47 protein-coding genes, 2 pseudogenes and 1 riboswitch (1 of these 50 running past the window's edge) are annotated in these 57,671 nt (G+C 74.4%); of the genes and pseudogenes, 30 read left to right on the top strand and 19 right to left on the bottom strand.

Annotation, left to right across the window (positions count from 1 at the left end; translation table 11 throughout):
* On the bottom strand, nt 1–617 hold the 5' portion of the coding sequence (locus I003_RS0114310) for a C40 family peptidase (protein ID WP_199784302.1). 433 nt of this gene lie to the left of the window's left edge; 617 of the gene's 1,050 nt are visible here — the first part of the coding sequence; its start codon is at nt 615–617; its stop codon lies beyond the left edge, outside the window.
* 299 nt (nt 618–916) lie between these two features.
* On the opposite strand from I003_RS0114310, the gene I003_RS0114300 reads away from it, so the two are divergent.
* On the top strand, nt 917–1,270 hold the full coding sequence (locus tag I003_RS0114300; RefSeq protein ID WP_027772154.1) for a hypothetical protein: 354 nt from the start codon (nt 917–919) through the stop codon (nt 1,268–1,270).
* 37 nt (nt 1,271–1,307) lie between these two features.
* Here I003_RS0114300 and I003_RS0114295 read toward each other — a convergent pair whose 3' ends face one another.
* A complete protein-coding gene (locus I003_RS0114295) occupies nt 1,308–2,450 on the bottom strand; it encodes an NlpC/P60 family protein (RefSeq protein WP_027772153.1) in 1,143 nt (380 codons plus the stop codon).
* A 173-nt stretch (nt 2,451–2,623) separates the two neighbouring features.
* Between I003_RS0114295 and pcrA the strand changes: the two genes are divergently transcribed.
* Entirely contained in the window at nt 2,624–5,062 is a 2,439-nt protein-coding gene (pcrA, locus tag I003_RS0114290; RefSeq protein WP_027772152.1) for a DNA helicase PcrA, read from the top strand.
* A 109-nt stretch (nt 5,063–5,171) separates the two neighbouring features.
* On the opposite strand, the gene I003_RS0114285 is transcribed toward pcrA, so the two are convergent.
* Entirely contained in the window at nt 5,172–6,926 is a 1,755-nt protein-coding gene (locus I003_RS0114285) for a M23 family metallopeptidase (RefSeq protein WP_027772151.1), read from the bottom strand.
* Between the two features lie 289 nt (nt 6,927–7,215).
* Here I003_RS0114285 and icmB point away from each other — a divergent pair, with 289 nt between their 5' ends.
* The gene (gene icmB / locus I003_RS0114280) at nt 7,216–7,629 is read left to right on the top strand and encodes a coenzyme B12-dependent isobutyryl CoA mutase small subunit (protein WP_027772150.1); all 414 of its coding nucleotides are present in this window, start codon (nt 7,216–7,218) and stop codon (nt 7,627–7,629) included.
* An 82-nt stretch (nt 7,630–7,711) separates the two neighbouring features.
* Here the strand turns inward: icmB and I003_RS0114275 are convergent, their stop codons facing one another.
* Nucleotides 7,712–9,409, bottom strand: coding sequence for a DUF5691 domain-containing protein (locus tag I003_RS0114275; RefSeq protein WP_051368249.1), 1,698 nt, complete (start codon nt 9,407–9,409; stop codon nt 7,712–7,714).
* A 22-nt stretch (nt 9,410–9,431) separates the two neighbouring features.
* Entirely contained in the window at nt 9,432–10,886 is a 1,455-nt protein-coding gene (locus I003_RS0114270) for an SWIM zinc finger family protein (RefSeq protein WP_027772148.1), read from the bottom strand.
* Nucleotides 10,887–11,033: 147 nt separating this feature from the next.
* Between I003_RS0114270 and I003_RS0114265 the strand changes: the two genes are divergently transcribed.
* The 5 genes from I003_RS0114265 to sucD all read left to right on the top strand — a co-directional run bounded on the left by I003_RS0114265 (nt 11,034) and on the right by sucD (nt 19,007).
* The gene (locus I003_RS0114265; RefSeq protein WP_027772147.1) at nt 11,034–12,209 is read left to right on the top strand and encodes an ATP-binding protein; all 1,176 of its coding nucleotides are present in this window, start codon (nt 11,034–11,036) and stop codon (nt 12,207–12,209) included.
* 74 nt (nt 12,210–12,283) lie between these two features.
* Nucleotides 12,284–15,193, top strand: coding sequence for a DUF5682 family protein (locus tag I003_RS0114260; RefSeq protein WP_106966293.1), 2,910 nt, complete (start codon nt 12,284–12,286; stop codon nt 15,191–15,193).
* Between the two features lie 89 nt (nt 15,194–15,282).
* Complete coding sequence (locus I003_RS32240) at nt 15,283–16,734, top strand: VWA domain-containing protein (RefSeq protein ID WP_027772145.1); 1,452 nt, start codon at nt 15,283–15,285, stop codon at nt 16,732–16,734.
* A 194-nt stretch (nt 16,735–16,928) separates the two neighbouring features.
* On the top strand, nt 16,929–18,101 hold the full coding sequence (sucC, locus tag I003_RS0114250) for an ADP-forming succinate--CoA ligase subunit beta (protein WP_027772144.1): 1,173 nt from the start codon (nt 16,929–16,931) through the stop codon (nt 18,099–18,101).
* A gap of 21 nt (nt 18,102–18,122) precedes the next feature.
* Nucleotides 18,123–19,007 (top strand): succinate--CoA ligase subunit alpha, encoded by an 885-nt coding sequence (gene sucD / locus I003_RS0114245; RefSeq protein ID WP_027772143.1) that lies wholly within the window; start codon nt 18,123–18,125, stop codon nt 19,005–19,007.
* A 94-nt stretch (nt 19,008–19,101) separates the two neighbouring features.
* On the opposite strand, the gene I003_RS36055 is transcribed toward sucD, so the two are convergent.
* Nucleotides 19,102–20,412 (bottom strand): hypothetical protein, encoded by a 1,311-nt coding sequence (locus I003_RS36055; protein ID WP_158688976.1) that lies wholly within the window; start codon nt 20,410–20,412, stop codon nt 19,102–19,104.
* A 76-nt stretch (nt 20,413–20,488) separates the two neighbouring features.
* On the opposite strand from I003_RS36055, the gene I003_RS34245 reads away from it, so the two are divergent.
* Nucleotides 20,489–21,904, top strand: a complete 1,416-nt coding sequence (locus tag I003_RS34245) for a cell division protein PerM (RefSeq protein ID WP_158688975.1) — start codon at nt 20,489–20,491, stop codon at nt 21,902–21,904.
* 113 nt (nt 21,905–22,017) lie between these two features.
* Here the strand turns inward: I003_RS34245 and I003_RS34830 are convergent, their stop codons facing one another.
* Complete coding sequence (locus tag I003_RS34830) at nt 22,018–23,052, bottom strand: hypothetical protein (protein ID WP_037720876.1); 1,035 nt, start codon at nt 23,050–23,052, stop codon at nt 22,018–22,020.
* Nucleotides 23,053–23,384: 332 nt separating this feature from the next.
* On the opposite strand from I003_RS34830, the gene purN reads away from it, so the two are divergent.
* Nucleotides 23,385–24,032 (top strand): phosphoribosylglycinamide formyltransferase, encoded by a 648-nt coding sequence (purN, locus tag I003_RS0114225; protein ID WP_027772141.1) that lies wholly within the window; start codon nt 23,385–23,387, stop codon nt 24,030–24,032.
* Complete coding sequence (purH, locus tag I003_RS0114220) at nt 24,025–25,623, top strand: bifunctional phosphoribosylaminoimidazolecarboxamide formyltransferase/IMP cyclohydrolase (protein WP_027772140.1); 1,599 nt, start codon at nt 24,025–24,027, stop codon at nt 25,621–25,623. Before purN ends, purH begins: the two co-directional genes overlap by 8 nt.
* Before the next feature lie 74 nt (nt 25,624–25,697).
* On the opposite strand, the gene I003_RS0114215 is transcribed toward purH, so the two are convergent.
* Nucleotides 25,698–26,282 carry a hypothetical protein gene (locus I003_RS0114215; protein ID WP_027772139.1) on the bottom strand — a complete coding sequence of 195 codons (585 nt, stop codon included), beginning with the start codon at nt 26,280–26,282 and terminating at the stop codon, nt 25,698–25,700.
* A 111-nt stretch (nt 26,283–26,393) separates the two neighbouring features.
* On the opposite strand from I003_RS0114215, the gene I003_RS0114210 reads away from it, so the two are divergent.
* From I003_RS0114210 to I003_RS32220, 8 genes are all read left to right on the top strand, one after another.
* Nucleotides 26,394–27,302 (top strand): bifunctional methylenetetrahydrofolate dehydrogenase/methenyltetrahydrofolate cyclohydrolase, encoded by a 909-nt coding sequence (locus tag I003_RS0114210; protein WP_027772138.1) that lies wholly within the window; start codon nt 26,394–26,396, stop codon nt 27,300–27,302.
* Nucleotides 27,302–27,685, top strand: coding sequence for a DUF3017 domain-containing protein (locus tag I003_RS0114205; RefSeq protein ID WP_027772137.1), 384 nt, complete (start codon nt 27,302–27,304; stop codon nt 27,683–27,685). The genes I003_RS0114210 and I003_RS0114205 overlap by 1 nt, the downstream gene beginning before the upstream one ends.
* Nucleotides 27,686–27,799: 114 nt before the next feature.
* On the top strand, nt 27,800–29,239 hold the full coding sequence (locus I003_RS0114200; protein WP_027772136.1) for a helix-turn-helix domain-containing protein: 1,440 nt from the start codon (nt 27,800–27,802) through the stop codon (nt 29,237–29,239).
* Between the two features lie 163 nt (nt 29,240–29,402).
* The gene (locus I003_RS0114195) at nt 29,403–30,401 is read left to right on the top strand and encodes a malate dehydrogenase (RefSeq protein WP_027772135.1); all 999 of its coding nucleotides are present in this window, start codon (nt 29,403–29,405) and stop codon (nt 30,399–30,401) included.
* 398 nt (nt 30,402–30,799) lie between these two features.
* Nucleotides 30,800–30,988 carry a 50S ribosomal protein L32 gene (gene rpmF, locus I003_RS0114190; RefSeq protein ID WP_486584219.1) on the top strand — a complete coding sequence of 63 codons (189 nt, stop codon included), beginning with the start codon at nt 30,800–30,802 and terminating at the stop codon, nt 30,986–30,988.
* Nucleotides 30,989–31,151: 163 nt separating this feature from the next.
* A complete protein-coding gene (locus tag I003_RS0114185) occupies nt 31,152–32,774 on the top strand; it encodes a hypothetical protein (protein WP_486584218.1) in 1,623 nt (540 codons plus the stop codon).
* Nucleotides 32,775–32,815: 41 nt separating this feature from the next.
* Nucleotides 32,816–33,388: a hypothetical protein gene (locus I003_RS36050; RefSeq protein ID WP_158688974.1), complete on the top strand. Its 573-nt coding sequence runs from the start codon at nt 32,816–32,818 to the stop codon at nt 33,386–33,388.
* A 31-nt stretch (nt 33,389–33,419) separates the two neighbouring features.
* Nucleotides 33,420–35,183 carry a hypothetical protein gene (locus I003_RS32220; protein WP_051368245.1) on the top strand — a complete coding sequence of 588 codons (1,764 nt, stop codon included), beginning with the start codon at nt 33,420–33,422 and terminating at the stop codon, nt 35,181–35,183.
* A gap of 9 nt (nt 35,184–35,192) precedes the next feature.
* Here the strand turns inward: I003_RS32220 and I003_RS0114170 are convergent, their stop codons facing one another.
* Both I003_RS0114170 and I003_RS0114165 read right to left on the bottom strand, forming a co-directional pair.
* Entirely contained in the window at nt 35,193–35,942 is a 750-nt protein-coding gene (locus I003_RS0114170; protein WP_027772132.1) for an isocitrate lyase/PEP mutase family protein, read from the bottom strand.
* 29 nt (nt 35,943–35,971) lie between these two features.
* Nucleotides 35,972–36,442, bottom strand: a complete 471-nt coding sequence (locus I003_RS0114165; protein ID WP_027772131.1) for a carboxymuconolactone decarboxylase family protein — start codon at nt 36,440–36,442, stop codon at nt 35,972–35,974.
* A gap of 46 nt (nt 36,443–36,488) precedes the next feature.
* On the opposite strand from I003_RS0114165, the gene pdxR reads away from it, so the two are divergent.
* A complete protein-coding gene (gene pdxR, locus I003_RS0114160) occupies nt 36,489–37,991 on the top strand; it encodes a MocR-like pyridoxine biosynthesis transcription factor PdxR (protein ID WP_027772130.1) in 1,503 nt (500 codons plus the stop codon).
* Between the two features lie 31 nt (nt 37,992–38,022).
* Here the strand turns inward: pdxR and I003_RS0114155 are convergent, their stop codons facing one another.
* Together I003_RS0114155 and I003_RS0114150 are read right to left on the bottom strand one after the other, a co-directional pair.
* Nucleotides 38,023–39,579: a metallophosphoesterase gene (locus I003_RS0114155; protein ID WP_078564025.1), complete on the bottom strand. Its 1,557-nt coding sequence runs from the start codon at nt 39,577–39,579 to the stop codon at nt 38,023–38,025.
* 300 nt (nt 39,580–39,879) lie between these two features.
* The gene (locus tag I003_RS0114150) at nt 39,880–40,716 is read right to left on the bottom strand and encodes an alpha/beta fold hydrolase (protein ID WP_027772128.1); all 837 of its coding nucleotides are present in this window, start codon (nt 40,714–40,716) and stop codon (nt 39,880–39,882) included.
* 121 nt (nt 40,717–40,837) lie between these two features.
* Between I003_RS0114150 and I003_RS32215 the strand changes: the two genes are divergently transcribed.
* On the top strand, nt 40,838–41,419 hold the full coding sequence (locus I003_RS32215) for a TetR family transcriptional regulator (protein WP_037720855.1): 582 nt from the start codon (nt 40,838–40,840) through the stop codon (nt 41,417–41,419).
* An 18-nt stretch (nt 41,420–41,437) separates the two neighbouring features.
* On the opposite strand, the gene I003_RS32210 is transcribed toward I003_RS32215, so the two are convergent.
* The 3 genes and pseudogenes from I003_RS32210 to I003_RS0114135 form a co-directional block, all read right to left on the bottom strand.
* Nucleotides 41,438–41,731: an SCO4848 family membrane protein gene (locus I003_RS32210; protein ID WP_051368243.1), complete on the bottom strand. Its 294-nt coding sequence runs from the start codon at nt 41,729–41,731 to the stop codon at nt 41,438–41,440.
* A 134-nt stretch (nt 41,732–41,865) separates the two neighbouring features.
* Nucleotides 41,866–42,033 (bottom strand): annotated as a pseudogene (locus I003_RS36880) (glycosyltransferase family 2 protein); the annotation flags it as partial.
* 132 nt (nt 42,034–42,165) lie between these two features.
* Nucleotides 42,166–42,918: a PH domain-containing protein gene (locus I003_RS0114135; protein WP_027772127.1), complete on the bottom strand. Its 753-nt coding sequence runs from the start codon at nt 42,916–42,918 to the stop codon at nt 42,166–42,168.
* A 209-nt stretch (nt 42,919–43,127) separates the two neighbouring features.
* Here I003_RS0114135 and I003_RS0114130 point away from each other — a divergent pair, with 209 nt between their 5' ends.
* Together I003_RS0114130 and I003_RS0114125 are read left to right on the top strand one after the other, a co-directional pair.
* On the top strand, nt 43,128–43,700 hold the full coding sequence (locus tag I003_RS0114130; protein ID WP_027772126.1) for a GNAT family N-acetyltransferase: 573 nt from the start codon (nt 43,128–43,130) through the stop codon (nt 43,698–43,700).
* A 217-nt stretch (nt 43,701–43,917) separates the two neighbouring features.
* Nucleotides 43,918–45,294, top strand: coding sequence for a serine hydrolase (locus I003_RS0114125; RefSeq protein ID WP_027772125.1), 1,377 nt, complete (start codon nt 43,918–43,920; stop codon nt 45,292–45,294).
* On the opposite strand, the pseudogene I003_RS36875 reads toward I003_RS0114125, so the two are convergent.
* From I003_RS36875 to trpS, 3 genes and pseudogenes are all read right to left on the bottom strand, one after another.
* A pseudogene (locus I003_RS36875) lies at nt 45,211–45,867 on the bottom strand (YihY/virulence factor BrkB family protein); the annotation flags it as partial. The gene I003_RS0114125 and the pseudogene I003_RS36875 sit on opposite strands and share 84 nt — an antisense overlap.
* Nucleotides 45,868–46,277: 410 nt before the next feature.
* Entirely contained in the window at nt 46,278–46,859 is a 582-nt protein-coding gene (locus I003_RS0114115) for a 2'-5' RNA ligase family protein (RefSeq protein ID WP_027772123.1), read from the bottom strand.
* 21 nt (nt 46,860–46,880) lie between these two features.
* Nucleotides 46,881–47,900: a tryptophan--tRNA ligase gene (gene trpS / locus I003_RS0114110; protein ID WP_037720853.1), complete on the bottom strand. Its 1,020-nt coding sequence runs from the start codon at nt 47,898–47,900 to the stop codon at nt 46,881–46,883.
* 122 nt (nt 47,901–48,022) lie between these two features.
* On the opposite strand from trpS, the gene I003_RS32205 reads away from it, so the two are divergent.
* The 3 genes from I003_RS32205 (at nt 48,023) to I003_RS34235 (ending at nt 50,786) form a co-directional block, all read left to right on the top strand.
* Nucleotides 48,023–48,736 carry an RNA polymerase sigma factor gene (locus I003_RS32205; protein WP_486584217.1) on the top strand — a complete coding sequence of 238 codons (714 nt, stop codon included), beginning with the start codon at nt 48,023–48,025 and terminating at the stop codon, nt 48,734–48,736.
* Between the two features lie 427 nt (nt 48,737–49,163).
* Nucleotides 49,164–49,874, top strand: a complete 711-nt coding sequence (locus tag I003_RS0114100; RefSeq protein WP_486584216.1) for a hypothetical protein — start codon at nt 49,164–49,166, stop codon at nt 49,872–49,874.
* A gap of 132 nt (nt 49,875–50,006) precedes the next feature.
* Nucleotides 50,007–50,786, top strand: coding sequence for a hypothetical protein (locus I003_RS34235; protein ID WP_051368242.1), 780 nt, complete (start codon nt 50,007–50,009; stop codon nt 50,784–50,786).
* A gap of 147 nt (nt 50,787–50,933) precedes the next feature.
* On the opposite strand, the gene I003_RS0114090 is transcribed toward I003_RS34235, so the two are convergent.
* Nucleotides 50,934–52,214, bottom strand: a complete 1,281-nt coding sequence (locus I003_RS0114090; RefSeq protein WP_027772120.1) for a serine hydroxymethyltransferase — start codon at nt 52,212–52,214, stop codon at nt 50,934–50,936.
* 31 nt (nt 52,215–52,245) lie between these two features.
* Nucleotides 52,246–52,336, bottom strand: a riboswitch (ZMP/ZTP riboswitch).
* Nucleotides 52,337–52,464: 128 nt separating this feature from the next.
* Here I003_RS0114090 and rocD point away from each other — a divergent pair.
* The 4 genes from rocD to I003_RS0114070 all read left to right on the top strand — a co-directional run bounded on the left by rocD (nt 52,465) and on the right by I003_RS0114070 (nt 56,777).
* Entirely contained in the window at nt 52,465–53,670 is a 1,206-nt protein-coding gene (gene rocD / locus I003_RS0114085; RefSeq protein ID WP_027772119.1) for an ornithine--oxo-acid transaminase, read from the top strand.
* A 197-nt stretch (nt 53,671–53,867) separates the two neighbouring features.
* Nucleotides 53,868–55,028, top strand: coding sequence for an FUSC family protein (locus I003_RS0114080; protein WP_051368241.1), 1,161 nt, complete (start codon nt 53,868–53,870; stop codon nt 55,026–55,028).
* A 128-nt stretch (nt 55,029–55,156) separates the two neighbouring features.
* Nucleotides 55,157–55,795: an HD domain-containing protein gene (locus I003_RS0114075; protein WP_027772117.1), complete on the top strand. Its 639-nt coding sequence runs from the start codon at nt 55,157–55,159 to the stop codon at nt 55,793–55,795.
* A 295-nt stretch (nt 55,796–56,090) separates the two neighbouring features.
* Entirely contained in the window at nt 56,091–56,777 is a 687-nt protein-coding gene (locus I003_RS0114070) for a DNA alkylation repair protein (protein ID WP_027772116.1), read from the top strand.
* Nucleotides 56,778–57,671: the final 894 nt, after the last annotated feature.

The following is a 57,671-nucleotide window of genomic DNA, read 5'->3' as shown; positions in this document are numbered from 1 at the left end:
GCGTCGCGCTGTGCGGCGGTGAGGGGGCCGAGGAGCCGGCGGGCCTCGGTGAGCTTGTCCTCGATCGCACTCTTGCGCCGCTTCAGCTCCGCGCGCGCGTCCTTCAGCTCCGCCAGCCGGTCTCCCGCCTCCTCCCGCACCTGCTTCACCTCCCGTAACTGCCGCCCGGCCTCCGCGAGCGCGGCGGCCTGCCGGTTTCCGACCCGTTCGAGCAGCGCGGCCCGGCGCAGGTAGTCCTCCGGGTCGGCGGAGAGGGCGAGCTGCACGGCGGGGTCGGCGGTGCCGTTGCGGTACTGGGCGGTGGCGAAGGAGCCGAGGGCGTTGCGGGCGTCGTTGAGCCGCGCGGTCTTGCGGGCGGCCTCGTCGCGGAGGTCGTCCAGGGCGCGTTCGCTGCGGTCCGCCTTCTCCGCGACGCCGTTGTACTCCTCGACGGCCTGCTCGGCCTCGTGATGGAGCCGGTCCACCTTCTCCCTCACTTCCGCCGGGGTCGGCTGCGGGTCGGCCTGGGCGAAGCCGCCCAGCGCGGTGGCGGCGGCGGTGGCGACGAGCGCCATCACTCCGGCGTTACGGGCCGTGGCCCTCCTGTGGGACGCCACGCGGGCGTTCACCCCTTTCATGCGGTCCGGCGGCGGCCCGCACGGGGGAGCGGACCGCCGCCGGTTCTCGGCGGGGGTGGCCGGCTGCCGCGCCGGTGACACGGGCGGCGTCGAGAAGCCGACCACCTGAGCGAGACGCTAGGCCGATGGCGCGGCGTGGGAGGAGGGGATGAAAGAGACTTACCGGACCTGCCCGGCGGTGACAGATTGTGATCGCCCGAACACGCCTAACTGCGCCGTGGTTTGGGGTCCGTGACCAATGTTCCGGAAGCGGTCACCCCCATGGGCGCGACCTGTTACCGACCGCTACGCTCCCGCCCATGGACGTACTCATCAACCTCTTCGTCGCCTCGCACATCATCGGTGTCGCCTCGCTGCTGGGCGGCTGGCTCACCCAGTTGAAGTCGTTGAAGACGGGCGACGTGCGCATCGTGCCCGCCATGGTGCACGGCGCGCTGGTCATGCTGGTGACCGGGCTCATCCTCGTCGGCCTCAACCAGGCCGACGACGTGGAGGTGAACCACACGAAGATCGGCGTCAAGGGCGTGATCCTGATAGCGATCCTCGTCATGGTCTACATCAAGCGGGCGGAAGAGCGCATCCCGAAGGGCTACTTCCTCGCGATCGGACTGCTGACCATGACCAACGTCGTCATCGCCACCACCTGGACCTGAGGCGGAGCGGCCCCCGGGCCCCCGGTGCGCCCCGCCGTCAGGCCGGGCGCACGCCGCTGTGGAACGGCATGTAGTCGATCGACTCGTACTTCACGTCGTCGCCCGGCTTGGACGCGTGGATCATCTGCCCGTTGCCCACGTAGATCCCGACGTGGCTGACGTCGTCGTAGAAGAAGACCAGGTCGCCGGGCTGCAGATCCGCCTTGGCCACCTGGGTGCCCGCGTTGACCTGGTCGTAGGTCGTACGCGGCAGGGAGATACCGGCCTCGCGCCAGGCGGCCTGGGTCAGGCCGGAGCAGTCGTACGAGTCCGGGCCCGTGGCCCCCCACACGTACGGCTTGCCCAACTGGGCCTCGGCGAACGCCAGCACCTTCTCCGACGCCGAGGCGCCCGGATCCGCGGGCGGCGGCTCCTCCTGCTCTTCCTTCTCCTGCTGCTCCTGCTCGCGGCGTTCCTGCTCCGCCTGCCGCTGCCGCTCCTGCTCCGCCTTGCGCGCGGCCTCCTCGGCCTTGCGCCGGGCCTCCTCCTCGCGCTTGCGCTCCAGCTCGGCGAGGCGCTTCTTCTCCGCCTCGGTGAGCCGGTCCAGCACCTTGCGCGCGTCGGACAGCTTGCTCTGGACCTCCTTCTTGGAGTCCCGGAGCTGCTCCTGCGACTCGGTGAGGTTGCCCAGGCTCTCCTGCGCCTCCGCGCGCTTCTTGTTGGCCTTGGCCTGGCGCACCTGGAACTGCTCGACCGCGGCCTGCTCCCGGTTCGTCAGCCGCTCCATGAGGTGCGCCTGGTCGAAGTAGGTCTGCGGGTCGGGCGCGAGCATGAACGTCGCGGTGGGCGTGATGCCGCCGGTGCGGTACTGGGCGGCGGCGAGCCGGCCCAGCTCGCGCCGCGACTCGTTGAGCCGCGCGGTCTCCTTGGCCACCTCGTCGAGCTTCTGCTCGACACGCGTGCGCTGCTGCGCGGTGCGCTCCTTGGCACCGTTGTAGCGCTCGGTGGCCCGCTCCGCCTCGTGGTACAGGTGGTCGACCTGCTTCTGCACTTCCTCGATCGACCGCTCGGCCGGGGCCGCGCCGGCTTCCTGGGTGAGAAGCGTCGCTGAGGCCAGCGCCGCGGAGCCGACGCCGACGGCGGTACGGCGGCCCGCCGGCGACTCGAGGATCCGGGTCCGCGGCTTTCGGTGGGAAGCCAAGGCAGGCCACTCCTTCCGTCCGGGCAGTGCCGAGCACGGTAGCCACTCGGTGGGACCCCTGTGAAGTCTGATGTTCGATTTGCCCGAAACCATTTCGTGATCCGAGCCGTCGCAGCCGCCAATCCGGACATCCCGCGTGGGTTGTCGGTGGGGCGCCCTAGACTCTGTGGACGATGAGCAGCCTCTTCGACGACAGCCAGCTCGCCTTCGCCGCGAGCACCCCCCAGCCGTACTACCGCGACGGCGCACCCCGCCCCGTCACGGACCCGGAAGCGCTGCTCACCGGGTTGAACGAGCAGCAGCGGGCCGCCGTGGAGCACGCCGGCTCGCCCCTGCTGATCGTCGCCGGCGCCGGCTCCGGCAAGACCCGCGTGCTCACCCACCGCATCGCCTACCTGCTCGCCGCCCGGCACGCCCACCCCGGCCAGATCCTCGCCATCACGTTCACGAACAAGGCCGCGGGCGAGATGAAGGAGCGCGTCGAGGAGCTGGTCGGCGCGCGTGCGAACGCGATGTGGGTCTCCACGTTCCACAGCGCCTGCGTGCGCATCCTGCGCCGCGAGTCGAAGAAGCTGGGCTTCACCTCCTCGTTCTCGATCTACGACGCCGCCGACTCGCGCCGCCTGATGGGCCTGGTCTGCCGGGATCTGGACCTCGACCCGAAGCGCTATCCGCCGAAGGCCCTCAGCGCCAAGGTCTCCAGCCTGAAGAACGAGCTGATCGACGAGGAGAGCTGGGCGGCCCAGGCCGCCGACGGCTACGAGAAGACGCTCGCCGAGGCGTACCGGCTGTACCAGGCGCGGCTGCGCGAGGCCAACGCGCTGGACTTCGACGATCTGATCATGACGACGGTGAACCTGCTCCAGGCGTTCCCCGACGTCGCCGAGCACTACCGGCGCCGGTTCCGGCACGTGCTGGTCGACGAGTACCAGGACACGAACCGCGCGCAGTACATGCTGGTGCGCGAGCTGGTCGGTACGTCCGCCGAGTCCGCCGCGGCCGGCTCCGGAGAGGCGGAGGGCGAGGGCGCGGAGGACGGCGGCGCGGCGCGTACGGCGGGCCCGGAAGGCCCCGCGGAGCTGTGCGTCGTCGGCGACGCCGACCAGTCGATCTACGCCTTCCGCGGCGCCACCATCCGTAACATCCTGCAGTTCGAGGAGGACTACCCCGAGGCGCGCACGATCCTGCTGGAGCAGAACTACCGCTCCACGCAGACGATTCTGAACGCCGCCAACGCGGTCATCGAGCGCAACGCCTCCCGCCGCCCCAAGAACCTGTGGACCGAGGCCGGGGCCGGTGCCCGCATCGTCGGCTACGTCGCCGACACCGAGCACGACGAGGCGCAGTTCGTCGCCGACGAGATCGACCGGCTCTCGGACGCCGGCGACGCCCGCGCCGGCGACGTCGCCGTCTTCTACCGGACGAACGCCCAGTCCCGTGTCTTCGAGGAGGTCTTCATCCGCGTCGGCCTGCCGTACAAGGTCGTCGGCGGCGTCCGCTTCTACGAGCGCCGGGAGGTCCGCGACGTCCTCGCGTACCTGCGGGTGCTCGCCAACCCCGAGGACTCCGTACCGCTGCGCCGCATCCTGAACGTGCCCAAGCGCGGCATCGGCGACCGCGCCGAGGCGATGATCGAGGCGCTGTCGCAGCGCGAGCGGATCTCCTTCCCGCAGGCGCTGGTGCGCGTGGACGAGGCGTACGGGATGGCGTCCCGCTCGCTCAACGCGGTCAAGCGCTTCAACACGCTGATGGAGGAGCTGCGCACGGTCGTGGAGTCCGGCGCGGGACCGGCCACGGTGCTGGAGGCGGTGCTGGAGCGGACCGGCTATCTCGCCGAGTTGCAGGCGTCGACCGACCCGCAGGACGAGACCCGCATCGAGAACCTGCAGGAGCTGGCCGCCGTGGCCCTGGAGTTCGAGCAGGAGCGCGGCGAGGAGGGTCCGGGGACGCTGGCCGACTTCCTGGAGCGCGTCGCGCTGGTCGCCGACAGCGACGAGATCCCGGAGGAGGAGACGGACGGCTCCGGCGTCATCACGCTGATGACCCTGCACACCGCCAAGGGACTGGAGTTCCCGGTGGTATTCCTCACCGGCATGGAGGACGGCGTCTTCCCGCACATGCGTGCCCTCGGCGACGTCAAGGAGCTGGAGGAGGAGCGCCGGCTGGCGTACGTGGGCATCACGCGCGCGCAGGAGCGGCTCTATCTGACGCGCTCGGTGATGCGCAGTTCGTGGGGCCAGCCGTCGTACAACCCGCCGTCGCGCTTCCTGGACGAGATCCCGCCGGCGTATCTGGAGTGGCGGCGCACGGGCGCCTCGGCCACCCGGGGCGGCGGGGGGCGGTCGCCGATGGAGTCCGCGGCGGCGGGTCTGGCGTCGTCGTCCTCGGCCCGTACGCGACAGGGCCCTTCGGGGTTCGCCACGGGACGGGCGACGGAGCGGCCGGTGATCGCGCTGTCGGTGGGGGACCGGGTGACGCACGACCAGTTCGGGATGGGGACGGTGGTGGAGGTCTCCGGGTCGGGGGCGAACGCGCAGGCGACGATCGACTTCGGCGACGGTGGCCGGGCGAAGAAGCTGCTGCTGCGGTACGCGCCGGTGGAGAAGCTGTAGGGCGGGCCGGTACGGGGCGGGCGGCGGCGCCCGCCGCGGCCACGGGGGCCGGGCGACCGGAGGGCTGAGCAGACCGCGGGCCTGGGCCGGCCCGCGTGCACCGCGCGTCCTACTGCGGGTCCAGGCCCTTCTCCTGGAGCCACGCGAGCGGGTCGACGGCGTCGCCCCCGTAGGGGTGCACCTCGAAGTGCAGGTGAGGGCCGGTGGAGTTGCCGGAGTTGCCCGAGTAGGCGACGACGTCCCCGGCCTGCACCGGGCCGGTGGTGATGGCGTAGCTGTCGAGGTGGGCGTACCACGTCTCGGTGCCGTCCGGGGCGGTGAGGATGAGCATGTTGCCGTACGAGTAGTCGTAGCGGGTGGTGACCGTGCCGTCGGTGGCGGCCTTGACCTCGCTGCCGTACGAGACCGGGAAGTCGATGCCGGTGTGCACGGACATCCAGTTGACGCCGGCCTGGCCGTAGTACGCGCTGAGACCCGGGTTGTCGACCGGGACCGCGAACTTCGGGCGCAGCGCCTCCTTCCGCGCGGCCTCCTCCGCCTCCCGCTTCCGCTCGGCCTCCTGTTTCTCCTTGAGGTCGATGCGCTCCTGGGTGCGGCTGGCGCGGTTGGCGAAGTCGTCGGCGTCCTCGGTGACGCCGCGAAGCTGCGTGTCGAGCGCGGCGTTGGCCTTCGAGGCCGTGGCGGAGCCCGTGTCCGGGGCCGCCTGCGTCGTCTTGCCGTCGTCCTCGCCGGAGGCGCCCGTGACGCTCGCGGCGGCGACCCCGGCCACGCCGACGACGGCGATGGACGGCACGGCCACGGTGAGGAGCGCGGAGCGCTTGGGACAGCGGCGGCGGTTGGCCCGTACGGCACGCCCGACGGGGACGCCGGCCGGCCTGCGCGCCGCTCCGGGGGCGGCCTCGGCGCCGAGCGCCGCGGGACTCCCGGGGGTGTCGGGCTTGTCGGCGTGCCCGGCTCCGTCCGGGCCGCCGGGTTCGTCGATTCCCGCGTGCTCGGCGGGGGCGGCGAAGTCCCAGGCGGCGGTCGCCTCGGGGTCGCCGTGCCCGGGGTTCGCGGTGGCGGCGGGGTAGGCGGCGTGCTCGTCGTACGAGGAGGTGAAGGCGGCGGCGTCGGTGAACGACTCGTCGTGCGCGGCGACTTCGGCGTAGGCCGTGGCGTCCGGGTATCCGGTGGCGTCGGTGGCCGCCTCGGCGTACGCCGCGGGGTCGTAGTGGCCGGTGTCCCAGCCGGTGGCCGAGTCGTACTGCACTCCGGCGTGCTGCGGGACCTCGTGCTGCACGGCCTCGTAGTGCTGCGTGCCGTCGTACTGCACTGCCTCGTGCTGCACTGCCTCAGGCCGCGCGTTGTCCCAGTCGGACCACTCGCCGGTGGTGTTCCACTGCGCGCCCGGAGGGTTCGCCGACGGGTAGCCGTAGTCGTAGTCGTCGGCCGGGCCCGCCTGCCGCGGGATGCCGCCGGCCGGGGTGTCCGCGGCGCCTTCGGACCAGAGCGCCGAGACGTCGTACCCGCCGGAGGCGTGCGCGTCGGCGGCGTGGGCGTCGGCCGTGCCGTACAGGTCGTTGGCGCTGTACGTGCCGAAGTCGGCGGACTGCGTGCCCGCGTCCCAGGAGGGGGCGAGGTCGGGAGTCAGGTAGCCGCCGGCTTCGTAGCCGGTCGTGGCGTACGCGCCCGTGGGGCTTGCCTCGTATGCGTCGTAGCCCTGCTCGTAGCTCTGATAGCCGTGATGGAGAGGCTCTTCACCGGAACCGCCGCCGTGGCCGGAGGTGTCGTAGCCGTACCCGTAGCCGTCGAGGCTTCCGAAGGCGGAGGCGTCGTCAGCGGGAGGAGCCGGGGTGGGGAAGTCCGGCGGGGGACGGTCGTTCACCACTTCTCTTTCGCCTCGGGAGCAGGAGACTGCCGCGACTGTACCGGGCGTCCCACGCCTCGACAATCTTTCCTTGGTTTCGCCGGGGCGCGTTCGGGGCACTTGCCCGATTTTTCGAGTACCCGAGGGTAAGACCGGGGCCACGGCTGTCCGAATTGCCGGTAGCCGACCGTGTGATTTCCCCCTCGCCGGATGTTGCGGTCGGCCGGGGTGCGCGATGCTGGGGATAACGTTCGTTCACACCCTCGAAGGACTCACGGACGCGCGACACGGCGCGATGGAGGCAGCGATGAATGGCACCGGTCCGATCCGCGTGGTGGTGGCCAAGCCGGGACTCGACGGCCACGACCGCGGGGCCAAGGTCATCGCGCGGGCGCTGCGCGACGCCGGCATGGAGGTCATCTACACCGGCCTGCACCAGACACCGGAGCAGATCGTCGACACCGCGATCCAGGAGGACGCCGAGGCGATCGGCCTCTCCATCCTCTCCGGCGCGCACATGACGCTCTTCGGGAAGGTCGTGGAGCTCCTGCGGGAGCGGGACGCGCTGGACATCAAGCTGTTCGGCGGCGGCATCATCCCGGAGGACGACATCCCGCAGTTGAAGGAACAGGGCGTCGCGGAGATCTTCACACCGGGCGCGACGACGACCGAGGTGGTGGAGTGGGTGCGGACGAACGTCCGCGAACCGGCGGGCGCGTGAGGCCGTACGCCTGAGGGCGGGCGCCCGGTGGCGCGTGACGCCACCGGGAACGGCGCACGACCTCCTCGTGCGCCCGCCTCCCTCAGGGCCGCAGGGCGGCGGGCGTGGTCAGCTCGTCGCGCATCGCGGCGCGTATCCGCAAGGTGGCCACCAGCCGCTGGAACGCCTCCGACCAGTACCCGGCGGCGCCCGGCGAACTCTCCTCCGCCTCCTCGTGCATCGCGGCGAGCGGTTCGAGGCGGGCGGCGTACGAGGGGTCGAGGCAGCGCTCCGCAAGGCCCATCACCCCGCTGAAGCTCCACGGGTAACTGCCGCCGTCGCGCGCGATCTCCAGCGCGTCGACCACGGCCCGGCCCAGCTCTTCCGGCCACGGCACGGCACAGGCGCCCAGGAGGCGGAACGCCTCCGACAGGCCGTGCGCGGAGATGAACTCCGCCACCCACGCGGCCCGTTCCGCCTCGGGAAGCGCGGTGAGCAGCCGCGCGGGATCGCGCCCCGGCACGTGCTCCCCGCCGCCTGTCGTGCCGCCGGCGGCGGGCACCGGAGCGGGTCCCGGCGGGCCGGCGGTGAAGGCGGGCGGTTCGTTCGGGGGAGAGGTCGGGGCGGTGCCGAGGAGGGCGCGGGCCCAGGCCGCGTCGTGCTGCCGGGCGGCGGCGCGGCTCCAGGCGGCGAGCAGGTCGGGCCGCCAGCCGTCGGCGACGGGCAGCGCGAGGACCTCCTCCGGCGTACGGCCGTCGAAGACCTCCTGCCACACCGCCAGCGGTGCGGCGGCGACCACCTGCCCGAGCCACCAGGACCGTTCGCCCATGCCCGCGGGCGGCGTGGCCACCACCCCGTCCCGCTCCATGGCGGCATCGCACTCGTACGGCGCCTCCACCGCGACGACCGGCGGCTCCTCGCTGCGGTCGAGCACCACCAGCGACCGCACCCGCGCGGCCATCCGCCCGGCCAGCGCGGAACCGGGGAGCCCGGCGAGGAGTTCGGCCGCCGCGGCCCGTACGCCGCGGCTGCGATCGGTCAAAGCGTTCTCCAGGAACGGCTCGTCGGCGAGGGACAGCGCCGTGCGCAGCAGCTCCACGAACGCGAGCCGGTCCTCGGCCTTCTCGGCGGACCACGTCGAGGCCAGCAGCTCGACGGCGCCCGCCGGGTCGGCCCGGCGCACCTCGGCGAAGAGCGCGCCGCGCACCTGGCTGCTCCCGGGCCCGCCGGTCCGCGGGCCCTCCTGCCACAGGGCCCGGACGGCGTCCGCGTCGCGCGGGTCGGGCAGGGCGGGCCCGGCCGCGCCGTCGCGGAGCAGCGGCGCCCACTGCGGCGCACGTTCGGCCAGCCACAGCCCGCGCGGCCCGGCGAGGGCCAGCGCGTGGGGCCGCAGGTCGATACGGGCCCGGGCGGCGTCGAGCAGCGCGGGCAGCAACTCGGGCGGCGACTGGTAGCCGCACGCGGCGGCGAGCCGGAGCCATTCCGGTATCAGCTCGGCGAGGTCGGGGGTCGGCCCGCGGCGGCTGCCGCCGGTGCCGGAGCGGTCCGCGAGCAGCGCGGCGAGCCGCCGCCGCGCGGCTGCGGGCAGCCGGGGCCGGGGATCGTGCGCGGCGGGCTCGGGCAGCCGCCGCGCCGGGCCGGGCACGGCCCCGGCACGCCGCCGCACGGTAGCCGCGGCGGCGGCATCGAGCAGCGCCCCCTCGTCGATGCCGCGCCGCCCGGCCCCGACGACGGCCGCCGCGACCAACTCCCCCCAGCCCGCGGAAGGGTTCTCCACGTGGTCCTGCACCCCGGCGGTCATGCCGCCCCCTCCCCACTCGTCGTCAGCGCCATGCGCCCCCTCCCTTCGCCGCCGCTATCGGCGCCGCCGCTCCCGCCGTCACCGCCGCGGCACCCGTCAGCGGGACCGCCGTGCCCGCGGACCACGTGGTCAGCGGGCGGAAGCCCTGGTGGCCGAGTTCACCGAAGACCGTCACCGGGCCGCCCCCCGACACCGCGAGAAGCTGCCACACGCGCGGACCGCGGCCCGCGGCCGGGTGGAACGGCAGCGCGCGGTCGCCCGCGCGCTCTGCCAACTGCCAGCCCTCGTCGCCCTCTTCGGGCACCGGGACCACGTCCGTGAGGATCACCGGTATGCCCTCCAGCCACGGGTCGGCCGCCAGCGCCGCCCCGTACGCCGCGACCGCCTCCGCAATCCCGGCCCCCGGCGGCATGGACCGCCCCCGGCCACCGCCCCCCTCGGGGGCCCGCGGGCCCGCGTGGACCGTGCCCAGCGCCGCGCGGAGCGGATACGCCCCCGGGTAGTACGCCAGCTCCGCGTCCAGCACCAGCCCCGTCGGCAGCGACTGCTCCGGCGCCCGGCCCGCGGCCCCGAACGCCAGCAGCAGCGCCATCCGCTCCGTGCCCGCGCCGTGGAGCCAGATGCGGCGCGTGACCAGCTTGCCGTCGTCGGCGTCCTCCTGGGCCAGCACCAGCCAGTCGTCCCGCAGCGTGCCGCCGCGCAGCAGCCCCGCCGCGTCGACCGTGAGGCCCACCCGCGCGCGAACCGTCGCGGCCAGCGGCCCGGGCAGCTCGTCCAGCCGCAGAAAACCCTGGTCCAGCAGGTGTATCAGGCTGCACTCGGCGAGCAGCCGCGCCGGCCACCCCGGCCCCGAGGCCGGCAGCGCCCCCAGCTCGCGCACCCGCGCCGCCAGGCCAGGCGCCTGCGCGTCGACCATGCGCGCCGCCGTCTCCTCCCACACCGCACCCCGCGGCGCGGACGCCAGCCCGTCGCGCAGCAGGTCCGTCAGCCGCTGCTCCAACTCCACGGCCCCCGCCGCGATCCGCTGCCGCCGCTGCTCCGCGCGCCGGCTCGCCTCGCCCGCGGCGGCCGGATCCGGGACCCGCTCCGCCGCGGGCCCGGCGGCGGCCTTCCGCTCCGCCTTCTCGCGGCGGCTCGTCAGCCACTCGGCCGCCCACTGCGGAACCGGGGTGTCCGCCGGGGACTCGGCCACCTCGCCCTGCGCCCAGCGCAGCAGCAGCCCCAGCGCATGCTTGCAGGGGAACTTCCGGCTCGGGCAACTGCACCTGTACGCCGGACCCTGCAGATCCACCACCGTCTGATACGGCCTGCTCCCGCTCCCGCGGCACAGCCCCCACACCGCCGCGCCCGCGGCCCCGGACTCCGCCCACGGCCCGGCCGCGGCGAGCTTGCTCCCCGCCGTCCGTGACGAGGCGTCAGGCGCCAGCCCCCACACCTGATCGACGCTCCACCGTTCGCTCAGCCCCTCCATGCCCACGACGCTACGACCCCCCACTGACAACGGCCCTGACCTGCGATATCCACAGGCGCGGGAGCGGTGTCAGTGCCGTGCGGCAAGGTGGTTTCCGCAGGCGCTGCGGCGGTAGCGGGCGGCGGCTGCGACCGAGTCGGCGAGGAGGGGACGATGACGACCACGACAGGGGCAGGCGCGGCCATCGGGGGAACCGCGGAGGCGGGCCGGCCCGCGGAGTCCGCGGGCGCCGGGGGGCCCGGGGCCGCGGACGCCGCGCTCCGGCCGCACGCCGAGGACGCCTTCGCGTATGAGCTGGCGGCCCTCGCCGCCGCGGACGACCGGCCCCGGCCGCCGCGCTGGCGGCTGTCGCCGTGGGCGGTGGCCACGTATCTGCTGGGGGGCACGCTCCCCGACGGCACGGCCGTCACGCCCAAGTACGTCGGCCCGCGCCGGATCGTGGAGGTGGCGGTCGCCACGCTGGCGACGGACCGGGCGCTGCTGCTCCTCGGCGTGCCCGGCACGGCGAAGACCTGGGTCTCGGAGCATCTGGCCGCCGCTGTCAGCGGCGATTCCACGCTGCTGGTGCAGGGGACGGCGGGCACGCCGGAGGAGGCCATCCGCTACGGGTGGAACTACGCCCAGTTGCTCGCGGCGGGTCCCAGCCGGGAGGCGCTGGTGCCCAGCCCCGTGATGCGGGCGATGGCGGAGGGCATGACGGCGCGGGTCGAGGAGCTGACCCGTATCCCGGCCGACGTGCAGGACTCGCTCATCACGATCCTGTCGGAGAAGACCCTGCCGATCGCGGAGCTGGGTGAGGAGGTCCAGGCGGTCCGGGGGTTCAACGTCATCGCGACGGCCAACGACCGCGACCGGGGGGTCAACGAACTGTCGAGCGCGCTGCGCCGCCGCTTCAACGCGGTGGTGCTCCCGCTGCCGGCGTCCCCCGAGGACGAGGTCGGCATCGTCACCCGGCGCGTCGAGCAGATCGGCGCCTCCCTCCAGCTCCCGCCCGTCCCGGAGGCGGTCGACGAGATCCGCCGGGTCGTCACGGTCTTCCGCGAACTGCGCGACGGTCAGACGGCCGACGGCCGGATGAAGGTGAAGTCCCCGTCCGGCACGCTCTCGACGGCCGAGGCGATATCCGTGGTCACCGGCGGCCTCGCACTGGCGGCCCACTTCGGCGACGGGGTGCTGCGCGCGAGCGATGTGGCGGCGGGCGTGCAGAGCGCGGTGGTCCGCGATCCGGCGGCCGACGGCGTGGTGTGGCGGGAGTATCTGGAAACGGTCGTGCGCGAGCGCGAGGGCTGGAAGGACTTCTACCGCGCATGCCGCGACATCACGGCGTGACGGCACCGGGCGCCCGCCGCGGGCGCAGGGCCGGTGGCGGCCCGGAAGAAAGAGGAGAGGGAGAAGGAGCGGGGGTGAGGGAAGCGGCGTACGCGGGCGAGGAGTTCGCCGGTGCGGAGCAGAAGGCCACGAGGCGCGCGGCCGGGGGAGCCGCGCAGGGCGTGGCCGGGAGGGGAGCGGAACGCGTGGGCGGGAGAGCCGGGATCGTGGAGGGGGAGCGGGTGGCGGCCGGTGCGAAGGAGGGGCGTCCGGCGAACGGGGCGGGGGCGGCGGCCGTGGAGCCGTTGCTGCTCGGCGTACGGCACCACGGCCCCGGATCCGCGCGCCAAGTGGCGGCTGCGCTGGATGCGTACCGGCCGCGGGCCGTGCTGATCGAGGGTCCGCCGGAGGCGGACGCCATCGTCGGGCTGGCCGGCGACGAGGACATGCGACCGCCCGTCGCGCTGCTGGCCCACGCCGTGGACGAGCCGGCGCGGGCGGGCTTCTGGCCGCTGGCGCACTTCTCGCCCGAGTGGGTCGCGATCCGCTGGGCACTGCGCCACGGTGTCCCGGTCCGCTTCATCGACCTGCCCGCCACCCACACCCTCGCGACGGCCGGTGCCGGCCGGCCGGCACCGGGCGGTCCGGGAGCGGAAGGGGCACCGGAGGAGGGCCGGCCGGCACCGGAAGAGCAGGAAGCGGGGCCGGCCGGCGGCGGGGACGGCGAGGCGGGCGGGGGAGAGGAGCCGGCGGCGCTCGACCCCGAGGCGCTGCGCATCGATCCGCTCGCGGTCCTCGCGGACGCCGCCGGTTACGACGACCCGGAGCGGTGGTGGGAGGACGCGGTGGAGCACCGCGTGCCGCGGCACGTCGAGCCCTCCGCGGGACCGGCGACCGCAGCGGAGGACTCGGCGGCGCCGGCCGCCCCCGGCGCCCCGAACCGGTCCCGGGGCGCGGACGGCGCCGCCCCGTCCGGCTCCACCGGTTCCCCGGCCTCGCCCGGCCAGGCGGCCGACGCCCACGCCCGCGCCGGCGGCGGTGACGTGGCCGCGACGTTCGCCGCGCTGGGCGAGGCGATGGGTGCGCTGCGGGAGCGGTATGGCGACGGCGGCCACGACAGGGACCTGGTGCGCGAAGCGCACATGCGCCTGCGGCTGCGGGAGGCGCGGCGCGAGTTCGGCGGACAGGTCGCCGTCGTCTGCGGTGCCTGGCACGTGCCCGCGCTGCGGGCCCGTACCACCGTCACGGCCGACCGCCGCCTGCTCAAGGGCCTGCCGAAGGTCAAGACCGAGGTGGCCTGGGTGCCGTGGACGCACCGGCGGCTGGCGCGGCAGAGCGGCTACGGGGCGGGTATCGACTCCCCGGGCTGGTACGCGCATCTCTTCGAGGTGCCCGACCGTCCCATCGAGCGCTGGTTCGTCAAGGTCGCCGACCTGCTGCGCGCCGAGGGCCGCACGATCTCGTCGGCGCACGTCATCGAGGCCGTGCGGCTCGCCACCGCGCTGGCCACGATGCGGGGCCGCCCGCTCGCCGGCCTCGCCGAGACGCTGGACGCCGTACGGGCCGTGATGTGCGACGGCTCGGACGTGCCGCTGGCGCTCGTCGCCGACCGGCTCGTCGTGGGCGACGCGCTCGGCGAGGTGCCGGAGACGGCTCCCGCCGTGCCGCTGCAGCGGGATCTGGCCCGTACACAGCGGGCGTTGCGGCTCAAACCGGCCGCCGGGGAGCGCGAGCTGCAGCTCGACCTGCGCAAGGAGACCGACGCGGGGCGCAGCCGCCTGCTGCACCGGCTGCGGCTGCTCGGCATCGACTGGGGCGTGCCGTCGGCTTCCCGGCCGAGCACCGGCACGTTCCGGGAGACGTGGAGCCTGCGGTGGGAGCCGGACCTGTCCGTCCGGGTCGTGGAGGCGGCGCTCTGGGGCACGACGGTGCTCGCGGCGGCGACCGCCAAGGCCGAGTACGAGGCCGCGCAGGCCGGTTCGCTGGCGGAGGTGACGGCGCTGGCCGAGCAGTGCCTGCTCGCCGAACTGACCGACGCCCTGCCGGTCGTCATGCAGGCGCTCGCCGACCGCGCCGCGCTCGACACGGACGTCGGCCACCTGGCCCAGGCACTCCCGGCGCTGGCCCGCGCGGTCCGCTACGGCGACGTGCGCGGCACGCGGACCGCGGCGCTCGCCGAGGTCGCCACGGGCCTGGCCGACCGCATCTGCGTCGGCCTCCCGGCCGCCTGCGCGGGGCTCGACCTGGACGGTGCACAGGAGATGCGCACGCACGTCGACGCGGTACACGCCGCGGTGGCGCTGCTGGACCCGGGGCCGGCGGCTGGTGGGTACGGAGAAGCGGGGAAGGAAGGGGAGACAGCCGAAGAGACGGAGGCCGCGGGCGACGGCGGAAGCGGCCGTGCGCCGGGCGCGTCCGCTGCGGAGTGGGATCCGGGCGCTGCCCGGGCGCGGCCCGGACGGGCCGCCGTGGTGCCGGTGGCGGCCGGTGCCGAGGCGAGTGCGCTGCGCGGGCGGTGGGCCGCTGCGCTGCGGGTGCTGGGGAGCCGTGACGCGGTGCCCGGGCTCATCCGCGGCCGGGCCGTGCGGCTGCTCCTCGACGGGGGCCGGATGTCCGCCGGAGGAGCGGAACGGGCCATGAGTCTCGCCCTGTCGCACGCCGTGCCGCCCGCGGACGCCGCCGCGTGGGTCGAGGGCTTCCTCGGCGGCGACGGCGGCATGCTTCTCGTCCATGACGAGCGGCTCCTCGGGCTCGTCGACGGCTGGCTGACCGGGCTGTCCGGCGACGCCTTCAGGGACGTGCTGCCGCTGCTGCGGCGGACGTTCGCCGAGTACGAGCCGGGCGCCCGGCGTGCCATCGGCGAACTGGTGCGCCGCGGCGCCTCCGCCGCGGGCCCGGCCGAACCGGACGGCCTGCCCGGCTTCGCCGAGGAGATCGACGCCGCCCGCGCCGCCGCCGTCCTGCCCACGCTCCGCGCGCTCCTCGGTACGGAGGAGGGGCCGTGACCGGGCACCCCGCCCCCGGCGACGTCAACGAGCCAAAGCCCGCGGCCAGTCCACTGCCATACCTTTACACGCCAGACGAGGAGACCCCGATGCCCGAAGCCGGTACGGCGACCGGGACGGTCCCGGACCCGCAGGCCCCCGCGGCGGCTGTCCCGCGTCACCCGGCCCCCGCACCCCCGGTCGACGCCCCGCACCCCGGCGCGCCCGCATGGCCCGCCGCCACCCCGGCTCCCGCCTCCGGCTTCCGGGACCCCGCCGGCGCCGTCGGTGCCGGCGCCGCCACTCCCGCCGGCCGGGCGGTCTCGTCCTCCTCCACCGGCTCCACCGCCGACCCGTCCACCGGCAACCGCACCCCGGCTCCGCCCGCCGGAGCCGGCGACGCCGGGCCCCCCTCCCCCGGAGGGGAGCGGCTCCGGCGGTGGCGGCTCGTGCTCGGGGGCGAAGGCGGCGGAGACGGGACCGGGCAGCCGCTCGGCGGGGACGACGCCGGGATGGACCGGGCGCTCGCCGCGCTCTACGGGAAGTCCGAGGAGCCCGGGCGCGGCTCCCGGCGGAAGGCCGGGCTCGGCGGGTCCGCGCCGCAGGTGGCCCGGTGGCTCGGCGACGTGCGCACGTACTTCCCCACGCCCGTCGTGCAGGTCATGCAGCGCGACGCCATCGACCGCCTCGGCATCGCCTCCCTCCTTCTGGAGCCCGAGATGCTCGCCGCCGTCGAGCCCGACGTGCACCTGGTCGGCACGCTGCTCTCCCTCGCCAAGGCCATGCCCGACGAGGCCCGCGAGACCGCCCGCACCGTCGTCCGCCAGGTCACCGACGATCTGGAGCGCAAGCTCGCCGCCCGCACCCGCGCCACCCTCACCGGCGCCCTCGACCGGGCGGCCCGTGTGCAGCGGCCACGGCACCGCGACATCGACTGGGACCGTACGATCCGTGCCAATCTCAAGCACTACGTGCCCGAGCACCGCACCGTCGTTCCCGAACGGCTCGTGGGTTACGCGCGCGCCGGGCGTTCCGTCCGCAAGGAAGTCGTCCTCGCCCTCGACCAGTCCGGTTCCATGGCCGCCTCCGTCGTCTACGCCTCCGTCTTCGGCGCGGTCCTGGCCTCCATGCGTTCCCTCGCCACCCGCCTCGTCGCCTTCGACACCGCCGTCGTCGACCTCACCGACCAGCTCAGCGACCCCGTGGACGTGCTCTTCGGCACCCAGCTCGGCGGCGGTACGGACATCAACAGGGCGCTCGCGTACTGCCAGCAGCGCCTCACCCGCCCCGCGGACACCGTGGTCGTGCTCATCAGCGATCTGTACGAGGGCGGCATACGCCAGGAGATGCTGAAGCGGGTCGCCGCGATGAAGGCGTCCGGCGTGCAGTTCGTGGCGCTGCTGGCGCTCTCCGACGAGGGGGCGCCGGCGTACGACCGCGATCACGCCGCCGCGCTCGCCGCCCTCGGGGCCCCCGCGTTCGCCTGCACGCCGGAGCTGTTCCCGGAGGTGATGGCGGCGGCGCTGGAAGGCCGCCCGCTGCCCGTTCCGGCGGCGCCGTGAGGCGGCAGGAGCGCGACGTGAGAGCGGTCCCCCCGTGCCCCATCCGTACCCGCGGACGCGGGACATCCACCTGTGACCGTTCTCACCGCGCCGGTGTGACCCCGGATTTAGGACGTGCTGTCAGGCAGGGCTAACCTGCAAGACGACCCTGCCATTACAACGCGACACGACTGAATCACAAGGGACGGACGCGCGTGGATCTGTTCGAGTACCAGGCGAGGGATCTCTTCGCCAAGCATGGTGTACCGGTGCTGGCCGGCGAAGTCATCGACACGCCCGAGGCGGCGCGCCAGGTGACCGCGGAGCTCGGCGGTCGCGCCGTCGTCAAGGCCCAGGTCAAGACCGGCGGCCGGGGCAAGGCGGGCGGCGTGAAGCTCGCGTCCGACCCCGAGGACGCCGTGGAGAAGGCCGGCCGGATTCTGGGCATGGACATCAAGGGCCACACGGTCCACAAGGTGATGCTCGCCCAGACCGCGGACATCGCCGACGAGTACTACGTGTCGTACCTCCTCGACCGCGCCAACCGCACCTTCCTCGCCATGGCGTCCGTCGAGGGCGGCATGGACATCGAGGAGGTCGCGGCCACCAAGCCGGAGGCGCTGGCCAAGATCCCCGTCGACGCCAACGAGGGCGTGACCGAGGCCAAGGCCCGCGAGATCGTCGACGCCGCGCGCTTCCCCTCCGAGATCGCCGACCAGGTCGTCGAGGTCCTGCAGACGCTGTGGACCGTCTTCGTCAAGGAGGACGCCCTCCTGGTCGAGGTCAACCCGCTGGTCAAGACCGCCGACGGCACCGTCCTGGCGCTGGACGGCAAGGTGTCGCTGGACGAGAACGCCGAGTTCCGTCAGCCCGACCACCACGCGTTCGAGGACAAGGCCGCCGCCAACCCGCTGGAGGCCGCGGCGAAGGCCAAGGGCCTCAACTACGTGAAGCTCGACGGCCAGGTCGGCATCATCGGCAACGGCGCGGGTCTGGTCATGTCCACCCTCGACGTCGTCGCGTACGCGGGCGAGAAGCACAGCGGCGTCAAGCCCGCCAACTTCCTCGACATCGGCGGCGGCGCCTCCGCCGACGTGATGGCCAACGGCCTGGAGATCATCCTCGGCGACCCGGACGTCCGGTCCGTCTTCGTCAACGTCTTCGGCGGCATCACCGCCTGCGACGCGGTGGCCAACGGCATCGTGCAGGCCCTGCACCTGCTCAAGAGCAAGGGCGAGGACGTCACCAAGCCGCTGGTCGTGCGCCTCGACGGCAACAACGCCGAGCTGGGCCGCAAGATCCTCAGCGACGCGAACCACCCGCTCGTCGAGCAGGTGGACACGATGGACGGCGCCGCCGACCGCGCCGCCGAGCTGGCCGCCAAGTAAGGACAGAGGACAGAAGAAACCATGGCTATCTTCCTCACCAAGGACTCCAAGGTCATCGTCCAGGGCATGACCGGCTCGGAGGGCCAGAAGCACACGCGGCGGATGCTCGCGTCCGGCGCCACCATCGTCGGCGGGGTCAACCCCCGCAAGGCGGGCCAGAAAGTCGACTTCGACGGCACCGAGGTCCCGGTTTTCGGCTCCGTGCAGGACGCCATCGACGCCACCGGTGCGGACGTCACCGTCATCTTCGTGCCGGAGAAGTTCACCAAGTCCGCGGTGATCGAGGCGATCGACGCCGAGATCCCGCTCGCGGTGGTCATCACCGAGGGCATCGCGGTCCACGACACCGCCGCCTTCTGGGCCTACGCGGGCGCCAAGGGCAACAAGACGCGCATCATCGGCCCCAACTGCCCCGGTCTGATCACCCCCGGCCAGTCCAACGCCGGCATCATCCCCGCGGACATCACCAAGCCCGGCCGGATCGGCCTGGTGTCGAAGTCCGGCACACTGACGTACCAGATGATGTACGAGCTGCGTGACATCGGCTTCTCCACCTGCGTCGGCATCGGCGGCGACCCGGTGATCGGCACTACCCACATCGACGCGCTCGAAGCCTTCGAGGCCGACCCCGACACCGACCTGATCGTGATGATCGGCGAGATCGGCGGCGACGCCGAGGAGCGGGCCGCGGACTACATCAAGGCCCACGTGACCAAGCCCGTCGTCGGTTACGTCGCCGGCTTCACCGCCCCCGAGGGCAAGACGATGGGCCACGCAGGCGCGATCGTCTCCGGCTCCTCGGGCACGGCCCAGGCGAAGAAGGAGGCCCTGGAGGCCGCGGGCGTGAAGGTCGGCAAGACGCCGTCGGAGACGGCGCGGCTGGCCCGCGAGGTGCTGGCGGGCTGACGCGGATCACCGCGGAGGGCCTTTCCTTCCACGCGCGAGCGGACCTGCACCCTCGGGGGCGGGTCCGCTCTCGCGTGCAGGGGGCCGGTGCCGGTCAACGCGGCGTGCCGCGGACGGGTCCCGCGGACGGGTGGTACCGGCCGCCGGGGGGCGTGTCGGCGGGCCCGCGCGCCGGCCGCGGAGCGCGCGGAACGTCGCCCGGAACGCCCGGGGTGGCCGGCGTGAGGTGCACCGGCACCGGCGGTGCCCCGTGGTCCGGCACCGGCGGCCAGAGGGCCCGGCCGGTCAGCCACGGCGGCGCCGGCGGCGTGGCCTTGTCGCGGGTCTCGAACTCGCCCAGGGCGGAGACGACCGCCGCGGTGAGGAAGATGGCCGCGGCCAGCAGGGCGTAGCGACGCAACTGCCGGTCCGTACGGAGTTCGCTGCGGCGGCGGACGGCGCCGGGCGGCAGCGTGCGTACCGGCTGCGCGGCGGCGAACCGCCGCAGCCGGGCGCGCAGCTCCTCCGCCCGCTCGCGCGGCGGAAGAGCCCTCAGCTCCGGCACGGCGTCGGCCAGCGCCTCGTGCGCGTGCGTGAGCCGCCCGGCCGTGGCGGGCGTGCTGGCCTCCAGTTCGGCGGCGGCCTCGGGCAGGTCGAGCCCGACGACGTCGTAGACGACGACGGCGCTGCGGTACGACTCCGGCAGCGTCTGCAGCGCCGCGAACAGCCGCTGTTCCTCCTTCCCGCGGGCCTCCTCCCCGCTTGCCTCGTCCCCGTGCGCCTCGTCCCCGCGATCCTCGTCCCCGCGATCCTCGTTCGCGGACGGGCGCCGCCCGCGCCGCGCCCGTCGCCGCCACCGGGCGCGCAGCCATTCCCACGGTTCCAGCACGTAGGCGAACGCCGCAGCCCGCAGCCACCCCGGCGGGTCCCGGTCCGAGGCCACCTCCGGCCACCGCTCCCACGCCAGGTGGAAGGCGTGCTCGACGGCCTCGCGGGTCAGGGCGTGGTCGCCGGCGAGCAGGTACGTGTGCCGGGTGACGTCGGCGGCGCACCGCTGGTAGAGCGCGTCGTACGCGGCCTCCGCGGCGGCGGACGCGTCGGCGGCAGCCGCGGAGTCCCGGACGGCGGCGGCCCGCCGTCCGGCGCGGTACGCCCTGGCGCCGTAGGCCCCGACCCGGTACGCCCGGCCCGCGGCGGGCCGGTTCCGGGGCGTCCCGCCCGACGTCCCCAGCCCGTACGCACCGGCCCCCGCCGCGGTCCCTTTCCCTGCCGCCCCGGCTCCCGCTCCGGCCCCTGCCCCGCCCAGGACCGGGATCTCCTGGGTGTCGTCCAGCTCTGCCGCCCGCCCCCGCCCGCGCCGCCGCCGGCGCCTCTCGCGCGGCCCGACCGGCACGGGCGGCCCGTGCGGCGCTATGTCAGGGTCCATGGCACCATCGTGGGCAACACGACGGACAAACGCGCGTTACCAGGGCAAATCGGGTGTATTTGGCAGCATGGCGGCCGTGACCCCATGGACCGACCTCGCCCCGTCGTTGTCACCCCGGCGGCAGGCCCAGGCCGCCCGCAGCACCGCCGTCGTCACCGCACTGGCCGTCGGGTTCCTCGCCGCCGGCCTCGGCCTCGGCCTGCTCGCCGTGCTCATGCTGCTGCTGTGGATCACCTCCCCGGATCCCGGCACCGACCCCGGCGCCGCCCTGCACGTCGTCGCCGACCTGTGGCTTCTCGCCCACGGCGCCGATCTCGTCCGCCCCGGCACCCGCACCGGCGCACCCACCCCCGTCGGGCTCACACCGCTGCTGCTCACGGCGCTGCCCCTCGTCCTGGTGCACCGCGGCGCGCGCGACGCACTCGCCCCGCAGGACCACCGGCCGCAGCTCACGCCGCTGGTCACCGGCGCGTGGGTGGCCTGCGGCTATCTCGCCGTCGCCGCCGTGGTCACCGTGTACGCGCTGGACGGGCCGCTGCGCCCCGCGCTGCTCGGCGCCGCGGTCGTGGTGCCGCTGGTCGTCGCCGCGGCCACCGCCGCCGGGGTGTGGTCCGCGGCCGGGACGCCCGTCGTGCTGCTGCCCAGCCGCCGGTACCCGGGTGCGGCCGACGCCCGGGCCGGGGCCGCGCCGCGGGTGGAGGCCGCGGCGCGGGCGGGTGCGGCGGGGGTCGTCGCGCTGCTGGGCGGCGGCGCCCTGCTGTGCGGGGTCGCGCTCGTCGTGCACGCGGGCGCAGTGCAGGAACACGTCCTCTCCCTGTCCACGACGGTCTCCGGCCGGTTCGGCGTCTTCCTCCTCGCCCTCGCCCTGCTGCCGAACGCCGCGATGTGGGCGGCGGCCTACGGATTGGGGCCCGGCTTCGCCGTCGGGGCCGGGAGCACGGTGACGCCGCTGGGCACCTCCGGCCTCCCCGTGCAGCCCGCCTTCCCGCTGCTCGCCGCGGTGCCGGGGGAGGGCGGCGGGCCGCCGGCCTGGGCGGTGGCGGCGGTGCCGGTGGCGGCGGGGATCGTCGTCGGGTGCTGTGCGGGGCGGGCCGCGGCGCCGGTGGTGCGGGTGCGGGAGCCGAGTTGGCGGTGGTGGCCCACGGTGTGCGTGACGGCGCTGGCGGCGCTCGTCTGCGGCGCGGGCACCGCGGCGGTGGCGTGGCTCGCCGGGGGCCCGCTCGGCGCGGAGACGCTGGCGGTCTTCGGCCCGGTGTGGTGGCAGGCCGGCGGTGCGGCGGTGGTGTGGACGGCGGTGGCCGGGGTGCCGGTGGCGCTCACGGTACGGGCCGTCCGGCTGCTCGGCGCACCGCCGGTGACGGTGCCGGTGTCGGTGGCGGCGCCCCGCGGACGGGTCCGGGCGCGGCGGTGGACGTGGGGGCGGGACGGCTGGCCGCTGTGGGAGCCGCGGTCGCGGTTCGCGGAGGAGTGGGAGGAGCCGGGCGGCGGCTGACGGCGTACGCCGGGAGCGGGCGTACGACGGCAGCCGTGCCTGCGCGCACCGTTCCCGGGCGCACCGCGGCGGGGTGCCCGGGAACGTACAGGACCGCGGTGACGCCCGCGGCCTCAGTCGCGCTCGAAGAACGTCCGCAGCGGCTTGGGCAGTTCGTTGCTGCAGTGTTCCTTCGACGCCTCGGTGAGCGCGTCGCTGCGGCAGTTGAAGTAGTCCCGGTAGGCGATCTGCACCGAGAACCCGATGAACACGATGGCCAGCGTGATGCCCGCCGCCACGATGCCGATGATCGCCGCCGTGGTGTGCGGACGGCCGCCCTTCGCGGGGCGCTGGACGGGCTGGCCGAAGGCGTCGGTGCCGCCGCCGTTGCCGCGCTGGCCGCCGCCGGCGGCACCGCCGGGCGTCCGGGCCTTGCCGCGGAGCGCGTCGATGCCCCAGTAGAGGGCGAGCGCGCCGAGGAGCAGCGCCAGCGGCCACCAGTTGAACAGGGCGAAGAAGAAGCCCCACATGCCGGCGAGCAGCGCGTAGCGCGCGCGGCGCTGCGCCGGGTCGGTCGGGTCCCAGCGCAGATTCCCGCCCGGTCCTTCGCCGCTGCCGCGGCCGTTGGTGCCGCGGCCGTTGTCGCGGTCCGGTCCCGATCCGTCCCCGGACCCTCCGGGGCCCTGCCCGGGACCCTGCGGCCCGCCCGGTCCGCCGGAACCCGTCTGGCCCTGATCGCCGCCGCCCCAACTGCCGTGCCCGGGGGGCGGCTGGTGGCTGCTCCACTGGCTGCCCCACGGGGGCGGCGGCTGGTCCTGACCGCCGTTCTGGCCGTTGCCCTGGTCGCCGCCCTGCCCGTCGCCCTGCCCGCCGCTGCCCCGGTCGCCGTCCTGCTGACCGTCCTGCTGACCGCCGTCGCCGGGCGACCTCTGGGATCCCCCCGGCGACGGCCCCTGCGGCGGCGCGTCCTGCGGCGCCTGCCCGTACGGCGCCCCCTGCGGCGGGGCGGTGGAGGGCCCGGGTCCGTACGGCGGCGCACCCGGCGGCTGCCCCGGCCCGGCCGGTCCGCCCGGCGCCCCCTGCCCGCCACCCTCCGGCGGCGGCGCCGGCGCCTCGGCGTCCGACGGCGGCCGGGAGTCGCGGTACGCGACGCCGCCCTGCACGGGCACGAACACATCCCGGGGCGCGGCGAACCGCCCACGGGACTGCGAGGGACCCCCGGCCGATGCGGGGACGGGGCGTCGGAGGGCCGCGCTGCGGCGTCGGTCCGGCTGCATCTGGACGGCGTCGTCTCCTCAGGTCGTCTGCCCGCGCGGCCGGGGCACGTGCGCGGGCGCGCGTAACTGCTACCGGAGACGCTACCCCGCCCGGCCTGGCGCGGCCCCGCCAGGGGACGCCCGGTATGGTGGCAGACGTCCGCCGCCCCTCCCCGGGACCCCTGGCACCCCAGGGTCTCGCGGCTCGTACGGACACACAATCGCCCGCCGAAGAGAGATCCCCCGTGGTTCCGCATGCGCCCGCCCGCCTCGTCGTGCTCGTCTCCGGCTCCGGTACGAACCTGCAGGCCCTGCTCGACACCGTCGCCGAGCAGGGGGCGGACGCCTACGGCGCCGAGGTGGTCGCGGTCGGCGCCGACCGCACGGCCGAGGCCGGCGCCGCGGGGCTGCTGCGCGCGGAGCGCGCCGGGCTGCCGACGTTCGTCTGCCGGGTCCCGGACTTCGCCACCCGCGCCGAGTGGGACCGGGCGCTGGCCGAGGCCACGGCCGCGTACAGGCCGGACCTCGTGGTCTCGGCCGGGTTCATGAAGATCGTGGGGAAGGAGTTCCTGGCCCGCTTCGGCGGCCGGTTCGTCAACACCCACCCCGCGCTGCTCCCCAGCTTTCCCGGCGCCCACGCCGTGCGCGACGCGCTCGCGCACGGCGTGAAGATCACCGGGTGCACCGTCCACTTCGTCGACGAGGGCGTCGACACCGGCCCGATCATCGCGCAGGGCGCGGTCGAGGTCCGCGAGGCGGACCACCGGGACGGGGGCGAGGCGCTGCATGAGCGCATCAAGGCAGTCGAACGGCGGCTGCTCGTCGACGTCGTGGGCCGGCTGGCCCGGGACGGGTGGCGCGTCGAGGATCGAAAGGTTCGGTTCGGTGAGTAATTCAGGGTCCCCGAGCACCACAGGGTCCGGGTCCGCCGCTGACAACCGGCGGCCGGTTCGCCGCGCGCTGATCAGCGTCTACGACAAGACGGGGCTGGAGGAGCTGGCCCGCGGGCTGCACGAGGCCGGGGTCGCGCTCGTCTCCACCGGCTCGACGGCCGCGCGCATCGCGGCGGCCGGAGTGCCGGTGACGAAGGTCGAGGAGCTGACCGGCTTCCCCGAGTGCCTGGACGGCCGTGTGAAGACGCTGCACCCGCGGGTGCACGCCGGTCTCCTCGCCGACCTGCGCCTGGACGACCACCGGCGCCAGCTCGCGGAGTTGGGCGTCGAGCCGTTCGAGCTGCTGGTGAGCAACCTCTATCCGTTCGCGGAGACCGTCGCCTCCGGCGCCTCGCCCGACGAGTGCGTGGAGCAGATCGACATCGGCGGCCCGTCGATGGTCCGGGGCGCGGCGAAGAACCACCCGTCGGTCGCCGTCGTGGTCAACCCGGCGCGCTACGACGAGGTGCTGAAGGCGGTCGCGGAAGGCGGCTTCGACCTGGCCACGCGCAAGCGGCTCGCGGCGGAGGCGTTCCAGCACACGGCGGCGTACGACGTGGCCGTGGCCAACTGGTTCGCCGGGGAGTACGCACCCGCCGACGACGGGCCGCAGGACTTCGTCGGCGCGGCCTACACCCGCCTGAACCCCCTGCGCTACGGCGAGAACCCCCACCAGGCCGCGGCCCTCTACACCGACGGCTCCGGCACCGGGCTGCCCGGCGCCGTGCAGGTGCACGGCAAGGAGATGTCGTACAACAACTACGTCGACACCGAGGCCGCCCGCCGCGCCGCGTACGACCACGAGAACCCCTGCGTCGCCATCATCAAGCACGCCAACCCCTGCGGCATCGCCGTCGGCGGCGACGTCGCCGAGGCGCACCGCAAGGCGCACGCCTGCGACCCCGTGTCCGCGTACGGCGGCGTGATCGCCGTCAACCGGCCGGTGTCGAAGGAACTGGCCGAGCAGGTCGCGGAGATCTTCACCGAGGTCATCGTGGCGCCGGAGTACGAGGACGGGGCGCTGGAGGCGCTGACGCGGAAGAAGAACATCCGCATCCTGCGCAGTGCCGGAGCGCCCGGGCGGGCGCGGGAGTTCCGGCCCCTCGACGGCGGACTGCTGGTGCAGGAGCGTGACGCCTTCCAGGCCCCGGGCGACGACCCGGCCGGATGGACGCTGGCCGCGGGCCCGGGTCTGGACGCGGCGGGCCTCGCGGACCTGGCGTTCGCCTGGCGGGCGTGCCGTGCGGTGAAGTCCAACGCGATCCTGCTGGCCAAGGACGGCGCCACCGTCGGCGTCGGCATGGGTCAGGTCAACCGCGTCGACTCCGCGAAGCTCGCTGTGCAGCGCGCGGGCGCGGAGCGCGCGGCGGGGGCGTACGCTGCCTCGGACGCCTTCTTCCCGTTCCCCGACGGGCTGGAGGTGCTGCTCGACGCCGGGGTGCGGGCCGTGGTGCAGCCGGGCGGGTCGATCCGCGACGAGCAGGTGGTCGAGGCCGCGCAGAAGGCGGGCGTGACCATGTACCTCACGGGCGCACGCCACTTCTACCACTGAGAACGGCCGGCACGGACGGACGGAGCCCCGCCACCGCCGGCGGGGGTCCGTCCGTCCGCGTGGCGAACGTCACGTCACGACCGGGGCCGTGCGAACCAGCGTCCCGACTCGCCGTTCGAGAGCATCACGATCGAGATGATGCCGAGCGTCACCCAGATCAGGCCCAGCGGGATCGTCAGCACGCCGAAGAGGATGAGGAAGCTCAGCCACACGATGCTGCCGATGCGCACGCCGCCCGCGCCCTTGCCGAACAGCGAGGCCAGGACGATGCCCAGAATCCCGTGCACGAGGAAGATGCTGACGGCGACGGCCACGGCACCGGCGGAGACGTCGATGCCCGAGCCGTCCTGGAAGCCCTCCTCGAAGTCGTCCTTGGCCACCGCGATGCCGATGAGCAGCAGGCCGGCGAGAAGGGACTGCAGCCCGCCCGAGATGAACATCATGACGCGGGCGGCGGTCGCCTTGCCCGGGATGCTCGTCGGGAAGCCGACGCCGCCGTACGGATCGGGGCCGCCCGGGTACACGGGATACGGCTGGCCGGCGGCCGGGTACTGCGGGTGGCCGTAAGGCTGTTGCTGCTGCTGGGCAGGCTGCTGCTGCGCCTGCTGGTGCTGGCCCTGGGGCCCGCCGTAGGGGTTGTTCTTCTCGGGGAGGCTCACGGTGCCCTTCTTCCGCGGATGTGGACGTACTGACACACTGACCTGGCCCGAGGACGGCTGTCCAGCCCGGCTGATTGGTCTGTTACCCGCAGCATCGGGGAGGATGGGCCCATGACCGCCCAGATTCTCGACGGCAGGGCCACCGCGGCCGCGATCAAGTCCGAGCTTGCCACGCGCGTGCAGGCGCTCAAGGGCCGGGGCGTCACGCCCGGCCTCGGTACCCTCCTGGTCGGCGACGACCCGGGCAGCCAGAAGTACGTCGCGGGCAAGCACCGCGACTGCGCCGAGATCGGCATCGCCTCGATCCAGCGCGAGCTGCCCGCGACGGCCACGCAGGAACAGATCGAGACGGTCGTGCGCGAGCTGAACGAGGACCCGGCGTGCACGGGTTACCTCGTGCAGTTGCCGCTGCCCCGGGACATCGACGAGAACCGGGTGCTGGAGCTGATCGACCCGGCCAAGGACGCCGACGGGCTGCACCCCACGAACCTCGGCCGGCTGGTGCTGAACGAGCCCGCGCCGCTGCCGTGTACGCCGAACGGCGTCATCCGGCTGCTGCGCCAGTTCGGGGTGGAGCTGAACGGGGCGCACGTCGTGGTCGTCGGGCGCGGCGTGACCATCGGGCGGTCGCTGCCGCTGCTGCTGACGCGCAAGTCCGAGAACGCCACGGTCACCCAGTGCCACACCGGCACCCGCGACCTCGCCGGGCATCTGCGGCAGGCGGACGTCGTCGTGGCCGCGGCCGGCTCGCCGCACCTGATCAAGCCGGCCGACATCCGGCCGGGCGCGGCCGTGCTCGACGTCGGCGTGAGCCGCGACGAGCACGGCAGGATCGTCGGGGACGTGCACCCGGGCGTCGCGGACGTCGCGGGCTGGCTGTCGCCGAACCCGGGCGGGGTGGGGCCGATGACGCGGGCGATGCTGCTGGTCAACGTCGTGGAGGCGGCGGAGGCCGCCGCGGGTGTGGCGGGGCCCGCCGGTGCCTCCGGGACGGGTACGGCCGCGCCGGCGGTGCCGTGATGGCCCGCCGCACGGCGTTCCCCACCCGCGGCACGGTCCGCCCGGAGGGCGGCGGCCGGGCGGCGTCCGGCCAGGCACCGCCGCCGGTGCGGCAGTGGCCGATACTCCTGGTGCTGGCGATAGCGGCGGCCGGACTGATCACGGTGGCCGCGGGGCCGTTCCGCGAGGGCACCCTGATCGTCGGCGGTGCGCTGCTCGTCGGCGGGCTGCTGCGCTGGGTGGTGCCGGAGGTGGGCATGCTCGCGGTGCGGTCCCGGTTCACCGACATCGTGACGTTCGGGGTGCTGGGCCTGGCGATCGTGCTGCTGGCGCTGGTCGCGATGCCGGGCCCCTGGCTGGAGTTGCCGTTCGTGGAGGACGCGGTCCACTTCTCCGTACGCTGACGAACGGGGCCGCGACGGGCCGGTCCCTCCCCGGGATCTCCACGTCCGTGCTGGCAGATGCGATGCTGGTGCCGGAACGCGCCACGCGGACCGAGGGGGAACAAGGGAGGAGCGATGCCTCGCTGGAACGAGCTGCCGGAGGAGCTCGACCCGCAGATACGGGACTTCGCCGCACACATGCGCCGGCTGGTCGACCGCAGCGGTCTGACCGTGTCGGAGATCGCGGACCGCACCGGGTACAGCAGGTCGTCGTGGGAGCGCTACCTCAACGGTCGGCTGATGCCGCCGCGGGATCCGGTCGCCGCGTTCGCGGAGGTGACGGACGCGCCGGACGAGCAGCTCATGACCGAGTGGGCCGCGGCGGACCGCGCCTGGAGCCGCGCGGAACTGCGGAACGAGCCGGCGCTACGGGCCCTGCGGGCGGCGGAGCCGGGCCCGGACGCCATCCCGGAGCCGGCCGGGAGCCGGCCGGGGCGCGGGCTGCGGGGGGTTCTGGGCCGGGGTCGGGGGCGCGGCGAGCGGACACCCGGACCGGAAGAGAGCGCCGGGGAGAACGCGGTGGAGAGACCGCGCCCCGGGTGGGCCGCGGGTGCGGCGCAGGATGCGGACAGGCCCCTGCTCCCCGACGTGAGCGAGCGCTCCGCGGTACGGCCCGGCCCTCCGCCGCCGCCGGAGAGGCGGGTATGGGCGGAGGAGCCCACGGGCGGAGAGGCGACGGGTACGGGACGGGGAAGCGAACCGGGCGACGGCGCGAAGAGCGAACCCGCCGCGGGGAAGGGACCCGGTTCCGCCCCCTCCGCCGAAGCCGCAGACGCCGCCGGTCCCGCCGCGGACACCGACGAGACCGCCCCGCTCCGCGCCCTCTCCCGCCCTGCCCAGGGCCCCGCCCCTGCCCCCGCTCCCACGCCGGAGCCGGCCGGCGCAACGGCCCGTACCACCGCGGCATCCGCCGCCCCCGCCCCGTCCCCGCCCGCGCCGGAGAAGTGGCCCCTGCGCCGCGTCCTCCTCGCCGGTCTCGTCACGCTGCTCCTCACGGGCAGCGTCACCGGTGTCGTCTACGTCGGCCACGGCCTGATCTCCGACCCCGGCGTCGAGGAGCAGCAGAAGCCGCGCGGCGGCCCGCCGCCCGGTTCCGGCCCGGCCGGTCCGGCGTCCGGCTCCCGGTCCGGTTCGCCGTCCGAGCCGGCGGAGCTGCCCGAGGGCGTGGAGTGCCGGGGCGCCGGCTGCACGGGCAAGGACGCCGACGAGATGGGCTGCGGCGGCGACCTCGCCCGTACCACCACGGAGACGACCATCGGCGACATGGTTCTGGAGATCCGCTACAGCGAACCCTGCAAGGCGGCCTGGGCCCGGATCACCGCCGCGGAGCCCGGCTCGACCGTCACCGCCCTCGCCGAGGTGCCGGGTGCGGAGCCGGTCCGCGAGGACTCGTCGGCCGGGACCAGCGAGGGCTACACGGCGATGGTCGTCGCGGAGGAGCTGGACACCGTACGCGCCTGCGCGTCGCTCCCCGACGGCACGGCGGCGTGCACGAAGGGCACACTGCCGTCGTAACCGCGGCCCCGCCCCGCCTCCTTCCGTGACCCGGCCCACACCGGCCACCCTCGGGCACTCCGTGCCAGTCGGATAGATTGACCTACGGGGGCACGGCTGCCCTTGGCCGCCGCGGCCCCGCCAGCCAGCCCGTACGTCGCGCCCCCTCATCGGAGAGATCACCATGACCCGCACTCCCGACAGCCCCGTCACCGTCACCGTCACCGGCGCGGCCGGGCAGATCGGCTACGCGCTGCTCTTCCGCATCGCCTCCGGCCAACTCCTCGGCCCGGACGTGCCGGTCAGGCTGCGGCTCCTGGAGATCACCCCGGCCCTCGGGGCCGCCGAGGGCACCGCGATGGAGCTGGACGACTGCGCGTTCCCGCTGCTGCGCGGCATCGACATCACCGACGACCCGAACGTCGCCTTCGACGGCGCCAACGTCGCGCTGCTCGTCGGCGCCCGTCCGCGCACCAAGGGCATGGAGCGGGGCGACCTGCTGGAGGCCAACGGCGGCATCTTCAAGCCGCAGGGCAAGGCCATCAACGACCATGCCGCGGACGACATCAAGGTCCTGGTCGTCGGCAACCCCGCCAACACCAACGCGCTCATCGCCCGCGCCGCCGCACCGGACGTGCCGGCCGAGCGCTTCACCGCGATGACCCGCCTGGACCACAACCGCGCGCTGTCGCAGCTCGCGAAGAAGACGGGCGCGGCGGTCGGCGACATCAAGAAGCTGACGATCTGGGGCAACCACTCGGCGACCCAGTACCCGGACGTCTTCCACGCCGAGATCGCCGGGAAGAACGCCGCCGAGGTCGTCAACGACGAGAAGTGGCTGGCCGACGAGTTCATCCCGACCGTCGCCAAGCGCGGCGCGGCCATCATCGAGGCGCGCGGCGCCTCGTCGGCGGCGTCGGCGGCCAACGCCGCGCTGGACCACGTGTACTCGTGGGTCAACGGCACCCCGCAGGGGGACTGGGTGTCCATGGGCATCCCGTCGGACGGTTCGTACGGTGTGCCGGAGGGCCTGATCTCGTCGTACCCGGTGACCTGCGCGGACGGCGCGTACGAGATCGTGCAGGGGCTGGAGATCAACGAGTTCTCGCGGACCCGTATCGACGCCTCCGTGAAGGAGCTGGCCGAGGAGCGCGAGGCGGTACGCGCCCTCGGGCTGGTCTGAGCGTCCACGCACCCTTCCGCCGCGGCGAGTCCTCCAGGGGAGGGCTCGCCGCGGTCGTGTGCGCGCGGATATTCGGTTGCGGTCCGCCGGGCTCCGTCCCTACGGTCGGGCGCATGGTCTCCGAGCCGGTCGACACACCCGAGGCGCACTAGCTGCGCCCGCCCCGGCCCCGCGGTCAGCGGGGCTGCTTCGGCCTGCCCTGCTCGACCCTCTCGTCCCCGGGACGCCCCCGTGCCTCAGCCGGCTTCTCCGCCCTGTCCTCCCGTGTGTCCGCGCGCCCAGGCGCGCCCGCACGTGCACCCCGACACAGCCCTGGTCCTCCGCCCCCTGGTCGGGCGGGATCCCCCGCCCGCGTTCGCCGCACCGCAGCGAACGTCCACCGGAGGAAGGAAACCAGCGTGTCCAGCTCCATGTTCAGAAAGAAGTCGCGGTCCCGCGTCCGCCACCACCGCGCGCAGTGGCGCGGCCGGGTCTCCGCGCCCGCGCTGACGGCGTGCCCGAACGCGGCGTGCGGTGAGCCGAAGCCGTCGCACACCGCCTGCCCGCACTGCGGGCAGTACAGGGGCCGTCAGGTCTACCGCCCGTAGCGCCGTTCGGTACCCGGGCCGGGGCCGACCGGCCCCGGCTGGGGTATCGGAACGGGCACATCCTTGACAGTGAAGGTGACCCTCGGCTAGCTCGGCGCTACGCTCGGTCCATGAAGAAGCGGACTTAGGGGGCGAGTTGGCGCAGAGTGGGAATACTTCAGGAGTGGCCGTGCCGCGGCCCGCCGCGGCGGCGACCGGCAACGCCGGCCCCGCACCGGGGCGCAGCGAAGCCACCCGGCTGCTGTGCGCGGGGGTTTACCTCGACCCGGAGTTCCGGCGCCGGGTGCTGCGGGAGCTGGTCGAGCACCGGGAGCGTGCGGTCGCGCCGTCGCTCGGCGTCGACGTCGTGCCGGCGCTCGCGCACGCGCTGCGCTGCCGCGGCCGGGAGTCGCTCACCGGAGCATGGGTGCTCGGAGTCTGGGTGCTCTTCGCCGTCTGCGACATCGCGCTGACCAGCTATGTGTCGTTCACGGGCGGGTACGCGGGCTCGTACGCCGTGATCTGCCTCCTGCTGTGGAGCGCACGCAGGCGCGGCGGGCCCGGTGAGCACGGCGTCTACGCCACCGGCGGGCGCGAGGGCTCCCCGCCGCGGGCGGTCGGTTTCGGACAACTCGCCCCGGTGTTCCGCGCGATGGGCCTGCTGCTGATGGCGGTCTACTGGATCGTCGCCGTCTTCGCCCTCACGGGGGGTGACTGGGTCGGGGTCGTCTTCCCGTTGCTGCTGGTGGTGCCGGTGTGGGCGCACCGGGCCTGGTTCGAGCGGGTCGCGCGCGAGGACTTGTCGCCCGCCGCCTTCCGGGACACCGCGCCGCCCGGCCTGCCGGCGGCGTACCAGGGGATCGGCGCGGCCATCGCCCAGGAGCAGTACTCCCGGCTGACCGTGTACGACTTCGGCCGTCCGTTCCTCGGCTACGGCGTCCCGTATGAACCCTGGTCGCTGGCCGTCGAGTTGAAGCGGCGCCAGGACGCGCCCGGCGACGGCGGGCGCCTGACCAGCCGTAAGGCCGTCGAGCTGATCATGCCGCGGCTCGCCGCGCTGCGCGAGTCGACGGCCGCCGGCAGCCGGGACCGGTTGAAGGACCTGGAGGTCACACACCTGGTGTACCTCCCGCCGCCGCCGCGTCGCGCCGACGTCGACCACACGCCCGCCACCGTCGACCGCCACATCGGCGGCTCCGTGGACGAAGGCGGCGAGGCCCGCCGCTACTTCCTGCGCATCCGGGTCGGCGCGTGGTCGGAGCAGGTCGTGGTGACGATCCTGGTGCGGGTGCACACGCAGGGCGGGATGCTCGTGCTGGAGGTCGTGCCGCACGTCCTGCTCCCGGTCCGGTCGGAGTACCGCGAGATCGACGCGCTCGGGGCCCGCACCGGCGGTGTCCGCGGCGTCGTCCGGGCGGTACGGGCCACGCCGACGTCGTCCGTCGACGCCGTGCTCTCCGCGTACCGCACCCTCGCCGCGTCCTTCCGCGACTGGCAGGGGGAGGCCGACCGGCGGCCCGCGGAGGGGCCGGCCGTGTCGGTGCGGGAGCTGGCGGTGTCACCGGAGGTCTCGCTGTTCCAGGAGATGGACGTGAGCCGGTACGTGAAGACGGTCCGTGACCGCATCGCGAGCGGGGTCACGGAGGCGCTGCGGGAGAGCGGCTACGAGACCGGGGAGTTCGAGCAGTACATCGTCAACGTCAACGAGGGCGGCGTGTACATCGGCACGATGAGCGGCGGTGCGGTGGCGTCGGGGCAGGGGGCCACGGCGACGGCGCGGAGCGACGGCGGAGGTGCGGGATCGTGAGCGGTACGGCGGAGGATGACCGGGAAGAGGAGGGGACGGACGTGAGCGAGCCGCGGGACGAGGCGGTGCGGGGCGGTGTGCAGGGCGGGGTGCAGGGCGGGGTGCAGATCGGGAACATGACCGGGGGCGCGGTGGCCGCGGGGGAGGAGGCCCGTGCGGAGGACCGCAGCCGCCGGCCGGCGGCGCCGCCCGGGGTGCCGGGGGCACCCTCGGCGCCGGTGCCTCCGCCCCCGGCTGTGCCTCCGCCCCCGGTTGTGCCCCCGCCCTTGCCGGGAGGGATCGCTATCGGCACGATGTCGGGCGGCGCCGCGGCCCAGGGGCCGGGGGCGCAGGCCGTCGACTCCTCGGTACGGTTCGGGGTGCAGGCGGACGCCGAGGCGCTGGCGGCGAGTATCCGTGCCCTGCGTGCGGAGTTGCTGGCGCAGCCGCCCTCGGCGACGGCCGTCGCCGACGAGCAGGAGCTGATCGAGCTGGAGAGCGAGGCGCGGGCCGGGCGCGGGGACCGTACCCGGCTGGCCGCGCTGCGGGACCGGCTGGAGTTGGGACAGATCGCCGCCACGGGCAGCGCCGCCGCGGCGGCAGCGGTGGAGTCGATCACCCGGCTGCTCGGCTGAGAGCCGGGCGGGGGGACAGGGGGAGAGGTACATGAGCAGCGGCGGGTCGTACTGGGACGAGGACGCGCAGCAGTGGGTGGAGGGCTCGGCGGTCCCCCCGCCCCCGGCAGGCCCGCCGTCCCCGCCGCCGCTCCCCGCGCAGCCGCCGCCCTTGCCGGACACTCCGCCCGGGGACGAGCCGCGTGACGCCGTACCCGGCGGGCCGGCCCCGTCGGGGCCGGATCGGCCGGCCGGAGACGGGAGTTCCGGTGCCGGCCCCGGGGAGGCGACGGATGCGGCGGGCGAGCCCGGGGAGGTACGGGACGCGGTGCCGGAGAGCGGCCCCGCGGACGCACCGGTACGGCCGGGGGAGGACGACGGCGCCGGCCCCGTACAGGACCGTCCGGCCCCGTCCGCCGACCAGGTGGACGGGGCAACCGCCGACGCCGACGCGGAAGCTCCCCGGGCCCCGGAGGACGCACCCGCCCCGGACCGGCCCGGCGAAGCCGGGGGCCTCGGCGGCGACGCCGCGTCCGCGCAGGAGGATACGGAGGACGAGACCCCGGCCTCCGCGTCCGGCGCGGCGGCGCCCGCGCGGGAGTGGTGGGAGGACCGGGTTCCGACGCCGCCCCCGGCCGGGCCCGGCCGGGCCGCGGACGCCCCGGCCGACGCACCCCCGCCGCCGCCCACCGCGCCCGACGTGCCGGCGAACCCGCCCGCGGTTCCGGACGCGCCGGCGGCGGCGCCGCGCGCCGGACTGCCGCAGCTCACCGTGCCCGACCGCTCCGGGGAGCCCGCAGCCGTGCCGCCACCTCCCCTCACCGCGCCCGACCGGGGAGCGGAGCACACGCCCCCGGGGGTCGCTCCGCCCGCCGAGTTGCCCACGCGGACCGCCCACCCGCCGCCTCCCACCGCACCCGGCACGGGGCCGGAGTCCGGTCCGGGGCCGATGCCCCCGCCGCCCGAGCTGCCGACGCAGTCCGCCACCGCGCCGCCCGGGTACCCGGCGGCGCCCGTACCGGCGTACGGCCAGGAGCACGCGCACGGCCACGGACCCGGCGACGCGTACGACCACTACGCCGCCGGCTACACCCCCTACCCCGGCTTCGAACTCGGCGCCGAGCCCGAGCGCCCGCCGCGGCGCCGCGGGGCGGTCGCGGCGGTGGTGGGGCTCGTCGTGATCATCGTCAGCGGGCTCGTCGCCGGCGGGTGGCTGCTGCTCGGCGGCGACGACGACGGCGAGAAGGAGGCGAAGCCGCAGCGCAGCGTCTCCGCGGAGCCCGAGGAGCCGGCGGAGGACCCCTCCCCGTCGTCCGAGCCGCCGTCGCCGTCGCCGTCGCCGTCACCGTCACCGTCGGAGTCCGCTGTCCCGGACGGCTACGTCCTCGCCGCCGAGGACGGCTACTCCGTCGCCGTGCCCGAGGACTGGGAGCGGCGCGCGGACGGCGTGTCCGTCTTCTTTGAAGAGCCCCTCGCGGACGGCGCGTTCATCCAGGTCTACGAGGTGACCGAGCAGGTCACCCCGTACGAGGCCGTGCAGATAATCGAACACACCAAAGAGAACGCCAAGGGCTACCGGCTCAACGACCTGGCGGATCTGGGCACCTCCGCCGAGTACGACTACTCCTACATCGACGAGCAGCTCGGCCCGCGTCGCGTCCTGCTCCACGACCGGCTGACCGCGGACGGGAAGATGTACGCGCTCCTCGCCTCGGGCCCGGCGACGGACTGGCCGCGGCAGCGGGACGTCGTCGACGCGATGGCCGGTTCGTTCTGCACGGACGACGCGGAGTGCACCGCACCGGGAGGGGCCTGACGAGCCTGGTCAGTCCCCGGACGGGGCCTGCCCCCGCAGTTCCGTGGCCAGGTCCCGTACCGCCGCCAGCGTCCGGTCGAGCAGCCCGCCCCCGAAGGTGACCCGGCTCGCTCCCAGCCCGCCCAGCTCCTCCGGGCCGGGTCCGTCCGGTACGGCCAGGGCGTTGACCGGCAGGCCGATCTCCTCGGCCAGCAGCCGCAGGTGCCGCGGCGGGGCCCCGATGGGGTACACGCCGTCGGCTCCCGCCGCCGCGTACAGCCGGCCGCGTTCCACCGCCGCCCGCGGGTCCGCCACGCCGCGTACGAAGGTGTCCACGCGGGCGTTGACGAACAGCCGGTCGCCCGCCTCCGCCCGTACCCGCGCGAGGAAGTCCGCCTGTGCGGCCGGGTCCCGGAGGGTCTTGCCGGGGTGCACCGTGTCCTCCAGGTTGCAGCCCACCACGCCCGCGGCCAGCAGCCGTTCGACCAGCTCGCGCGGCGGCAGGCCGTATCCGGCCTCGACGTCCGCCGTGACCGGCACGTCCACGGCGCGGGCGATCCGGCTGATCGCCGCGAACATCTCGTCCACGGGCGTGGACTCGCCGTCCCCGTACCCCAGGGACCTGGCGACCCCCGCGCTCGGCGTGGCCAGGGCCGCGAAGCCCGCGTCCGTGAAGACGCGGGCGCTCGCCGCGTCCCACGGGCCCGGGAGTACCAGCGGGTCGGCCGGCCGCCTGCCGTGGTGCAGGGCCCGGAACCTGTCCACGCCCTCGTTGCTCATGCCTGTGCCCGTCACGTCGAAGCCCTTCCTCACGCCCGCTGCTCGTACAGCCCGGGCTGGTAGTTCCCCGCCTCGGCCCTGCTCGTGACACACCACCGGTTCCACGCGTTGATCACGGTCAGCACCCCGATCAGCCGCGCCAGCTCCTTCTCCCCGAAGTGCTCGGCCGCCCGCTCGTACACCGCGTCCGGCACGAACCCGTCCGTCAGCACCGTCACCGCCTCGGTCAGGGCCAGCGCCGCCTGCTCCTTCTCCGTGTACAGGTGCGGTACCTCCTCCCAGGCGTTGAGGAGGTACAGCCGCTGCTCCGTCTCCCCGGCCGCGCGGGCGTCCTTCGAGTGCATGTCGATGCAGAACGCGCAGTGGTTGATCTGGGAGGCCCGGAGCTTCACCAGCTCGAAGATGACCGGATCGAGGCCCTTCTTGGCCGCTTGTTCCACCCTGACCAGCGCGCGGTGGACGTCGGGGGCGAGGGCGAAGAGATCGAGACGCTGTGTCATGCCTCCCACGCTAGATCTTCATATCCCAGATGTATGGTCCATTTCCATGGCGGATTCCTGGGCCACTTCGGCGGAGCTGCGCGACTTCCACCGCTCCCTCGACCTGCACGTCGACGTACGCGCCGGCACCCGCGGCGCCGGCGCCGCCCTCATCAGGTCGCTGCGCGACGCGGTGCGTACGGGCCGGCTCGCGCCCGGCGCCCGGCTGCCCTCGTCCCGGGCGCTGGCCGCCGACCTGGGCGTGGCGCGCAACACCGTGGCCGACGCCTACGCCGAGCTGGTCGCCGAGGGCTGGCTGACCGCCCGCCAGGGCTCCGGCACGCGCGTCGCCGCCCGCAGCAAGCCGCGCCGGGCCCGGGCGGGGACCGCGACGAAGGAGCCGCCGCCGCACGCCCTCGACCGGCAGGCGACGTACAACCTGCTGCCCGGGGCCCCCGACGCCGCCCGCTTCCCCCGCGCCGCGTGGGCCGCCGCCGCCCGGCGGGCGCTGACGGCGGCGCCCTCGGCGGCCTTCGGGCACCAGGGACCCGGCGGGCGGGTGGAGCTGCGCCGCGCACTGGCCGGGTATCTGACGCGGGCGCGCGGGGTGTACGCGGAGCCGGCGCGGATCGTGGTCTGCGCCGGGTTCACCGGCGGGCTGCGGCTGCTGGCCGAGGTGCTGCGGGCCGAGGGTGCGCGGCGGGTCGCGGTCGAGCCGTACGGACTGGGGCTGCACCGCCGCCTCCTCGCCGACGCCGGGCTGCGGACGGTGCCGCTGCCGTACGACGACGAGGGCATCGCCACCGCCGAGCTGCCCGCGACCGGCGCGGGCGCCGTCCTCCTCACCCCGGCACACCAGTTCCCCACCGGCGTCCCGCTCGCCCCGGACCGGCGCGCGGCGGCCGTCGACTGGGCGCGGGCGACGGGCGGGGTGGTGCTGGACGACGACTACGACGGCGAGTTCCGCTACGACCGGCAGCCGGTGGGGGCGCTGCAGTCGCTCGACCCGGAGCACGTGGCGCACCTGGGCACGGTCAGCAAGAGTCTGTCGCCCGCGCTGCGGCTGGGCTGGATGGTGCTGCCGGAGCGGCTGCTGCGCGGAGTGCACGAGGTGCAGTCGCTGAGCCGTACGCCGCCGGGGGTGGTGGACCAGCTCACGCTCGCGGAGTTCCTCGACTCCGGCGGCTACGACCGCCATGTACGCGCGGCCCGCCAGCGCTACCGGCGCCGCCGTGACCGCCTCGTCGCCGAACTGGCCCGGCGGGCGCCCCGGGTGACGGTGACCGGGATCGCCGCGGGCCTGCACGCCGTCGTACGGCTGCCGCGGGGCACCGAGCGACGGGTGCTGGCGCGGGCGGCGGAAGAGGGGCTGGCGGTGGCCCGGATGGGGGCGTACGAGTACGGCAGCGCGGCGTGGGAGGAGGGCGGCGACTTCACGGCGCCGGCCCCGGTGGGGGAGGCGCCGGGGGCGCAGGGGGAGGCGCTGGTGGTGGGGTACGGGACGCCCCCGGACCACTTGTACCCGGGGGCGCTGGCGGCGCTGTGCCGGGTCCTGGAGGCGGAGACGTAGGGGTGGGAGCGCCCGGCGCGGGGCGGACGCCTCACGCCCGGGGCGACGCCAGCCGCACCATCGTGATGTCCGACGGCGCCCCCACCCGCACCGGCGGCCCCCACGCCCCCGCGCCGCGCGTGACGTACAACTGCGTGTCGCCGTACCGCTCCAGCCCCGCCAGCGTCGGGTTCGCCGCCTCGGCGATGTACGTGACCGGCCACATCTGCCCGCCGTGGGTGTGGCCGGACACCTGCAAATCGACACCGTGGTCCACCGCGTCGTGGATGACGACCGGCTGGTGCGCCAGCAGCACGGAGGCGCGGGAGGTGTCGCGGTCGCCGAGGGCGCGCGCGAAGTCCGGGGCCCTGCCGACGTCCTCGCCGGAGACGTCGTTGACGCCGGCGAGGTCGAAGCCGGCCAGCTCCCTGCGGGCGTTCTCCAGCGGGTGCAGGCCGAGTTCGCGGAGGTGGTCGAGCCATTCGCCGGCGCCGTCGGCGCCGGCGAAGTACTCGTGGTTGCCGGTGACGAAGTACGCGCCGTCGGGCGCCGCCAACCGCCCCAGCGGCTCCGCGGCCGTCCCGAGGTGGTCGACGGAGCCGTCGACGAGGTCGCCGACGATGGCGACGAGGTCGGGACGCTGGGCGTTGATGGTGTCGACGATCCGCCGGGTGTGCCCGCGGCCGAGGACGGGACCGAGATGGATGTCGCTGACGACGGCGATGCGGTAGCCGTCGGCGAATGCGGGCAGCTTGGCCAGCGGGACGGTGACGTTCTTCACCCGGGGCGCGCGGCCCAGCACACCGTACGCCCCGTACCCGACGGTCCCGGCGGCGACGGCGGTGGCGCCTATCGCGACGGTACGGGCGACGAAGAGCCGCCGCGACACGTCGCCGCCGTCGGCCGCCGCACCGGCGCCGCGCGCCGCGGCGAGGTCCGTACCCCCGTGAGAACCCGCGTCTGAACCCGCCGCCGCGCCGGAACCGGCACCCCCGCGGGAATCGGCCCCGTCCGGACCCGCAGCCCCGCCGGCGCCCTCCGCGCCCCGGGAGTCCGCCGCACCCGCGCCGCCGTCCGCGACCTCGGTGACGGGCGGCCCCAGCCGCAGCGGCGCCTTCGTCCCCGTACCGCTGCCCGCGACGCCGCCCGGCGCGCCGCCACCGGGCTCCGCGGCGGACTCCTCGTCCGCCGCCTCCGTCACCGCCACCCGCTGCGCGAGCGCCGCCACCGCCGCCTCGCGCGCCGCCTCACCGGCCGGCGCCACGGCGCCCGTACCACCGGCGGCACTCCGTGCCCGCCGCTCCAGCACCCGCAGCAGCACCGGCCGAACCAGTTCGCCCACCGCCAGCGCCAGCAGCAGATACAGCAGCATCGCCAGCCACATCAGCCCCGGCCATCCCAGCGCCCGCTGCACCGCCATCGGCGCTCCGGCCCGCTCCGAGGCCACGGTGGCGAACGCCATCACCGGCAGCAGCACCAGCACCGGCGTCGCCAGCCGCCGCGGCCAGCCGCCCCGCCGCATGGTGTCGCGGACCAGCCGCCGCCACACGTAGTAGTGCGCCCCGGCGACGAGCAGCAGCATCCCGATCGCGATGAGGACGAACCCGATCGCCACGGCCTACCTCCCCGCCCCGGCCGAGGCCCCGCGCACGTCCGAGCCCGCCGCCCGCACTCCCCGCGGCGTCACGGCCGGGGCGGCCGGACCGCCGGGATCCTTCCGCAGAGGGGGGACGGACGTGATCGATGCCCTCCCGGCCCCCGGCGCCGCCGGAATGCCGAACGAAGACTGCTGGTACCGCCATGCGAGATGCATGCGCATAGCCTCGCACCCCTCGGTCCGCGTCGGCGTTCGGGGCATGGGGAGTCCCGTTCGGACGCTCAGCCGCGGGGGAGGAGAAGACGGCGCCGGTCAGCGGCGAAGGAAGTCCAGAGCCTGCTGCACAAAGAGATCGTGGAACTGGAAGATGCTTCCGTGGCCCGCATCCGGATAGATGCTCAGCCGGGCGTCGGGCAGCAGCTCGGCAAGGTGGAACGAGTTGCGCGTGGGGAGCATGACGTCGTCGTCGCCGTTGACCACCAGAGCCGGCTGCCGCACGGCGGTGAGACCCGTGGGTGACGTCTCCCGCTCCCACTTCGCCAGCGCGGTCAACTGAGCCGCGATCGTCCGGTCCGACACCGGCTCGTCCCGGTCCTTGCGCTCCCCGAGCCGCGCCAGGAGGGCGTCCGCGGCGGCCTGACCGGCCGGCGACGGCGTGAAGAACAGGAAGTGCTTGGGGTGCTTGCCCTGCTCCTCGGCCTTCTGGAGCGCGGCCTGGAGAAGGTGGCCGGTTCCGGCGGGGCCCTTGTCCCCGGCGGGAGACGTGCCGGCCAGGATGATCCGCCGAAGAACGTCCGGCCGCGTCTGCGCGATCACCTGGGCGACCATGCCGCCCAGGGAGAAGCCCAGCATGTCGACCTGGCTCAGTCCCAGCGCCCCGAGGAACCCGACGATGTCGGCGGCCATGGCGTCGACGCTGTCGGGGGTCTCACCGCCGGAACCCCCGACGCCCCGGTTGTCGACGACGATGACGCGCCGCTCCGCGGCCAGGCCGTCGAGCAGGGCGGGATCCCATTCGTCGAGCACCGCCGTGAAGTGGTGCAGGAGCACCAGGGGCATCGCGTCGGCGGCTCCCACCTCCCGGTAGGTGAACGGCGTCCCCGCGACGTCCACGGTCCGGGTGGGGGTGTCGTTGCTGGTTGTGGCCATGTTCCTCTCCCTGCTGCTGCTCTCGCCCAGGGCGAGCATGAGATAGCGATCGTTACGGTAACGGTCGCTATCCTACCCTGGGGCGGAGAAGACACGACGAGTCGACGTGCAGGGGTGTGGCGTGAGGTATTCGAAGGAGCACAGGGCCCGGGCCAGGGCGGCGATCCTGCAGGCGGCCTCGGGGACCCTGAAGGAGAAGGGGTTCCACGGCGTGGGGGTCGACGGCATAGCGGCCTCGGCCGAGGTCACGTCGGGAGCGCTCTACTCGAACTTCGCCAACAAGGAGACCCTCCTCAAGGAGGTGATCACCAGATATCTCGGCGCCGAATTCGAGGTACTCGACGTCGACGACACGCAGGAGCGCCGGCGCCGGCTGGACGACCTTCTTCGCGGCTACCTCAGCCGGCAGCATCGCAACGATGCCGCGGGAGGGTGCGCGGTCGCGGCGCTGAGCGCCGACGTGTCACGGGCCGGTGCCCCTGTCCGCGAGGCTTACGGGAGGAGGATGGCGGAGATGACCGCTCTCCTGGCAGCCGCCCTGCCGGGACCCGAGGAGCAGCGGGAGAAGCGGGCGTGGGCCCTCCTGGCCTCGCTGGTGGGAGCGCTCACCATCGCACGGGCACTACCGGACGCGGAGCAGGGAGACGCGGTCCTCAGCGCCACACTCGCGTCGGTGCTCCAGGCGACCGAAGCCCCTGCCTGACATCCCTCGGCCCCGGCCCTACCCCCCGGCCCCGGCCTTCTCCCGCACGCCACCGCCCGCGCCGGCCCTCACCCCGCCGGCCCGCCGCCCCGCCCGTACGCCCCGCAGCCCCAGCCACCCGATCGCCGTGCCGAGCACGAAAGAGGTCACGGCCAGCGTGAGGTGCACCCAGAAGTACCCGGTGGGATCCCCGTCCTCGAAGGCCAGCCCGCTGGAGTCCTTCCACAAATTGCGGACGAACGTGATCCAGATGAACCAGGACCACCCGCCGAAGGCGAGCAGAAACCAGGAGACGCGACGCGAGAGGTACATACCCCCAGCCTCGCACCCCTCCCCACAACCCACCGCCCGGGCCTCCGCGAGCCCCGCGCGGGTCGTAGGTCGCGATCGAGGGGCAAGGCTTTTTGTCCGTAAGGTCGGGGGCTGCTCTCCGCGCTTATGCGGCGTCAGACGATCGGGGGGCGGCCCAGTCCGGACATGCGCCAGACCGTGCACCAGCGCATCGGCCGGCGTCCGCCGCAGTCGGTGCGCAGTCCTTCGGCGAAGCCGCCGAGACCAGCAGCCCCGTCGTCACGGACACGGCGGGCACTCCGGACCTCGGCGGCGGTGGACGCGATGGTAGCCGTTCACCGCTCGGAGGACCCCCGGCGACACAGCGCCCCCCACCCCCGGGGGTACGCGGCAACTCCGCCGCCCCGGCGGGCGGGTGATCCGCGCGGTGCCGGACCGGTGGCCAACGGCGCACGTCAGCGGTGGCGTTCGCGTGTGTACGACACGAAGAAGGTGACCGCGAACGCCGCCACCGGCAGAACGGCGAACGACCAGAGGTACACGCCGTCGGACGGCCCCGGCAGGTCGTCCGGCACGCCGGCGAGCATCACGACCACCGCGAGCGTGAGTTCGGCGACGAGCAGGAGCAGCGCCACCAGCCGGCCGCGTTCGGTCGCCGTCCTTATCCTCTCCCCGGTCCTCGCGTTCGCCGCCGTCGCGGCCTGCCTGTCCGCGGTGACCGGCTCGGGTGCCCAGTCCGCGCCCCGCCCCCGAACCCACCACTCGTCGATGACGGTCATCTCGTGGCGCAGGGAGAGGCCGCGTCTGTCGTAGAGGTGGGGGAGGGTGGTCCTGCGGCCGGTGCGGTCGTCGACCGTCACGGGGCCCGTCGGCTGCGCTGCGCCGCCGGCCGTGCCCGGGATCTCCCCGGCCCCGACGGCCTGGATGTCACGCCAGGACATCCTGCGCGTACGGAACAGCCTGCGGACGGCGACGCCGTCCTCGTCGATCACCGTCTTGCTCCGCCACACCGCCACGACCACCCCGAGGGCAAGCGGGGCCACCACCGCGGTCAGGGGGATCACCACAGCGGCGGGCGCGTCGTCGGTGAAGAACGGGCCGAGTGCCCCGAGGGCGCCCCCGCCGAAGAAGAGGGTGACGAAGAGCGAGACCACGGGCGTTGCCCGGTAGGTACGGGCCTGCCCGCCGCCTTCCGTCGTCCCGGCCATCTGCCCACCTCCGCTGTCTCCGGTCCGACCGTCGGGACCCCCGAACCATGGAGCGCCATCGGCACGTCATCGAGAACGCCGTCGGAACGTCGGGACCCTACCCGCCGGAGCCGGGGAGGGGCCCCGGCAGCCCGGGATCCGGGCCCGTGCCCGGCCGCCCGGACGGAAAACCGGTGGCGGGGCCGGGGTTCCCCGGCGAGGATCGCGGCATGGCCGCCTTCCTGGAGACCGACCGCCTCTTGCTGCGCCCGTTCACGGCGGCGGACGCCGACGACTTGATCGCCCTGGACGGCGATCCGGAGGTCATGCGCTACCTCAACGGCGGTCGGCCCACCAGCCGCGAGGAGGTCGAGACCCGCGTCCTGCCGCGGCTCCTGCACGACCACCCGCGGTGGGGGACCCGGGGTTACTGGGCCGTGCAGGAGAGGGCGACAGGCGTCTTCCTGGGCTGGTTCGAGTTCCGGCCCCTGGCGGAGGACGGCCCCGCCGTGGTCGAACTCGGCTACCGCCTCAACAGGGCGGCCTGGGGTCGCGGTTACGCCACCGAAGGCTCCCGGGCGCTGATCCACAAGGGGTTCACGGACCTGGGCGTCGAGCGCGTCACGGCCCACACGATGGCCGTCAACACCGGCTCCAGGCGCGTGATGGAGAAGTCGGGGCTGTCGTTCGTGCGGCACTTCACCGGCGATTGGCCCGAAGCGATCGACGGCTCCGAGCACGGTGAGGTCGAGTACGCGCTCACCCGGTCCGCGTGGGAGAAAGGCGCCGGTCGCGCCCGGTGAGTGCGGAACGCCCTTCCGCCCACGGCCGGGTTGCGGCCGGTTCACGGCGGGTTCGCCGCCGGGGCCCACGGGACGCGTGCGACGGCCGGGTCACGGGTGGCAGGCAGGGTGCCGTACCCTCCGGACTCATCCGGGGGCGCTCCTCGGCCAACTAGCGCACCTCGGTGTCCACATCGGCGGCGACTCCAGGTAGGTTCGCGACGTGTCGACATCTCATGTGACTATCCGCGGCGCCGCGCTCGCCGCCGCCGCCACGCTCCTGTCGCTCGGGGGCGTCGCGCCCGCGACGGCCCAGGACGACAAGCCGCGGCCGCCCGACCAGATGTCGAACGTCGGGGGCACCCTCCTCGGCCAGCCCGGCACCCACGTCGATCTCGGCACCGGCGCCCCCGAGCTGCCCGGGAAGCTCACCGGCCGGTCCTGGGTCGTCGCGGACGCCGAGAGCGGCGCCGTGCTCGCCGCGCACAACGCGCACTGGAAGCTGCCCCCGGCCAGCACGCTGAAGATGCTCTTCGCGGAGACCCTGCTGCCTCTGTTCAACAAGGAGGAGAAGCACAAGGTCGCCGCCGAGGAGCTGGAGGGCATGGGCGCGGGCAGCAGCCTCGTCGGCATCAAGGAGAACCTCACCTACACCGTCCGCGAACTGTGGCTCGGGGTCTTCCTCCGGTCCGGCAACGACGCCGTGCACGTGCTGTCGGCCATGAACGGCGGTGTCGACGCCACGGTGCAGGCCATGAACGACCGGGCGCGCGAGCTGGGCGCCGAGGACACGCACGTGGTCAGCCCCGACGGGTACGACGCGAAGGGCCAGACCTCCAGCGCGTACGACCTCACGCTCTTCGCCCGCGCCGGCATGCAGAACCCGGACTTCCGCGCGTACGCCGCCACCCCCCGGGCGAAGTTCCCGGGTGGGAAGAAGGGCAAGAAGCGCGAGTACTTCGAGATCCAGAACACCAACCGGCTGCTGACCGGCGACGTCGACGTGGAGGTCTACAAGGGCATCGCCGGCATCAAGAACGGCAACACCACCGAAGCCGGCGCCACTTTCACCGGCGTCGCCGAGCGCGACGGCCGGGTGCTGCTCGTCACCGTCATGCACCCCGACGAGAACGAGTCCAACGCCGTCTACAAGGAGGCCGGCAAGCTGCTCGACTGGGGCTTCAAGGCCGCACCCGCCGTGCAGCCGGTCGGCGAACTGGTCCCGCCGGAGGGCATCCGCGAGGAGGAGGGTGCGGGCAAGGACTCCGGCAGGAACGCGGAGGGCGCCCAGGGCTCCGGGGGTTCGGGCGAGAAGCCGTCCGCGTCCGACGGTGCCGAGCCCACCGCCGCCGGGGACGGGGAGGAAGGCGGCGTCGGCACGGCGCTCGCCATCACGGTCGGCTCAGTCGCGCTGCTCGCGATCGTCGCCTACGTCATCCACCGGCGCTGGCCGCTTCCCGACCTCGTCGGGCGTGGCCGTCCAGGCGGCGCAATAGAGCAGGAGGCGGGCCATGAAGTTGATCCAGACAATGAGGGCGACGGGGACGCCGAAGGCGCCGTAGACGCTCCTTCCGGCGATGCCGCTGAAGTATCCGCTGAGAAGAAGCTTGAGTAGCTCGAAGCCCACCGCCCCGCCGAGCGCCGCCTCCACCACCCGCCGCCGCGGCGGGTGGACGCCGGGCAGCCGGGTCAGGAGATAGACCAGCAGCAGGAATCCCGCGGTCACGGCGGCGGCGAACGCGGCGGCCTCCAGCAGCGCGCCGTCCCATCCGCCCTCCGTGACGCCGAGCCGGTTCAGCACGGCGTCGGCCGCGGTCGTGGTCGTGATAGAGACGGTCAGCGAGACGAGCACCGTGCCGCCGAGGCCGAGCAGGATGAGGGCGTCCTTGGCCTTGCCGACGAACGGGTTCTCGGGGGCGTCCGCCCGGTCCCACACGGCGCGCAGGGCGTCGCGCAGGGTGCTGATCCAGTTGATGCCGGTGAACAGCAGCGCGGCCAGGGAGATCAGCCCCACCGTGCCGGCGTGCGCGAAGAGTCCGCCGAGGTCGAGCCGGTCGGAGATGCCGGGCACCTGCTTGATGACCCAGTTTTCGAGGTCCTTGCGCCGCCTGTCGCTGAGGACGGCGGCGGAGATCGCGGCGGCGGTGGTGATCAGCGGGAAGAGGGCGACGAAGCTGGAGAACGTCACGGCACCGGCGAGCCGGCTCCAATGCCGCTCCAGGATGTAGGCGAAGGCGCGGTACGGGCGGGTGCGCAGCAGCCGGGCGAGGTGCGGGCCGACGACGGGCAACCTGGTCAGCCACTCCACGTCGCACTCCTGCCGTCGCGTCCCCCGAGCCGCCGGGTGCGGCGGGCCGTACGAACCGGCGTCTGCCCCGGAAACGGCAGGCTATCTGGGGGGAGGGCGGGGAGAGCGGCGCGGCACGCTGGCGCCGCGGGCGGACGGGCGAGGGATCCGCGGGCGCTGTCCGGTGGCCTTTGGGCGGAGATGAACTGTACGGGGCGTACGTTCCGTACGTGTCGTACGTGGGGTACGCGAAGTACATACCGTACGGGGCGTACGCGCTGTATGAGCCGTACCTCCTGTACGCGCCGGCGTCAGCCCGGCGACGGCGCCGGCTCGGAGCGCGTCTGCGCCGGCACCTCCAGCGCCGAGTCACCCCCGAAGCGGAACTGACGCACCAGCCGCCACACGCCCTCCGCGTCCTGCTCGTACAGCGAGAACCCGCCCACCGACCACGCCGCCTCGAAGTCCGCCAGCTCCGCCGCCGCCCGGTCCATCGCCGCCTCGTCTATGTCATGGGCGATCGTCACGTGCGGGTGGTACGGGAACTGCAGCTCCCTGGCCAGCGGTCCGGAGGCGTCCCGGACCATCTTCTGCAGCCAGGAGCAGGCCGCCGCGCCCTCCACCACCTGGACGAAGACCACCGGCGTCAGCGGCCGGAACGTGTCCGTACCGCTCAGCCGCATCGGGAAGGGCACCCCGCAGTCGGCGATCTGCGCCAGGTGACGCTCGATCCGCGGCAGTGCCTCGGCGTCGGCCGCGGTCGGCGGCAGCAGCGTGATGTGCGTGGGGATGCCGTGGGCCGCGGAGTCGCCGAAGCCGATCCGGCGCTGCTGCAGCATGCTGCCGTACGGCTCCGGGACGGCGATCGATACACCGACCGTCACGGTCCCCACAAGCGTCTCCTTCACGGGCCCTCAGTGCTTGGCGGGCAGGAAGCCCACCTTGTCATATGCCTCGGCAAGTGTCTCCGCCGCGACCGCACGGGCCTTCTCCGCCCCCTTGGCCAGCAGCGAGTCCAGTGTCTCCGGGTCGTCCAGGTAGTCCTGCGTCCGGGAGCGGAACGGCGTCACCCACTCGGTCACCACCTCGGCGAGGTCGGTCTTGAGCGCACCGTAGCCCTTGCCGGTGTACTTCTGCTCCAGTTCAGCGAGGGCGGTCCCGGTGAGCGTGGAGTAGATGGTAAGGAGGTTGCTGACGCCGGGCTTGGCCTCCGGGTCGTAGCGGATCTCGGTGTCCGTGTCCGTCACCGCGCTCTTGATCTTCTTTGCGGAGGACTTCGGCTCGTCGAGAAGGTTCAGCAGGCCCTTGGGCGAGGACGCGGACTTGCTCATCTTCACGGTCGGGTCCTGCAGGTCGTAGATCCGGGCCGTCTCCTTGAGGATGTACGGCGCGGGGACGGTGAACGTCCGGCCGAAGCGGGTGTTGAAGCGCTCGGCGAGGTCGCGGGTCAGCTCGATGTGCTGGCGCTGGTCCTCGCCCACGGGAACGGCGTCGGCCTGGTAGAGCAGGATGTCGGCGACCTGCAGGATCGGGTACGTGAAGAGGCCGACGGTGGTGTTGGCCGTGCCCTGCTTGGCGGCCTTGTCCTTGAACTGCGTCATCCGGGACGCCTCGCCGAAACCGGTGAGGCAGTTCATCACCCAGCCGAGCTGCGCGTGCTCGGGCACGTGGCTCTGCACGAACAGCGTGCAGCGCTCCGGGTCGAGACCGGCGGCGAGGAGCTGCGCGGCGGCCAGACGCGTGCTGTCGCGCAGGTCCCGGGGATCCTGGGGGACCGTGATGGCGTGCAGGTCCACCACCATGTAGAACGCGTCGTGTGTCTCCTGCAGGGCCACCCACTGGCGCACGGCGCCGAGGTAGTTGCCGAGGTGGAACGAGCCGGCGGTGGGCTGGATGCCGGAGAGCACGCGGGGGCGATGGGTAGGGGAGGCCATGTGGCTCATTCTCTCAGGTGTGGAACCCGTTTCGGCCCGGCGGTGTAGGGAGGGTGCAGGGGGCACCGGCGGGCGGCGGGGGAGGTGCGGCGATCAGCGGGGACGCTGCGGGTGAGGCGCGGTTGATCACACGCGTACGGGACGGGGAGACCGAGGCGTACGCGGAACTGGTGCGTGCGCACGCGGAGACCGCGCACCGCCTCGCGCTGCTGCTGGGGGCGGGTGCGGAGGCCGAGGACGTGGTGCAGAACGCCTTCATCAAGGCCTACCGGGCGCTGGGCGGCTTCCGGGACGGGGCGGCCTTCCGGCCGTGGCTGCTGCGGATCGTGGCCAATGAGACCAAGAACACAGTCCGCGCCGCCGCCCGGCGCCGGGCGGCGGACGAGCGGGCGGGGGCGCTGGCGGGCCGGGCGGCGTACGGCGGCGCCGGGACGGCCGGGGGCGTGGCCGCGGGGGAGGACCTGGTGGGGCTGGCGCTGGCGGCCGAGCGGCGGGAGGAGCTGGTGACGGCGCTGCGGGCGCTGGGGGAGCGGCACCGGGAGGTGGTGATCCACCGGTACCTGCTGGACCTGGACGAGGCGGAGACGGCGGCGGCGCTGGGGGTGCCGCGAGGGACGGTGAAGTCGCGGCTGAGCAGGGCGCTGCGGGAGCTGGCACGGCTGCTGAGGGACGGGGAGCGGGGCGCGCCGGACGCCGGTACGGGTGGCGGGGTGCCGCGGGACCGGGCGCGTGCGCGGGGCCGTGGCCGTGCGCGTGCGCGTGCGCGGGGGCGGGGGCTGCCGGGCGGGGCTGCGGCGGCGGGGGAGCGGGAGGGAGGTGGGCTCGGTGGGGCGTGAACGGGACGTGCCGGAAGGGCTGGAGAAGCTGGCGGCGGAGCTGCGGGCGCTGGGGGCGCCGGGTCGATCGCCGACGAGGAGCACCCCCGCACCGCCGCCGGGGGGCGGCGGTGCGGGGCCACCCGGCGGCGGTGCCGGGGCGGGGGCCGGTGCCGGGGGCGAGACGGACGGCCCTGCGGGGGCACCGGGCGGGCCGGGGATGCCCGGCGGGGCCGGTGGATGCGGCGGGTCGGGGGAGCCCGGGACCGGGGTGCCCGAGGGGGCCGGTGGAACCCGGGTGCCCCGTGGGCCGGGGGAGTCCGGCGGGTCCGGGGTGCCCGGCGGATCCGGGGTACCTGGTGGGACCGGGGCCCCTGCTGGGGCCGAGGTGCCCGGCGGGTCAGGGGCGCTCGGCCGGTCCGGGGTACCCGGCAGGGCCGGGATCGACGTGGAGACCGTGGTCGCGGGGGTGATGGGGCGCGTCGCAGGGGAGGCCGTGCCCGTCGCGGGGTGGCGGGTGCGGCTACGGCGCCGGATGCGGGGACACCGGCGGGTGCTGCTCGCCGGGGTCGCCGCGGTGCTGGCCGGGCTCGTCCTCGCTCCCCCCGTACGGGCGGGGGTGGCGTCGCTGTTCGACTTCGGCGGCGTCGCGGTACGGGTCACGCCGTCGGCGACGCCGTCCGGCCCCGGCGCCCCGCCCTCCGCCGCCGTCCCGGGCTGCGGCGCGCTGAGCCTCGACACCGCCGCCCGGCGCGCGGGATTCCGGCCGCCGGTGCCGCGCGAGCTGGGGGCGCCGGACGCGGCGGGCGTCTCCGCGGACGGACGGATGCTCTCGCTGTGCTGGGCGGACGGAGACGGGGCGGGCGGTGGCGGAACCGTACGGATGGACGCGTTCCGGGGGACCCTCGACCCGCTGGTCGGCAAGACGTCTTCCGTACCGCCGCAGTGGGAGCAGGTCGCCTCCGGCACCGCCCTGTGGTTCCCCGAGCCGCACCGCCTGGAACTGCTCCTCCACGAACCGGGCGGCAGCACGTACACCCGCCCGGTCCGCACCGCGGCCCCCGCCCTCCTCTGGCAGGGCCCCGACAGCCTGACCCTCCGCCTCGAAGGCGTCCCCGGCAAGGCGCGGGCTCTGCGCATCGCGGAATCCGCCTCCTGAGGGCGGGCCCGGACGGAACCGGCGGGCCGGCCGCGGTGTACGGAGAGCGGGACCCGGTTCGTACGGGGAGCGGGGCCCGGTTCGTACGCCGCCGGCCCCGGCCGGACACCGACCGGACAACGGAGCCACACCATGCGCAGACCGACCCACCGGCACACCGCCGCCACCGCCGTGACCCTCGCCGCGCTCGCGCTCGCGGTGGTTCCCGCGGGCCCCGCCGCCGCGGGCGGCCCGACGAGCGCCCTCGTCGTCAACGGCGGCAGCGGCGACGCCGCCGCCCTGTACGCCACCGACCCCGGCTACGCCGCGCTCGACAAGGCCATCGGCGACGCAGGCGAACGGGTCGACCCGATGCTCGGCGAAGCCGACCTCGGCGGCGCGGACGCGCGGCAGATCACGGTGACGTGGCTCCAGCACGACGTACACGTGTGGCGCGTCGACACCCTCTACCCCGACGCCCGCGGCGGCGCTGTGGTGAGCAGGGGGACCGGCGAGGACGTGACGGCGTCGCCCACGTGGCGGCGGGTGGAGCACCCGGAGCGGCTCGGTTCGCTGCTCGACCGGCTGGGGGTCGCGGAGCGGCCGCGGGAGCAGAGCGGGTGGTACATGCCGTCGGAGTTCGCCTCCGAGGGCGTCGCCCCGCCCTCGGAGGGGAGCACGGACCCGGCGCCGGACGCCGGCGCGGCCCCGGACGCGGGGTCGGCCGCCGATACCGCGGCGGACGGGGACGCCGGCACCCGCGAGCACGAGACCGCCGACTCCGGTGCGGGTCCCGCGGAGAACTGGTGGTGGACGTTGCCGGGCCTCGCGGCGGGCGCCCTCCTGGCCACGACCGCCACCCGCCTGCGCCGCCGACCGCCGGCAGCAGCACAGGGCGCCCCCCGCGGCGAACTCCTGGACCTCAACGACTGAGGGCACGCCCGCGCCGCCCGAGGCCCGGCGCCGTCCGCCCTCCGCCGGCTCCGTGCCGGTCCGCCGCCGACCGGGGACCCGCCGTCAGGCGTCACGCCCACCCGCCGTCAGGCGACCCGCCGACCCGCCGGCCTGCCCAACCGCCCGTCAGGCGACCGGCAGGCCGGGGGCCGGGTACGACGCCATCAGCTCCGCGACCTCTCCCCTGATCCTCTTCAGTGCCACCTCGCCCTCCTCGTCCCCGGCCCGCGCCGCCGCCACCCCGCGGTCGATCCACTCCGCCACCTGCGCCATCTCTCCCGTCCCCAGCCCCCGGGACGTCAGCGACGGGGTTCCCAGCCGAATGCCCGACGGGTCGAACGGCTTGCGGGGGTCGTACGGGACGGTGTTGTAGTTGACCACCAGGCCCGCCCGGTCCAGGGCCTTCGCCGCCGCCTTCCCCGGGACCTCCTTCTCCGTGAGGTCGATGAGGATCAGGTGGTTGTCCGTGCCGCCCGAGACCAGCGAGAAGCCGCGCTCCGCCAGCCGCGTCGCCAGCGCCTTCGCGTTGGCGACCACCGCCGCCGCGTACTCCCGGAACGACGGCTGCGCCGCCTCGTGCAGCGCGACCGCGATGGCCGCGGTGGTGTGGTTGTGCGGCCCGCCCTGCAGGCCCGGGAAGACCGCGCGGTCGATCGCGCGCGCGTGTTCCGCGCGGGTCAGGATCATCGCTCCGCGCGGCCCGCGCAGCGTCTTGTGCGTGGTCGTCGTGATGACGTCCGCGTGCGGTACGGGCGAGGGGTGCGCGCCGCCGGCGATGAGCCCGGCGATGTGCGCCACGTCCGCGACGAGCACCGCGTCGATCTCGCGGGCGATCTCGGCGAAGGCCGCGAAGTCGATGGTCCGCGGGATGGCGGTGCCGCCGCACAGGATGATCTTCGGGCGCTCGGCGCGCGCCAGATCCCGTACCTCGTCGAAGTCGATGCGGCCGTCCTCGCGCCGCACCGTGTACTGCACGCCGCGGAACCACGTGCCGGTCGCGGACACGCTCCACCCGTGGGTGAGGTGCCCGCCGTGCGGCAGGGACATGCCCATCACGGTGTCGCCGGGCTCGGCGAAGGCCAGGTAGGCGGCGAGGTTCGCGGGAGAGCCGGAGTACGGCTGCACGTTGGCGTGCTCGCTGCCGAAGAGGGCGTTGGCCCGGTCCACGGCGAGGGTCTCGATGGGGTCGATGTTCTGCTGGCCCTCGTAGTAGCGCTTGCCGGGGTAGCCCTCGCTGTACTTGTTGGTCAGCACGGTGCCGGTGGCTTCGAGCACGGCGGCCGAGACGTAGTTCTCGCTGGGGATGAGGCGCAGCGTGTCGGCCTGGAGCTGCTCCTCCGCAGCGATGAGGGCGGCCAGCTCGGGGTCGGTCTGCGCGAGGGCGGGATGGGGGGAGCGGGGAGCCATGACGTACCTCCGGGTCGAGTCTGCGTCGGACCCGGGGCACCCAGGCGGGCGGCACCTCTCGGCTGCTGCGTTGCGCGGTTTCCCCGTGGTCCGTTCCACGTTCGCCAGTCGCCGCGCGTGATCCCACCCTAGCGGGCACGCCCGGCCGTGATGGATCCTTCGTTCCATCGCACCGAGCGAAGATGGAAACAGGGGCACCACCCCTGCCCCACCCGCACCGCCCTATACGGCGCAACGGAACGGAGACCCCGTGACGCGAACCGACGCAGCCATCGCCGCGGCCGACGCCCACAGCGCGCACAACTACCACCCCCTGCCCGTGGTGGTCGCCACCGCCGAGGGCGCGTGGATGACGGACGTCGAGGGCAACCGCTATCTGGACATGCTCGCCGGCTACTCCGCCCTCAACTTCGGCCACGGCAACCGCCGCCTCCTGAACGCCGCCCGCGCCCAGCTCGACCGGGTGACGCTCACCTCGCGCGCGTTCCACCACGACCGGTTCGCGGAGTTCTGCACGCAGCTCGCCGAGCTGTGCGGCAAGGACATGGTGCTGCCCATGAACACGGGCGCGGAGGCCGTCGAGACCGCGGTGAAGACCGCCCGGAAGTGGGGCTACCGCGTCAAGGGCGTGCCCGAGGGGCGCGCGAAGATCGTCGTGGCGGAGAACAACTTCCACGGCCGGACGACCACCATCGTCAGCTTCTCCACCGACCCCGAGGCCCGCGCGGACTACGGGCCGTACACGCCGGGCTTCGAGATCGTCCCGTACGGCGATCTGGCCGCCCTGGACCTGGCCGTCGACGAGGACACCGTCGCCGTGCTGCTGGAGCCGATCCAGGGCGAGGCGGGCGTGCTGGTGCCGCCGCCGGGCTACCTCGCCGGCGTACGGGAGCTGACGGCGGCCCGCAACGTGCTGTTCATGGCCGACGAGATCCAGTCCGGGCTGGGCCGCACCGGCCGTACCTTCGCATGCGAACACGAGGACGTGGTGCCGGACGTCTACATCCTCGGCAAGGCCCTGGGCGGCGGCGTCGTCCCGGTCTCGGCGGTCGTCGGAAGCCGCGAGGTCCTGGGAGTCTTCCGGCCCGGCGAGCACGGCTCCACCTTCGGCGGCAACCCGCTGGCGTGCGCGGTGGGCCTGGAGGTCATCGCCATGCTCCGTACGGGCGAGTACCAGCAGCGTGCCACGGAACTCGGCGACCACCTGCACCGCGAGCTGGGCCTGCTGACGGGCACGGGCGCGGTCCGCGAGGTACGCGGCCGGGGCCTGTGGGCCGGCGTGGACGTCGACCCGGCACACGGCACGGGGCGGGAGATCTCGGAGAAGCTGATGGCCCGGGGCGTCCTGGTGAAGGACACCCACGGCTCGACGATCCGGATCGCGCCGCCCCTGGTGATCACGAAGGAAGACCTCGACTGGGGCCTGACGCAGCTCCGCGAGACCCTCACCGCCTGACCGCGCCGCCTCGGCACCGGAGGGGGAGGCACGTGCCGCGTGCCTCCCCCTCCGGCGTGCCCGGGCATCCGCTGTACGACTGGTAGGCGCACCTCTTGTGGCGGTGGCCTGCGCGTCTCTTCGTGGTGATCGCCGCGGGGCCGGAGAATGCGGGACCGCAGAGGCATCTCCGGAGACCCCAGACGAGCGAGGCGGCCATGGCGGATTCCACCACTCCGAAGCAGACCTCGGTGATCAGGGAGGAGGTCGCGACCGAGCTGTCGAAGGTGTTCCGGCTGCACACCGCGGGACTCGACTGGCAGCGGGCGGTGCTCTTCCTGGACATCGCGCTGGTGCCGCTGCTGATCCTCTGGACGATCGGATACGAGCAGTACCTCCTCGGCGCGCTGTTCGGCCTGCTCCTCGCCGCGCTCGAAGACCCCGGCGGCGGCTACGTGCACCGCGCGACGCGCGTCTCCGCCTTCGCGCTCATCGGCGCGGGGCTGACCGCGTGGAGCTTCGCCATGGGCGGAGCCGCCTGGGGCTGGCTGGTCCTCGTGGCTTTCGCGGTCACGCTCCTGGCCGGGCTGGCGGTGGTGCTCGGGGTGCGCACCTTCGTCACCGCCCTGCTGCTCAACATCTGGTTCCTCGTCGCGCTCGGGCTCGCCTTCCAGTTCGATCAGCACCCTCGTCCCACCAGTCACGTCTGGGCCCAGGTGCTCGCCTGGACGGGAGGGGCGGCACTGTGGCTCGCGGTGACGTTTCTCCTGTGGCTGCTCCGGGGGCGCCAGGACCGGCCCCGGCCGGTCGCGGAACTGCCCGGCGACACCGCGGGGCAGCCGCTGACCACGCCACTGACCAGGCCACTGACGTCGCCGCTGACGTCGCCGCTGATCGCGTTCGCGGTGATCCGCGCCGGCGCCGTGGCCGCCGCCGCCGCGCTCGCCTTCGGGCTGGACCTCTCGTACGGCTACTGGATCCCGATCGCCGCCGTCATCGCGATGAAGCCGAGCCTGGAGGTGACTACGCTCGTCGCCTCCCAGCGCCTCATCGGCGCGCTGATCGGCGCCGCCGCCGCCTCGCTGCTGATCCTGGTGCCGGCGAGCCAGGACGGGATGAAGGAGTTCGCCGCGACCCGCGCGCTCGAAGCGGTCGCCCTCGTGCTGCTGACGCACGCGGTGGCGATCCGCTTCTGGAACTCCACGCTGTCTACCGCGGCCCTCGCCGCGGGCGTGCTCATCCTGGTCAGCCTCCCGCACCGCGGCGACTACGCCGTCGAGGGCTACCGGGTGCTGTGGACGGTGTGCGGCGTGGCGATCGGCCTGGTCCTGATGCTGCTGGCGGGCAGGTACGCCGGCCGCGAGGGCGAGGAACCCTGACGCCGTGGGCGCCCCCTGGAATCCCGCTCATCTCGCACATGCACGGGCTCGGTGCCGCGTCGGCGGTCGTGGAATGACCGTCTGCCGGACGGCCCTGCCCGGACACGCACGAAAGTGGAGGACCCCCCATGCCTGAGACGATCGCCGGAATCACCGTCCCCGACACCGCCCTCGTCCGCGACGCCACCTCGCTGGCCCGCGAGGCCACCGACGACACGCTCTTCCACCACTCCCGCCGCGTCTTCTTCTGGGGAATGCTCAAGTCGAAGAACCGCGGCACCGACGTCGACCCCGAACTCGCCTACGTCGGCGGGCTCTTCCACGACCTCGGGCTGACCGGCGCCCACCGCACCGCGGACCGGCGCTTCGAACTCGACGGCGCGGAGGCGGCCTACGGGTTCCTCCGCGACCACGGCCGCTCCGAGAAGGAAGCCCGCGACGTGTGGCTCGCGATCGCGCTGCACACCACGCCCGAGGTCCCCATGCACCTCGCCCCCGAGACCGCCGTCGTCATCCTCGGTGTCGAGACCGACGTCCTCGGGTTCGGCCTGGACGAGATCACCGACCGGCAGCGCGACGAGGTCGTCGCCGCGCACCCCCGTCCCGACTTCAAGAACAAGATCATCCGAGCCTTCTACGACGGCATGGCCGACCGCCCATCGACGACCTTCGGCACCATGAACGACGACGTGCTCGCACACGTCGACCCGTCGTTCCGGCGCGAGGACTTCGTGCGGCTCATCCAGGACAGCGCCTGGCCGGAGTAAGCGGAGCGAGCGGCATCCCCGCCCGGTCGTTCGAGGCGGACGATGCCCACGCGGGGTTCGAAGCGGTCACGCGAGCGCGGTGTGCAGTTCACCCGGGAGCCCGCCAGGATGGGGACGATCACCCGGCCGTACTGGACGACGCCTGCGGCAACCTGATGCAGATCCAGCAGCAGTAGCCCACCCGCCGGTCGGACTCCCCGTAGGCTGCATCGTTCCCGTGCTGGGTGCTGGGTGCTGGGTGCTGGGTGCTGGGTGCCGGGCGCCGGGTGCTGGAAGCTGGACAGGAGGCTGTGAGATGCCGGAGGCAACGGCGGCTGAGACGACGGTGGCTGAGGTGATGGCCGAGCTGGCCGAGCTGGAGGACCCGAAGACGCGCGAGGTGAACGAAAAGCACGGTGACGATCACGGTGTGAACCTCGGCAAGCTCCGCGCGCTCGCGAAGCGGCTCAAGACGCAGCAGGAACTCGCGTCCCGACTCTGGGAAACGGGCGACACCGCGGCGCGACTCCTTGCCCTCCTCATCTGCCGCCCGAAGGCATTCAAGGGCGACGAGCTGGACGCCATGCTGCGCGAAGCACGCACACCCAAGGTGCATGACTGGCTCGTGAACTACGTGGTGAAGAAGAACCCGCACGCCGAAGAGCTGCGCCTGGCCTGGTCGGCTGACCCGGATCCGGTGGTCGCCAGTGCCGGCTGGGCGCTGACCGCCGAACGCGTGGCGAAGAAGCCACAGGGCCTCGATCTGGCCGGACTGCTCGACGTCATCGAGGCGGAGATGACGGATGCCCCGGACCGGCTGCAGTGGGAGATGAACCACTGCCTGGCCCGGATCGGGATAGAACACGCCGAGCACCGCGCCCGTGCCCTCTCCATCGGTGAGCGCCTGCAGGTGCTCAAGGACTACCCGACTTCCCCGGGCTGCACGTCTCCGTTCGCGCCCGTCTGGATCACCGAGATGGTGCGCCGAAAGGGCGAGAGCTGATCTCGTGGAGCGTGGATCTCGGGGCTGGGGGCTTGGGGCTGGGGCTCGGGGCTCTCGGCTCGGGGCGAGTTCATCCGGGACAGCGCCTGGCCGGAGTGATCGGTGGCCTTGACCCTTCGGTGGTGTCCCCGTCCCCGAGGAACTCGTCTGCGCACCGACCTCGCCACGCTTCCCGTCATCTTCCTCGGTGACGAGGGACATTACTGGTGGAAGTTCGCAACCTGCGCGAACTTCCTCCCAGCAGCTCGGCAATGAGCCGGACGACCCCGAGGACCGCGCCCGTCTCGCCTCCGCACGCCAGAAGTGCCACGTGTGGCTACGACAGAACTTCGGGCTCGCGCCGCTCGACGAGCCAGGTGACGCCGACGGGGGGCTGAGCCGAGTACCGGCGGTTCGCCGCCTGGGTCTCGGAGTTCACCCCCGGAGACCCCCTCGATCAGGTGCGCAGTGCACTCGGCGTGGACGTACCCCGTCCTCACGTCAAACAGGGCCGCCGTTTGGCTCGCCGGGTTGCATCGCTCGCGGGCGTGAGACCCCCACGCCCCCTCACGCCTGCGCTGGTGTTCGCTCGGGGCCGTACGTCCCCTCACGCCCGCCCAAGGGTATGCGCCTGCTCTGACAGTGGGCCCGGGTCATCGGCGTGGCCGGTCTGGCCGGCGATCCGCGTGGAGTGGGTGCGGGGGTACTTGTCGGGGTGGGCGTTGGTACGTGGGGTGGCCAGGTGCCGGGGGCCGGTGCCGGGGAGTCCGTCGTTCGCCCGGTGCCGTAGGTCCCCTCACGCCCGCCCAAGGGTATGCGCCCGTTCTGACAGTGGGCCCGGGTCGTCGGTGTCGGCGGCTGGCCGGCGGGGTGGGTGGGGCGGGTGCGGGGGTACGCGCCGGGCGGAACGGTGGT

It is taken from the genome of Streptomyces sp. CNQ329, assembly GCF_000482585.1.
The sequence above is the reverse complement of the archived record's forward strand: the minus strand, read 5'-3'. Positions and strand labels throughout refer to the sequence as shown.

Coding starts and splice junctions, on each gene's coding strand:
- I003_RS0114300 (WP_027772154.1), top strand. CDS start 917: ATGGACGTACTCATCAACCTCTTCGTCGCCTCGCACATCATCGGTGTC.
- pcrA (WP_027772152.1), top strand. CDS start 2,624: ATGAGCAGCCTCTTCGACGACAGCCAGCTCGCCTTCGCCGCGAGCACC.
- icmB (WP_027772150.1), top strand. CDS start 7,216: ATGAATGGCACCGGTCCGATCCGCGTGGTGGTGGCCAAGCCGGGACTC.
- I003_RS0114275 (WP_051368249.1), bottom strand. CDS start 9,409: ATGACCGCCGGGGTGCAGGACCACGTGGAGAACCCTTCCGCGGGCTGG.
- I003_RS0114265 (WP_027772147.1), top strand. CDS start 11,034: ATGACGACCACGACAGGGGCAGGCGCGGCCATCGGGGGAACCGCGGAG.
- I003_RS32240 (WP_027772145.1), top strand. CDS start 15,283: ATGCCCGAAGCCGGTACGGCGACCGGGACGGTCCCGGACCCGCAGGCC.
- sucD (WP_027772143.1), top strand. CDS start 18,123: ATGGCTATCTTCCTCACCAAGGACTCCAAGGTCATCGTCCAGGGCATG.
- I003_RS36055 (WP_158688976.1), bottom strand. CDS start 20,412: ATGGACCCTGACATAGCGCCGCACGGGCCGCCCGTGCCGGTCGGGCCG.
- I003_RS0114210 (WP_027772138.1), top strand. CDS start 26,394: ATGACCGCCCAGATTCTCGACGGCAGGGCCACCGCGGCCGCGATCAAG.
- I003_RS0114205 (WP_027772137.1), top strand. CDS start 27,302: ATGGCCCGCCGCACGGCGTTCCCCACCCGCGGCACGGTCCGCCCGGAG.
- I003_RS0114200 (WP_027772136.1), top strand. CDS start 27,800: ATGCCTCGCTGGAACGAGCTGCCGGAGGAGCTCGACCCGCAGATACGG.
- I003_RS0114195 (WP_027772135.1), top strand. CDS start 29,403: ATGACCCGCACTCCCGACAGCCCCGTCACCGTCACCGTCACCGGCGCG.
- I003_RS32220 (WP_051368245.1), top strand. CDS start 33,420: ATGAGCAGCGGCGGGTCGTACTGGGACGAGGACGCGCAGCAGTGGGTG.
- I003_RS0114170 (WP_027772132.1), bottom strand. CDS start 35,942: ATGAGCAACGAGGGCGTGGACAGGTTCCGGGCCCTGCACCACGGCAGG.
- I003_RS0114165 (WP_027772131.1), bottom strand. CDS start 36,442: ATGACACAGCGTCTCGATCTCTTCGCCCTCGCCCCCGACGTCCACCGC.
- pdxR (WP_027772130.1), top strand. CDS start 36,489: ATGGCGGATTCCTGGGCCACTTCGGCGGAGCTGCGCGACTTCCACCGC.
- I003_RS0114150 (WP_027772128.1), bottom strand. CDS start 40,716: ATGGCCACAACCAGCAACGACACCCCCACCCGGACCGTGGACGTCGCG.
- I003_RS32210 (WP_051368243.1), bottom strand. CDS start 41,731: ATGTACCTCTCGCGTCGCGTCTCCTGGTTTCTGCTCGCCTTCGGCGGG.
- I003_RS0114135 (WP_027772127.1), bottom strand. CDS start 42,918: ATGGCCGGGACGACGGAAGGCGGCGGGCAGGCCCGTACCTACCGGGCA.
- I003_RS0114130 (WP_027772126.1), top strand. CDS start 43,128: ATGGCCGCCTTCCTGGAGACCGACCGCCTCTTGCTGCGCCCGTTCACG.
- trpS (WP_037720853.1), bottom strand. CDS start 47,900: ATGGCCTCCCCTACCCATCGCCCCCGCGTGCTCTCCGGCATCCAGCCC.
- I003_RS34235 (WP_051368242.1), top strand. CDS start 50,007: ATGCGCAGACCGACCCACCGGCACACCGCCGCCACCGCCGTGACCCTC.
- I003_RS0114090 (WP_027772120.1), bottom strand. CDS start 52,214: ATGGCTCCCCGCTCCCCCCATCCCGCCCTCGCGCAGACCGACCCCGAG.
- I003_RS0114080 (WP_051368241.1), top strand. CDS start 53,868: ATGGCGGATTCCACCACTCCGAAGCAGACCTCGGTGATCAGGGAGGAG.
- I003_RS0114075 (WP_027772117.1), top strand. CDS start 55,157: ATGCCTGAGACGATCGCCGGAATCACCGTCCCCGACACCGCCCTCGTC.
- I003_RS0114070 (WP_027772116.1), top strand. CDS start 56,091: ATGCCGGAGGCAACGGCGGCTGAGACGACGGTGGCTGAGGTGATGGCC.